The following is a 44,961-nucleotide window of genomic DNA, read 5'->3' on the forward strand; positions in this document are numbered from 1 at the left end:
AAGTGGATGATAAGAAACGGTCTCAAAATAAGAAAGCTACTTTTATAAAGAATCATTGGTTAAAGGTATCGTTGGTTTTCGTTGCTTATTTAATAATTATAGTATCACTAAGAAATGTACTACCTTGGTGGGGGCATTTGCTTAGTATTATTATTGTTTCATCTCTAGCGTGGAGTAGTGTTATTTTGTTGTCATCAACAGATAATCACAAATATAGAAAACCGTAAATCTTAGGTGAAAGTCTTAGAAGGTTTACACGATTTAACCTGTTAATAGGTTAAAATTGGAGGTGGTGTAGACATGAAAAGATTCATAACATTTTTTTTGTTTTTTTGTTTGGCAGTGGCTTTCATGATGGGAGGACTAGATGTAATTATAAGGCTCTTGTTAAATAATCCGGTTACACTACAACAAAGTGCTTCAAGACATTTATAGGTTTCTTAATCAGTTGTTTTATTGCGTCTGGAAAATTAATTGTATCTAAAAAGTTATGGAATGAGTAGATACACAAGTCCAAAATTGTTCTTGGTCCTTTGAGTTATGACTGTATAGAGTGTTGTTATTGCCTTATAAGGAGAGAAAGATAGTATGAAGTGGATTGTGCAGGATAATTAGTTAAACAAAAGTTACTTACTACGGCAATTTAATAAACCTGGAGGTTTTCACCGATAAGGTAAAGGTGTGATTAAAATGCTTAATCGTATAAAGTACGGAGTCATATGTGCTCTTATAGGTGGCATATTAATGCTTTTAATTAGCTTAATACTTGGTGGAGAGGCTTACTGGCAAGGTGTTGTAGGATTTATAATAGGTGGTTTTATTTTTGGATCTGCAATGTGGCCTTTGTTCATAAAAAAACTACAGGAGATAAGATTATAGGAGGTAGTGAAAATCAATTAAAAACGGTAAATTTTCCTCTCGATTCCAAAGATCCATTTTTCAATTACCTGTATATAAAAAGGTTCAGTGAGTTCATTTACTAATCATTAACTTTCTTAAGTGCTTTAATAAGTATATAAAAAAGAAAAGATACGATTGTTATAACCCCTAAGATTGTAATAATTTGAATGGCGGTAGTTGCTACTGCGATTTCTGAGTACGGCATAATGTTCTCTCCTAATGAAGTACATGTTATTACTATAATCTTAACAAAATCTTAAGTGGAATTAAATGGATACTCTATTTTAGAGAGCAATCCTGTAACGCCTGAAATTATAGTTATGAGGGATGTGTTTCGTTGAATTTTAACACTGAAAGATTAACAATCAGACCATTTGAAAGTAATGACTCACTTGATGTATTTAAAATCTATAATAACGATGATACTTGTAAATACCTCCTGCATGATAAATGGGTACATGAAGATTTAGAGGGAGAATTTAATAAAAAGCTAACCAATTGTTCATTATCAAAAGACTCTATGTTGAGTTTGGCGGTTGAAAATGGGAATAGAGTCATTGGTGATTTATCAGTATGGTATACAGATATGAAAGATACTGTTGAGATTGGATATAGTTTCTCGAATGAAGTATCAGGAAAAGGGTTGGCAACGGAAGCAGTAAGTAGTTTAGTCTATAAACTATTTGATGAATTTTCTGTACATCGCATCCAAGCAAATCTTGATGCACGGAATATACCTTCACAAAAATTATGTGAGCGAATAGGTATGAGAAAGGAAGCGCATTTCATACAAGATTTTTGGAATAAAAATGAATGGACAGACAGTATCGTATATGGAATGTTGTCTTCAGATCTGAAGTGAAGATAGTAAAAGATCGGTTTGAATGCAGATTTATAATGTCACTATCATTAATTAAGTACTCTAACAAGAAACCAGCTGCTGATATGACAGCTGGTTTCTCTTACAAAATTTCTATCATTCATTGGGTTAACAAGCGTGTCTTTGTAAAAAAAGATACTATGACGGGCCAAGATTCCTTGGCAGCATTGGCATTGGCAGATTGCGTTCCTCCATATTTCATTACCATTCCTCCACCAACGTGTTCATAAATCGTAGAGGGCATGTTGGGTAGAGCGTAAGGAAAAGAAAGAAAATGCCCTGCACTTTCATAATCGAAATGTTCTGTTTGCGGTAACCGACTTTTTATTTCTTCGGAAAATAAGGAAGACGGCCAGATTTCGTCATCAGTACCTGAGAGGAGAAGAACTGGGGCTTTAATATTTTCTGCTTTTATTCTGACCTCTTCATTAATCGTAGTCTTGAGGCTGCTATCCCAAATTCCTTTAAAGGATACTGGCTTTTTTTGTTAACCATTTACTTATGAAATAAAGCATAGTACTGGGACGATAACGGAATTTAAGATAGGGTTTAGCTTCACCGTTAATTGTCCACGAGTTGATTGGTGCGTAAATCGAATTTCTTAATCCAGATGTTATGTATGCACTCGGTGCCCCTGCAACAACCGCATTAAACTCATCGTATTCCGATGCTAACAATAATGCCAATTCAGCACCTCTTGAATAACCAACAAGCGTTACTTTTCCGTGATTACCGGTAATTTTCTTTAAAAGTTCTATTGAACTCTTAAAATATTCCAAAGGAATGTTTTCGAGATCTTTTGGTACCCCTGATTGATTAAAATACGAGAGATCTAGCACGTTAAATCCTTTAGAAGCTAGGAGAGCTGCTGAATGTTCTAAGCGTCCCCCATCTGAGCCTGCTAACAATATGATATTTTGATAGTTTCCTTCATGAATTGGTTGATATAAGGTACCAACTGTACCGTCTTGATTAACATCGGTTCTGGTGACCTCACCTTTATCAAAATATCTTTCGATTAGAACCTCATCAACAACCTCATTATCGATCTCTAACTTGATCGTAATCATTAATTCCTTTGCAGTCGTTTTTGTAAAATAATGACCGTGTTTTTTCGTTTCATGGGACATTGACCAGAATATGCCGTTCACATCTACTTCACTATAATTCCCAGAAATAGGGGCCACTTTAGAGGTCAGTACCTGACCTTTTGTATCCGTAATAAACGTAGCTTTTGACATAAACGGTTCATTTTCATCGTCTGTGACGTATGAATATAATGAGACTTCTTCACCGGGATCGCATCCACTTATTATGATGGTTACATCCTCGTCTATATAGGATTGTCTTGGTGTGACCGTTACCGTAGGTTTTGTCATTCTATAATTCCCCTCTAATTATTAATTACTCAAAACACTTTAGTAGTAGCCATATTAGAATTGAAAATCACCATCTTTCATTATAAGGACTTTAGTTTTGTCTTCTTTAATACCTACTACTTTCATATCTTCGGTACCAAAGGTCACATTGATTAACAGGAGTGAAGTATTTAGTCCGGCTTCTTTCAATTCTTCCTTCGATAAGTCACTGCCATTTTGAAGGTTAGAAGGGGAAGCGTTGCCGATTCCAATATGACAGGCGGTATTTTCATCAAATAAGGTGTTGTAAAAGAGAGTATTCGTTTGAGATAGAGGAGAATGATTAGAAACCAAGGCAATCTCACCTAGATAATGTGAACCTTCATCGGTTTCGATGAGACTTTTTAATGCTTCTCGACCTGTGGTAGCATCATAATCCGTAATCCGTCCCTCTTTAAAGATTAGGTAGAAATCGTCGATGACACTGCCTCCATAGATTAGCGGTTTAGTGGAGACTAGTTTTCCATTGACCTGATCTCTGTGGGGAGCGGAAAAGATCTCTTCAGTGGGAATGTTCGGAAAGAATGGGATTCCCTTTTTATCCTTAACACCCCCGCCGATATATCGGTGATTTTTAGGCATCCCGATTAGTAAATCAGTTCCACGACGATTCGTAAAATGCAAGGCATCGAACTGGCTGTCGTTCAAGAATTTTTTTCGGGACTCGAAAGCTTTGTCATGATTTTCCCACTCTTTTATAGGATTTTGTCCATCTGCCCGAGCTCCTTGTAAGATCGATTGCCATAATAATTGCAGAGCTTCTTCTTTACGTAAGTGGGGAAATACATTAGTTGCCCACGCAAAGGATGGCACAGCGAGAAGACACCAACGTACCTCGTGGGATCTTGTCTTTGCGTAATGATCCTTCAATTTGGTGCGGGAGACTTTTTGGAAACGGCTCATCCGTTTCGGGGATACCTCTCTAAAGACCCCTGGATTTTCTGAAATAATGTGGATATACGCAGCACCCCTATTGTCCCACTCCTGATAGCGGGCAATCTGCCAGTCAGGAAAGTGATCGATGGCATCATCTGTCGCATGTAGATAAAATTCTTTAGTAGACTGTTCATCTGTCCAATCGATAACCACGTTTGAAGCACCCACATCATAGGCAGCTGTTTGGATTAGACGTGCAAACGTAGCATGTTCGATGTCACTATGTATAATGACTAATTGATTCTTTTGCACATTTACACCCGACCGTACAGCAAGCTCTGCATACTTATTCAACTGTTCTTTACTAACAAGCTCATACTTCCCTCTAATCATCGTATTCTCAGCTCCTAACCAAGTTATAATAACGATCCCAATTCACTTAGTTATCTTTTAATTATACCAACTGATGTGAATTCAATAAAAACATCGAAATAGTAGGCTATCTTAAACACGATCTTAATTAGAAAAGAATTGGTAACGTTGTACTAAGATCAGACGTGATTGTGTATGAAAGTCCATTTAACGACATAAGAGAGCTTATAAAAGGGGATATTGCAAGCTGTGAAGAAGTAGTAAGGATATTTTAATAGGAGGTACTTAAAAATGTTTATTGTAAATGTTGAAGGTGCAATAAGGAAAAATGATAAGTGGTTGATTATTGTAAGAAGCCACAAAGAGGAACATGCAGGTGGCCAGCTTTCTCTTGTTGGGGGCAAGGTAGATCTAGTTGGGAATTCATCAGACATCTTAGAGACAACAGTGAAGCGAGAAATCGTAGAAGAAGTCGGTGTGAACGTTAAAGACGAGTTAAATTATGTACATAGTACATCGTTCGTAACAGATAAAGGTGAACATGTTGTGGATATTGTTTTTCTTTGTGAATATGAATCGGGGGAAGCATTTTCTAAAAGCCCTGACGAGGTGGAAGACGTATTATGGTTAACAACTGAGGAAATCGTAAGTCACCCCAATTCACCAATATATCTGAAGGAAAGCATTAAACATGCGGAGGCAATGATTTGAATTCATTCGTCATAACAACGTTGATGTGTAGATGGAAGTAAAGTTGTTATACATAAATGGGGAGAAATGGTGTATGGAAAAAAGAATATACATAGTACGACATTGTGAAGCACAAGGGCAACCTCCAGAGTCACAATTAACTAAACAAGGATTTATGCAGGCAATATATTTAGCTGAATTCTTCTCGGAAATTAAAATCGATCGAATTATATCAAGTCCCTTTTTACGAGCAATTCAGTCCGTGGAACCCATGAGCGAAAAAGCTAAACTAAAAATAGAGATTGATGAACGTTTATCAGAGCGCACATTAAGTACAAGGGATTTACCTGACTGGCTTGAAAAGCTTAAAACAACATTCAGTGATTTGGAATTGAAATTCGAAGGTGGCGAGTCGAGTAAAGAGGCTATGAAGCGAATCGTAAACGTTGTAGACGAAGCTTTTGAAAATGAGTCTGAAAACACCATAATCGTTACCCACGGAAATTTGATGTCTCTACTATTAAAGAGTTATGATAACAGGTTTGATTTCAACAGTTGGAAACGTCTTAGTAATCCTGATGTGTTTGTATTAAATTACATCAACAATGAAGTTACTATGGAACGTTTATGGCGAGAGGATCTAAGATAAGAGTTGTGGAGTTTATCTTGTCCACAATATGGATCGCGTAGATCTTAGTGAAAAGGCACGTAAAGGAGTGAATAAGTCATGGATATTAATTATAAGTTCTGGACGCTTTGCTTAATACGACATGGAGATAAAGTTCTGTTATTAGATCGAAACCATGACGATTTTAAAGGGTTTTAACCCTTTCTCTAGTAATGATTAGTAATCTTCACCAGTCTCATCTTCAATTTCATCTGAAATAATTTCAGAAATATCTCCTTCCTCAGCTTCATTAGAAATGACATCTTCAAGTCTGAAAAAACCTTCTTCAAAAGGTCCAGCGTTCTGTTCGAATTCAAGAACTTCAGTTGTTGTTTTTGTGTCCGATTCCTGATCAGATTCGTGTAATTGTGTTTCTGTCTGTCGAACATTGAATGTACTTTCTTCTAACCAAAAAGTAGTCATTGCCCCCTCATCACTTACTGAAACTTTGTAAGATGGATCGCCGTTAACTTCCTCTAATCCTTCGTAATTAATATTTGAAGAATCGATCGTTTCGATCGCATTTCTCATAAATCCAACCCAAGCACTTAAGTTGGTCGTTCCTTCCTCTAAAAGCTCTTCCGATTCATAAACGAGATGATCTTCTAAATAATTATAAATACGCTCAGCATCATTAGATGTGTACAATACACCAACTGCGTGATCCAAGTGCTCTTCTCTAGAATAAATAACATCATCATCGTAGAGTACATACTCATTGATGTCTCTTGTATCATCCTTCAACTCTAACTCTTCATCAAATTCATTCGTTATTCTTAGTTCCATGTAGTAAGATTCCGTACTTTCATTTGTAAAAATTGCATTTTGAAGTATCGTTTCACCTTCATTGAGGTCATCTGGATGTTGAGCTAGTGCGTCATCGTTTTCATCAATTGAAGCGACCTCTTCAGTTTCTTCGGGTTCAGCTATATTCTCTGTCCCGTTACTGCAACCCATGAATACCATCGACGATATCGTCATAAGACCTATGTAAGTATAGCTTTTATCCATGAACTCTCCCCCTAATCTATTACTTACTATTTTCCTTAATATAGATATTTTTAAACTAATATAAGGGTCGAACATGATAGAAGAATTGCATCATGTTGTAGGTGGGGGCGGGGGAATGAGAGAGCGGAAGCTTCGTAGCTTGAGTATTGAATTTTCTGGTAATTATGTTGATAAATGACTCATCTACTATATAATTAGGAAACAATCTCATTTTGTGGAGTGGTCAACGATTCGAAAGAGTAGATCTTTATTATTGTTGTTTGGTTTTCTTTTATTTGGGTGCCAATCTGAGAGTAATGTTGTGAAAACCGATGATGAGACTAGTGAAGATTATCAAAAGGAAACTGAACACAGCATGACGATTGAGTCTTCTTTTGATCAGGAGGATTATCATCAAATTGGAACCTTGTTCGCTGATTTTGAATTACCTGAAGAGGGACGAATAACAGAAGATGAGGCACGAGAGCAACTCCCTGACAATTATAATTTTAGGGGAAATAGCATTTACTATAGCAATCATCTAGTTTTTGATTAAGAAACGAAGATGGTTAATGATTTACGCTGGTTAAATTTTGATCGTCACGATACGAATGAAATTGAACCACATGGAACTCAAGCAATTGGCTTTATGATGAGTATTATTGAAGCATTGAATCAACATCATTATGATGTAAATGGAGAATTTCATGAAGGAAAGCTTGAGGAACTTGATGAAAATGAAATTGAACTCATTAATGATAAGCAATTTGACCAAGTATCTCAGATGGACGTAGAAAACGGTGATTTACGCGGTTGGGGTGCTTTGTTAGTAACTGCACAGAGTGTAGAATATCAACTTGGAAAGATTGAACCCTATATACAGGATTATAATAAGTTAGCAGCCTGGTCTAAAGAGACCCGTGAATTTTTTTGAAACTGGCAAAGAGATTGGCATGCAAAGTGATCAAAGACATGAAGATGCATACCCGTATTTTGTCGAGGGAACAATGAATATTGAGACAATGAATGAGGAATTGGAAAACAACATATTCAATTAACTAACACTTGCTGTAGTGAACCGATTGTGGGGTTAAGTTATCCGCTTATAATAAAAAGATTGAATTTTAAGTTAAATATCTCGAGTAGTAATTTCATCAGCAGTTTTAACCATTCATTAAAAGGGAAGCAAGGAATAAGTCAATCGTCTATATAATATGGAGGGTATACTTTTGAAGAAACGATATCCATTAGCTTGTAGCCTACTTGTCTTATCTGCGCTTTCTGCTTGTAGTGAGACTGAGAGTGAAGAGACTGCCTTAACGGGTGGGGATAATGAAGTCTCAGAAGATGATTCTGATAATGAAGAATTAGGAGATATTGAAATGGAAGAGCTAAATCAAGCTGAAGAGATTGCAACTGAATTCATCAGGAACGTTGCTGAAATTGAGCGTTATCGAATTGAGTTTGAAATCGCTGGTGAGGAGAATGAGCCACTTGATACAATTGAATATGCAGATTTATCTGCGGATCCAATCCACTCAAGGTTTGAAAGTAATGAGGAGGAAACGACAGGCACGATGTATCAAGCATCTGACGGCCAACATGTCATCAATTATCAAGATTATTATAACGTCTACAATGAAGAAGAATTACCGATTGAAGAAGATGCTGCTGCAGACTTGTTGAATTGGGCGAGTACTCTTGAAAGTAATATTGCTGAAGAGGACACTTTGCTCACGTATGAGGGTGAAGAAGAAGTGAATGATGTGCTGACTTACAAAGTAATTGTCAGCTTTGATGAAGGCGAAAGCGAGTATTGGTTCGATCAAGAAACTAATATGATTGTGAAAAGGAAAACTTCTGCACAGTTTGAGCAGACGATAACGGTTTGGGATTTTGAAGAAGTTGATGAATTTGACGAGGGTTTCTTTCAACTTGAAGATGTAATCCCTGATGATGCAGAAGAAGGAGATATCGTTGAGGAGATGGCAGAAGAGCAAGATAATAATTAAAGCCAAACTATGAAGACTGTGTTTCGCAGTTCACGCTTACCTCGCGCTCTGCCGACAATCATGCTGTCCTTCTAAGCCCCGTTATCTTGTTTGCGTCTACGAAAGACTTCCATTAGCCATATGATTAAGAACATTGCGCTAACAAATAAAGCGAAGGTTATGTTTTGAATCCAAGTAATATCACGATCTCTGAAGACATCCAAAAGACTAAAGTAACTAATTAATGATGTTAGAAGTAAGATGACTGTTAGAAATCTTCTAATGATGACTTTCTTAATACAATTACCTCCTCCTGTTTTGAATGATCTTGTTCAATGATAAAGGTAATCAATCGATTTGAGAAGAGATATTCCATGAGAGTATGTCCCTATATAACTAGGAAATTAAAAGAACTTATTCTCGTATTAATCTTGGCTTTCAGTTGAGTTGTTGTTGCTGTCTTTCAAATAACCATACAAAGTAAATGCATATAGAAATACACAGATGGCAGTTATGGTAATCGCAAAAATTGAACTTATATCTGACACTAAAATGAAAAGCCAAGATAAAGGTATAAATGGCACAAGCGATAGATGAGCGCTTACAAATTTCACTGTTTTTTTTAGGATGTGAATGCTTAATGATGTTAGTGACGATTACATTACCTAGAGTCAAACTTAAAATTGTTAATATTACTAATGTGTTCATCATATAGACCTCCAGACTTTAAGATGTTTCGACACACGAACACCACCCTCAATAAACAAAAATTTCTAAAATCCCTTGCAATAAAAATATAATAAAGAACAATCCATAAAGTATGGATAGTTTCTTACTCCCTTTTCTTATTTCTACAATCGTTAATCCGCTAAAAAAAGAATAGAAACCCTACAAGATAATAATGACCCACACTGTTTGTAAACACTAATGAAAGAAAGGATGCAACACATAAAACGAAAAAACGTGGTGTAGCTTACGTTCGTAATGATCTTATTTACATCTTTTTGCACGTGTTTCCCCCTTTGCGTAACCATTCGAAAGGTTCATAATAAGCGACAAACGAATACTGTTCAAGCAATAACCTTTCACGTTCGCGAGGCTCTACTATGCGATCTTCGAATAAAGAAATAAAAACGTTTTACCTGACATCCATTTTCTGTTAAAAATAGACTATGCATTAAGAGAACAGCACAGGAATTATGTGAAGTTTGCGAAAGTGGTCGTTTATTTTTAAAGTTGAAAGTCGGGTTATACTACGTTTGATGAGCAATTGAATGAGTGAAGAAATGAGGGGTACGGTTTCGGTGATTACATTTAATCAAGTGGACAAGTCGTTTACAGAAGACAGAAAAGCAGTAAAGGGATTATCGTTTACGATTGAACGTGGTGAATTCTTCGTGCTAATTGGACCTAGCGGATGTGGCAAAACGACGACGCTTAAGATGATTAACCGATTAATTGATGCATCAAGCGGTACGATTACGATCAATGGTTCAAATCATACAGACGTCAACATGCATGAATTGCGATGGAACATCGGTTACGTCTTGCAACAAATTGCGTTATTCCCTCATCTAACTGTTGCAGAGAATATTGCGGTCGTACCTGAGATGAAAAAAATGGAAACAAGACGATATACAAAAACGAGTGAATGAATTACTAGAACTTGTAGGGATGGACCCCGAGACATATCGTGACCGGCTTCCGGCTGATTTATCGGGTGGTCAACAACAGCGGATCGGGGTTGCAAGAGCGCTTGCAGGTGATCCGGACATTATTTTAATGGATGAACCGTTTAGTGCGCTCGATCCACTCGTACGAGAACAATTGCAAAAAGACATTAAGGCGTTACAACAAAGAATCAAAAAAACGATCGTGTTTGTAACGCATGATATGAACGAAGCGGCCTTATTAGGAGATCGAATCGGCATGATGGAAGCAGGTGTTCTGTTACAAGTAGGCACAGCAGATGAGCTGAAACGAAATCCTGCAACACCAGCGGTCGAAGCTTTTATCGGTCGGTCCGTTGAAAAGAAGAACCTGTCGTTAAAAGAATCGTTAACGCCAACTGACAGGAGTGAATACATACGAACTCATCGTGATGAACAGCGAGTAACAGTACAGTTTATCATTAATGAGCACGGTGAATGGGTAACGACGTTTAACGATCACAACGAGTTGGAGACGATGATTTCAATTGATGCATCAAGTTCTGTGAAGTCAGCATTTGAACTATTGGAGAGTAGTCATCTTCCAGCTTTACCGGTTCAAGAGAATGGCAAGGTCATTGGAAGTGTCTCTTATAAAGACTTAGCTCGTGCGTTAGTATAGCTGCAATTAGAAATAAAGATTACATGCACCCTCCTAGTGCAAGGAATAGAGGAATGCACAGTCAACTAGGAATGAGTCAATGTTGATTGGTGCAAAACGATATGGCGAATTTTATGGAATCTTACGTGTCACTGTTTCAAGAACGATCGGATTTACTATTCAACTCCTTTTGGGAGCACGTACAACTTTCACTCGTCTCACTATTGATTGCAGTTGCGATTGCCTTACCGATCGGAATTTTATTAACGAGGTACACTCGCTATTCTGAGTGGATCATTGGGTTTGCAGCGGTGTTACAGACGATTCCATCGCTTGCTTTACTCGGTTTTCTCGTTTTATTTGTTGGAATTGGGACGACACCAGCGATTATTGCTCTGACGGCGTACGCATTGTTACCGATCATGAGAAATACGTACACCGGAATTCGAGAAGTTGATCCAGCCATTGTTGAAGCGGCAAGAGGGATGGGGATGAACTCTTATCGAAGCTTATTGAAAATCGAACTTCCCCTAGCGATGCCGACGATCATGGCGGGAATCCGTACGTCAATGGTGTTAATTGTCGGCACGGCAACGCTTGCGGCTCTCGTTGGTGGGGGTGGCCTCGGGCAAATCATTATGACAGGGATTCAGCGAACGAATAATGAATACATCTTGTTTGGAGCACTTCCTGCTGCACTTCTAGCGATTGTGTTAGATGTTATCCTTCGTTTAACAGAACGAGGTACAAAAAGGAACCGACGTGCCTCATTTAAGCCGATCATAGCCGTTGTCGCCATCGCCCTATTGATCGTGTTTATACAACCTGTCGTCTCCATGTTTAAAGATGAACCTGATTTAGTCATCGGTGGGAAGCTAGGTCCGGAACCCCCGATTCTTGCGAACATGTACAAGCTATTAATCGAGGAAGAAACCGACTTAAACGTAGAAGTCATTGCACCGCTTGGAGCAACAAACGTGACTTCAATGCGTTAATTGTTGGCGATGTTGATATTTATCCTGAATTTAGTGGGACGGTATTGGCCGACCTATTAAATGAGGAAGAGTTTAGTTATGACGAGGAAGAGTCGTATCAAGAAGCACGGGACGGAATTTACGAGGAGTATGGTTTTCACTTTTTAGAACCAATGGGCTTTCAGAATACGTATGCCTTAGCGATGCCAAGGGAGCTCGCTGAAGAATTAGAAGTGAGTACGATTTCTGATTTAATGCCTTATACGAACGAGTTGAGTGTGGGCTTTACCTTTGAGTTTATGGATCGTGAAGACGGATATGCAGGGTTTGAAGATGTGTATGGGTTTAGTTTCTCAGATGTGACGTCCATCGATGTGTCGACCCGTTATCAAGCCATTAGTAACGGGAGTATTGAAATTAGTGATGTCTTCTCGACTGATCCACAACTCGTAGAATATGACATGGTCGTTTTGGAAGATGATGAAGATTTATTTCCACCGTACCAAGCGGCACCTTTAGTGACGAATTTTGCACTCCAACAACACCCTGAAATCGAAGAGATTTTAAATCAATTAGCAGGAGTTGGAACGGTTGAAGAGATTTCAGAGTTAAACTTCCGAGTCGATATTGAAGATGAAGATCCCGAAGAAGTCGCACGAGATTTTTTAGTTGAACAAGGACTATTGGATAATTAAAACATTAACTTTGTAAAGTATAAAACAATGCGATAAAAGGAAAGCCACCAGGTGAATCAGTTGCTGAACTTCCAGAAAATGAACCTAAACCGATCCCATATGAGTCACCGAAAAGGGATGGAGACGACAATCAGCAGATCGGACAATTGAACATCCGCCAACAAGATGACCTGACTGTGAAATTAGGCGAGGAAATCAGTCCAATTGATCTTTTTGTCAATGATGACGATGCAGCCATAGAATTCGAAGGACTACCCGAAGGCATGGTCGGTGTTGCGGATAGCCGCACAATTTCAGGTGTCCCAACCGAACCAGGCACGTATGAGATTACAGTGACAGCATTCAACCAATTCGAAGTTGAAGAGACGATGAGCTTCTCGATTACGGTAGAAGAAACTGAGTGATGGTTAATTGGTAAAGTTAAAAGGAGTTCCTTGTAAGCGATACGTTAATAGCGTATCGCTTTTTCTAATTTGTAGAGTGTGATAATTAAATAATGAGGCTACTTAAAAAAATGCTATCTTTACTGTTACATAACGGTTAAAAATGTTACAAAGAGTATTATCTATAACTTTGGATAAGCTCGAGAATCTTAAAATATGGTGTCTTAACGACCTGGGAATAAAAGTATGTATCTATGTATGATGTTCCATTTGATCTTTCTGACAGCATGTTCTAGGGCTCTTAAAAAACATTTTAGCTGATAAGTAGTGAAGCTCTGAAATGGTTGTTTTAATTATTTGATAATATGTGTGTAACCTATGTAGCCCTTAGATTCAGTAAAGTAGGTTATAAAAATAGTTGAAGGGGGGATTTGTTTGAAAGACGATATAATAAGTTATGAAGATTTATTTGCAATGTTAGACGATTTATTAAGAGAACCGAAACAATTTTGGGACGAGTTTTATCGTGATCGTGAGAAGCAAATTCCTTTTTTTTAAAGAAGAAGGTCCAGACGAGAATTTATATGAGCTTTATAATGGAGGATTTCGCCCTGTTCAGGTTCTAGAATTAGGTTGTGGAAATGGACGTAATGCAATATTCATGGAAAAGATGGGCTCTAAAGTAGACGCAGTGGATATTTCGCAAAACGCAATTAATTGGGCGATTGAAAAAAACTAATAGACAAAATTCAAGTATTAAATTTTATTGTACATCAATATTTGATTTTAACTATCAACCTAATTCCTATGATTTTATTTATGATTGTGGGTTATTCCATCATTTAGCACCGCATCGACGATTGCATTTTATCGAGTTGATTAAAAGTGCTTTAAAAGATGATGGCTATCTTGGAATTGTTTGCTTTAATGAGGATGGCGCTTCAACCATAAGTGATCGTGAGGTGTATCGCGAACAAAGCTTGAAAGGTGGAATTGGTTACTCTGAAGAGCGGTTTAAAAGTGTTTTTATGAAGGACTTTACTATTATTACGTATCGTAAAATGAAACGGATGACAGATATTAATGGTTTATTTGGTGAAGATTTTTTATCAGTTAGTTTAATGAAGAAAGCTTAAAACAGTAAATACAATATCGTAAGGTAATTTAATAGGGCTTTCAGGAGGTAGCGATTTAAGCGATGCGTTGGTAAACGTATTGCTTTTCTTAATTTGTAGAAAGTCCTTGGTCAGTAGGATTTGTAGAAGGAAATGTTTTATAGAAAGCGAATAGACAACGAAGGAGAGATACAATGAATAAAAAAATTATATGGAAGAATTTAGAGGCATTCGGTTACGAGCATTTTGATTTGAGGATAGAAAAAGACATTAATGCGATTGGAACAATCATTACTACCGTTGATGACGTTAAACCAATAGCAATAAAATACTGCATCCAACTAAATCAAAATTGGGTTACAACTGAAGTGAATATAGAAATAGACAACCAAAATCGATTGAAAATACATAGCGATGGAAATGGGAATTGGTTTAATGAGGATGGAGCACCTTTAGAAAATCTTAGAGGAGCGATTGATGTAGATTTATCAGCAACCCCGTTTTCAAACACGTTACCAATCAATAGAGAGAGTTGGAATGTAGGTGATGAAAAGAAGTTTGAGATGGTTTATATTACATTCCCTGAATTAGAAGTTATGAAGGTTAAGCAGAGTTATAAATATAGTAAAACACTAGATGGCAAACGTTACTATGATTATGAGTGTCGAGGTTATCAAACAGAAATTAGAGTCGATCGAGATGGTTTTGTACTTGATTACCCTAGCGTTTTTCAAAAGATTTATTAAAGTAAAGTGCGCAAGTGAATGTTAAAAATTAGTATAAAGCGCTAAGTGGTGTCGACTAATTAGAAGATTATCAGTGATTACAGAATGAAGTGGAGGGTCTTGCATGTGGACTCAACAGCTGATCGAGACAGACAGAGGCGTCTTTGAAGTTTTCATAAAAGGAGATGGTGAGCCGTTAGCAGTCACCCATCATTATAGTGCTTTTAATGAGCGTGGAAATGCATTTGCAAATCCATTTACGGATGTCTATAAGGTATACCTCATTAATCTTAGGGGTGCGGGACAATCCGTAGGTGCGAAACATGAACATGAATACAGTATGGAAGAGACGATCTTGGACTTGGAAGCATTTCGTGAAACCTTAGGGTTTGGTCAGTGGGCATTTGCAGGCCACTCTACCGGTGGGATGTTGGCATTGAAGTATGCGATTAATCGACCAGCTTCTTTAACGAAGATTATCGCAGGTGGCGCAGCAGCTAGTTATGAATATGGATCAGATCCGAACTCCATTTATTGCCATGAAAATCCGAATTTCACTCGCATTGTAGAAATTATGGATCAATTAAACGATCCTGCAACACCAATTGAAACTCGAAGAAAACTGAATTATGAATGGGCTTTAATGTCCTATTACTCAGAAGATAAGCTGCAAGAAGCGGTGACGAAACCGAATAGTGGCAAACCTGTCGCAGAGAGGCTAGATTATTTTAGAAAGGTAGAATATCCTACCTATGATATTAGGGAGAAGCTAAAAAAATGTACTTGTACCTAGCTATATTTATGCCGGAAAATACGATGCCCAGTGCCCGATGATATTCGGAATTGAAATTGCTCAATTGATCCCAACAGCTTCGTTAACTATCTTTGAAGAAAGCAACCACAATCCATTCTCGGAAGAAGAAGAGAGGTTTCAAGAGTTTGTGAATGGAACTATTAAAGAAGTCCTCTAAGAAAACTTGCGTAGGGTAAGTTCTTGTTATGTGGGGGTTTTGATGGTTTGATGTATATAGTCGATGCAAAATCCCCTCATAAAACGGTTAAGTAGCAAAACAATGGGAGTTCTTCCTAGACAAATGCATGTGCCACGTTATTGATTCAGAGTATACATAATCGCACTATATACATCTTGAGAAAAAAAAGGTAAACAAACGTTAAGACCATTGAAATTGGTATGATTAATAATAAGAGTTTCACAAAAGACATTTTAGTAAATATAGTTTCTGCTCTCTTTAAAAGTGACAGGGATTCATTGTTGTTCATGATGATCCTCCTCAGTAGGTGGTTTCGGCATGGCTTATTGATCGGTCTCTTTAGAATTACGTTAGAGGTCATTCTACAAGAATATTTTTTTATTTTTATATAGTTGTTGGAAGATTGAGTCGAATGGCTATGCGAATTTACTACTATAGGAACTTCTTTTAACGGAGGAATCAAAATAAAGAAGAAACGGGTTATACAGTGGAGGTCGTTGAAAAGCTGAAGGTGAAGCAAGCAACTTACGAACAGATTAATGTTGCTGTTGAAGCTCACTACTTCTTGGTGAACGTTGTAGGAGGTAAAAGAAATCTTCAAGATCCTGACAATCTTATTTATGATATCGCTTGGAAAGACGTAGAAGAATTAAAGACGTTAGAGTTAACCTTCCCCGAAGATCAAGAATTTCTTATGTAATTACATAATGAAAGTGTCACCATAAAAGCGAACGAGTCGACCATGACGTATTGTACTCATTAATGTGTAATGAGGAGGAAAATAGCATGGGTGAAGTGGTAGAGTGTATTATCGAATATAATGAAAATGGTTATTTAATTTATGCAGAAAATTATCCAGGAGCATATGCGAGGGGCAGTACCAAAGAAGAGGCTTTGAAAAAAAATTCCTAGTGAGATACAAGCCTATTGCTTGTGGGCGTACAATGACACTAGTAAGCAGCGGATCTCGATTGAGAGTGTTCAGGAACAGAAAGTGAATGTAAACGTTCGTGATGCAGATACATGCATTTTATTTGATCGCGAAAGAGCATCATTCTCAGAAGATGATTATTCTAAGTTAAAGTTGCTCGTTTTAAAATCAGCTTGGGACTTTAGAAAATTATATCACTCTATTCCTGATAAGAACTTCACGAATAGACAGCAGCGAAAAACTTTTTATGGTTGGGTGCCTCTGTCTGCAAGTGATGTTCTTATTCATACAAACAATGTGACAAGCTATTACGTGGGAGAAATTGGAGTTACAATCAAAAATTGAAAAGACATCTATGAAAATCGTGTTTCTGCTTTAAAGTATGTTGAAGCGATGCCGAATTATCTTCAAAATAAAGTCTGTAAAGGCAGTTATGATGAGCTTTGGACGTTAAGAAAGGTCATGCGCCGTTTCATTTGGCATGATCGTATTCATGCGAAATCAATGTATCGAACGGCAAATTCTAGATGGGGTGAAACGATTGAGAACCCCTTTTATTTCTAATCTTTCAAATCGATACTTGTTACGCAGTTAAACGATCACCTGTTGGCAACATTATTCTTGATTATAAAACGATGCGAATGCTTTACTCAGAAAAAGGAGAATGCATACATGCCCGAGCCAAAGATGAAAGAAACCAACAACAGTGTAACCGAATTTATTGAAAGTGTAGAAAGTGAGAAGAAAAAGGCAGACGCCTATCAATTAGTAGAAATCTTTGAAGAGGTAACGGGGTACAAGGCGAAGATGTGGGGGCCTAGTATTATAGGTTTCGGTAGCTATCATTATAAATACGCATCTGGACGTGAAGGAGACGCTCCTTTAGCGGGCTTTTCACCAAGAAAGGCAAAAATTAGTCTCTATTTAGCCTATGAAAGTGAGAAAAGAGAGAAACTGTTAGCACGGTTCGGTAAACACACAAAGAGTAAGGCTTGTATATATGTTAATAAATTGGCTGATATCGATCTAGATGTGCTCAAGGAATTGATCCATCACACAATAGAAACGTATCAAGACTAAAAGCATCAGTGCTTTTCATACTGATGAACGAATTAATGGACACTTATTTTGACCATGGAACATTAAAAAAAATTTTAAAACGTATATAATTATTTAAGTAAATAATATTGATATAACAAGGTGGTGGAATTCTTTTGTTTCTAAGGAATTTGATGTCTCAAGTCATAATAATTGTTACCGTTTATTTAGTGTTTTTCTCAATAGGTAAATTAATTAATACTGATATTCTTAACGCAATCACGTTTTATAAAGACGGTTTTACAATTAGTTTTATCGGTGTAATTCTGCTTTTAGTGACCTCCAACATAATTTACTTTATTATTAAGCGGTTCATCAGTATCAAGGCTGTTACTTAGTATTTGATTAAGGTGTGGCAACTGAAAATAGCTTATAAGCCTCTAGAAAGTATGTTAACCTTGTTTTAATAAAGGTTAACAATGTGTATTCAGGAGGTGCTAAATTTCATGTCAAAAAAAGAGTAAAACGTTATTAATGACAACATCATCGGTTTTGTTTATCATTTTAGTTTTTATGTATTTCATTGGCTATTGGTCGGCTAATAGTTATATTGAAATTTTGTTCTTCTTTGTGATGATAGCAAGTGTGTATAGCTCAGGAATGCAATTTAGAAGTTACTTTGCTGAGTAGTAAGAGTATTCATTTTTTGTTCCTTCATCACAATACAAAGATCAACGAAATAATCGTTCCTTGCGATAAACCAACATCGAGCGTAATGATGTAATAAGTATTGCTCTGCTTAACATAATCTGTATACCTAGATCGTTAGGGGAGCACTTCTACAATTCAAAAGTAATTGGTGTAAGGTTCATTATAGGGGGAAATTTTGATCGAGTCTTTTGCATGCGCTATACCTAAATTTATTTATATTATTGCTGTTTGTTCGGTCAGTGCGTTAATTTTAGCTACAGTAATTTATGGTTTGTTTACGGGTGATTGGAGATTTGTATCCATTGTTGCTTTTATTTTATCTCTTGTAACAATCTTTTCGTTATGGGCAATGAATCGTGCAAAAATGGAAGGGAATTGAGTAGGTTTGATGCTTATTCACATGATTCAATAAAGGCGCAAGCAGGTGCAATACTGTTTGCGCCTTTATTCAAACGACACGCCAAACAGATCATAAGTTTAGTAACGAGGTATTTCTAAAAATAAGCAGGAGCTTTTATGAAAGCGCTTAATTTATATAGAAAGTAAAGGTAAAAACTTATTCCATGAGGAGTGTTGTCATGAACCTTGCCTCTATCATTACGCAGAAAGCTAAAGAAACGCCAACGAAACTTGCACTTGAAAATGAGGGTGTGCGTATTACTTATGAGCAACTAGAACAAACGATTAATCAAACGACGCATTTGTTCCGTCAGCGAGGTGTCATTGAAGGTGATCGGATCTTGTTGCAACTAGGTAATTGTTTAGAGTTTGTGTATTGTTATTTTGCAGCCGTGAAGTGCGGTGCCATAATCGTACCGATTAATCCGACCTATACAGCAGCGGAAATAACGCATATTGCATTTGACTCACAACCGGTGCTTTTTGTTGTTGATGCTACAGCTTCGGAGAATTTTCAAGCTGTTAGGGAGAATAGCGACAATTTCATTGACGTAATCTTAGTTGATACCCAATCATCTGATAATGCACTGTTGCGTGCGATTCAGTCTTTGCCTACACATTGTGATCCCGGTGTCGTTGATGATGAACGCGTATGTCAAATTTTATATACGTCTGGAACGACGGGGAAGCCAAAGGGTGCCATGCTCACTCACAAAGGGTTACGAACGAATGCGATGACGTATAAAGACATTCTCCATTGTTCTAGTGATGATTATTGCTTAATCTCTTCTCCTCTTTATCATGCTGCGTCTCAGACCAATTGCATGCTTACAATGCTTGTTGCTGGTGGTACGAGCTACATTTTGCCAAAGTACTCGACTGATAAAGTCTTAACGCTTTTAGAAGATAAGAAGGTCACATTTTACTTTATTCCACCTAGTGTTGTCGCGATGTTGCTTAATCACCCTCGAATCAACGAACGTACTCTATATCTTCGAATCGCTTTTACAGGCTCAGCCCCAATGCCAGTGGAACTACTCGATCGGTGGAAAGCTGTGTCGGGGGTTGAACTAATTGAAGGGTACGGGCTTACGGAATGTTCTCCAATCGTGACTAGTCATCGTCCAGAAGGTAAAAAGAAGCCCGGATCCATTGGTACGGCACTCCCCCGAGTTTCTGTGGTGATTCGAGACAACGAAGGTAAAGAAATACCGAGTTATGAGAAAGGTGAACTTACGGTTAAGGGTCCAAATGTAATGAAAGGGTATTGGAAAAATGATGTCGCAACAGCTAATACGATTCGAGGTGGCTGGCTATATACGGGTGACATTGCATATCAAGATGATGAGGGTTATCTCTATATCGTGGATCGGAAAAAAGATCTAGTGATTCGGGGTGGGATGAACATTTACCCGAGAGAAATTGAAGAAGTGCTCTACACCCACCCAGATGTTTTAGAAGCAAGTGTCATCGGCAGTCCAGACCCAATTATGGGCGAGGTCGTACATGCATATTTTTCAACGAAAGATTCGAGTGTTACATTGACCACTGACATGTTGCAGCGTCATTGCCGGCCCATGTTAGCACCATATAAGATACCCGCTTACTTTACACAACTAGATGAATTACCTAAACAACGAGTGGGAAAATTTTAAAACCCGCTCTTCGGGAATTGGTCACTCGTAAGTAGGTGGGGTAAAGGATAATGGAATATTAAAAAGATTTATTTTGATGAGAAGGATCTTCGTGAATGAGAGCTAGAGCGGGTATTGTACCGCTCTTTTTTTTGATGTGGTGCGGAATTATTTGCCTAGCCAAATGCCTCAACACCATCATTTTTGCGCTTAGCTCTTTACTGAAAATAACGAATCGGTAAACATATGTATACAAAATATGTTTACATATGTTTACTTCGGTGGTAAGGTGAAGTTAAGAAAGGAGTTGGGATAATTGTCTGATTATAGAAAAAAAGATGTTTCGTGGTGCAAAGATTGAAGATTGTATTGAAGATTTTATTCAAATGGAATTAACAACGAGAGATCAAATGAACACAGAAAATGAAAGCCTGCATTTAATCTCTAAAGGTATGAACAATGCTTATCGGTATGTTGTGAATCGTATGGTCAGAGATTTTGAATATAAAAAGGAGGCATTATCATTGAAGGGTAAATTCGAACAATTAGAAAAAAACTTTAATAAGCTTGCTGAAAACAACATGGAACAAAGTAAGGTTAGTCTTGAGCAGACAATTGAAGAAAGTTTTTATAAAGAAGATCTACCTGAATCAGCAATGGAAGACATTAAGAATATGAAGCCTGACTTTCAAAAAGGGATGTTCGAAGGAATGAGCTTTGCTTATGAACAAGTTGCGAATTACATTTCTATAGCACTTAAAACTTCTGACGCCTTAACAGACAAAAATGTAGTCGATTTGATTGAACAGATTAGTGGTAATCGATTTGCTAATGTTGAAGTTTCTGAAACAGAATTTAATACTTATCAAGAGGGTTTTTCGACTGGGGCAAAATCGGGTTTTAACTTAACTAAATGGGAGATTGAAGAAACATTTAAAATTGGAAGTTGAGAGGTTAAAAAGTTTGAAGTAAGCGATCAGTTTATTATTGCATATCCGATCTGAAATAAGTCGATACCATGCACAAGTCAGGCACAACACCTGTTTGTGCTTTTTTTATGGATGAGTATTGAGAGAAAGCAGGGGCATGGAATTAGTACGTTGAATGTATGGTGATAGGTGAGAGTTCGAACGGATCAAACTCAAGGGAGGATACAGATGAAAGTTGGGATAATCGGCGGTGGATTTGGCTTAAACGTTCAAGCTCCAATCATTGCGTTGCATCCTGAAATGGAAGTTACGGAAATTTGTACGATGAATCGGCATCGTTTACCAGATCATCTATTAGATGAGGAGCGGGCGCCAGTTCATTATAAGTGCTGGACCTTAATGCTAGAGAAGGAAGAGCTAGATGTCGTGTTTGTGAGTTCGTTACCTCGGTATCATTTTGTTATGGTTAAAGAGGCGTTGATAAGAGGCATCCATGTCGTTTGTGAGAAACCGTTTACGATGAATCATCGTGAATCACAAGAACTTGTAGAACTTGCAGCTCTTTACGATGCGAAAGTCGTTATTGATTTTGAATGGCGGTATCACCCTGCCCGTCAGAAGATGAAGGAGCTCATGCTACAAGGTCTGATCGGGGAGGCTATTCACTTTGAGTATCACATCTCAAGCCCTCAATATCAAAGCTTGCACTCGAACAAAAGAGGATGGATGGGTGAAAAACAACAATTCGGAGGTATGCTAGGCGCTTTAGGCACACATATGATTGATTGTTTGAGATGGTTAGTGGATGATGAGGTGGTGAACGTGAATGGGTTGTTACATACGCACGTACCTGAAGGTGCTGGAGAAATGAGAGATGCAGATGATGGGTTCTTTATTCACGGAAAGATGAAGAAGAATTGCACATTTTCTATTCAGTTGCTTTCTGGTGTTAACCACGGATTTGGGTCTAGCATCAAGGTATTTGGAAGGCAAGGAACGATTGCACTAGAGAATGATAAGTTACTTTTAATAGGGCAAGCCCAAGCACCATTAGAAGAGCTCGACATTCGGTCAGAAGGAAAGTTGCCAGCGCTACAGTCGAAAGAGGCAGTAGCTTATTATCCAGCATTTTATCCTTTCGTGGAAAAGGTGTATGATTAAATTGCCTTTCATCAAGTTGATCGGGATTTACCACTCATTGAAGATGGGCATCATAACCAAGTCGTGATGGATACAATCATTGAAAGCCAAACGTTATTTTATAAGTAGGTGGTAGTGGATGAGAAGGATTGTTGCGTTCATCATCTTGTTTGTTTTGTTTTCGTATCTTGTTAATTTTGAGCCTGTTATTGTCTTCGTAGAGGCGTTACTTCAAAGTAATTTTATTATTATCATTGGTCTTCTTACTTTTATTATTATAACCGTCATGATGACCATGATCTTGAAACCGAGTTAACAGTAAATTATTTTCTGGAAAATCATACAAATTGACACCATACCCATAGGGGTATATTATGAGTAATAAGTTAATCGAAAAAAAGGGGTGAAACGACATGGAATATACCGATCAAATGAAAAATCGATTAAAACGAGTCGAGGGACAACTTCGAGGCGTTTTAAAAATGATGGAAGACGGGGAAGATTGTCGTGATGTTGTGTCCCAACTAGCGGCTTCTCGTACAGCCATTGATCGCACGATGGGGGTTATTGTTAGTGAGAACCTCGTAGAATGTGTTCAGAAAGCAATTGAAGATGGAGAAGATACGAAAGACTATGTCGACCAAGCCGTGAACTTGCTCGTTAAGAGTCGCTAGGGTAGCCTGTCTACCCTAGAAAAAAATTTTAGCAATTATAATACCTATACGGGTATATGTATAAGTGAGGAGAAGACGATGACGGAAACGAAATCAACGAACATTATTCTTTTTAGTGGAGACTATGACAAAGCAATGGCTGCGTACATTATTGCAAATGGTGCAGCGGCTTATGATCATGAGGTCACCATCTTTCATACGTTCTGGGGACTTAATGCGTTGAGGAAAGATGAACCGATTCAAGCGAACAAAACGATGTTGGAGAAAATGTTCGGCAAAATGATGCCTCGTGGTGCTGAAAAGATGGGATTGTCTAAAATGCACTTTGCGGGAATGGGGCCAAAATTAATAAAAAAAAGTCATGAAAAAACACAATGCGATGCCGTTAGCCGATCTCATTGAAATGGCAGAAGAACAAGATGTCAACTTAGTGGCCTGTACGATGACGATGGATTTGTTAGGACTGCAAAAAGCGGAACTGAGAGAAAGTACTCAATATGCCGGTGTTGCAGCGTATTTAGCCGATGCTGAAGATGGAAACGTGAACTTATTTATTTAAGAGGAGTGAATGTAATGGAAGACGTCACATTAATTGTTGATGCAAAAGGATTGGCTTGTCCAATGCCAATCGTTCGAACAAAAAAAGCAATGAAAGACATTGCCCCGGGAAGCATCGTTGAAGTGCAAGCGACAGATCAAGGCTCAACGGCAGATCTAAAGGCATGGGCACAAAAAGCAGGACATGGGTATTTAAAGACTGTGGAAGAGGATCAGTCGCTAAAACATTATTTACGCGTGGGAAGTAACGATTTAAACGAGCGCAAATTTCCACATGTGATTGATAACAAAGGACTTCAAAGCGTCATTGATGGTGACTCGAATTTCATCATTGTTGATGTGAGAGAGAAACGTGATTACGACGAACAGCACATTCAAGGTGCTCGCTCAATTCCCTTTGGTGAATTACGTGAGCGCATGCATGAATTAAGAAAAGATCAAACCATTTATGTCGTATGCCGTACGGGTAATCGTAGTGATTTAGCAGCGCAAGCGTTAGCTGATCACGGGTATCATAACGTCGTAAATGTCGTGCCTGGAATGAGTCAATGGAATATCAAAGGAGGAAACCAAAGGTGAGTTTAATAGCTATGAATCCCAGCGAATTAGCGAGAAAGGTCATTCAGAAAGAGCCGTTGTTTATTTTAGATGTTCGAAATGAAGATGCGTTTCGTGATTGGAAGGTTGAAGGAGAAAACATTCAATACTTGAATGTCCCGTATTTTGATTTACTAGATGGTGTCGAAGAGATCATTTATCAGCTTCCTAAACATCAACCCATTCTCGTCGTCTGTGCAAAAGAAGGTTCATCGATTTTAGTCGGTGAGATGCTTTCGGAGGAAGGGTTCGATACTTCTTATTTAGCAGGTGGTATGAAAGCATGGAGTGAACATTTAGAGCCCATTAAAGTCGCCGATTTACGGGAAGGTGGCGAGTTATACCAATTTGTTCGTCTCGGTAAAGGCTGTTTATCGTATATGGTTTTGTCCGGGAACGAAGCCGCCATTATTGATGCGACGCGTATGACAGATGTTTACGTGACGTTTGCGAAAGAGAAAGGGGTATCGATTTCACATGTGTTTGATACCCATTTACACGCCGATCATATTTCGGGTGGCAGAATGATTGCTGAAGAAACCGGTGCGACCTATTGGCTTCCACCAAAAGATGCTGAAGACGTCACGTTTAATTATGAGCCGATTGAAGATCACGCCCATTTGCAAGTAGGCGCTTCTCGAATTGACATCCAATCTCTAGACACACCAGGTCATACGGTTGGTTCGATGTCCTTTATTATCGACGAGGCCTATTTATTAACGGGAGACATTCTATTTATTGATTCAATTGGACGACCAGATCTAGCTGGAAAGGCAGAAGATTGGGTTGGAGATTTGCGGCATTCGTTGTATGAGACGTATCAATCACTGTCGCCAGAGCTTGTCGTCATGCCAGCGCATTTCATGATTGTTGAGGAATTAAATAATGATGGAAGCGTGGCTGAAAAACTCGGAGTCTTAATGGAGAGAAACCACGGATTAAACGTAGACGACGAGCGAGAATTTCGCTCAATGGTTACCGATCATTTACCACCACAACCGAATGCTTATCGTGAAATCAGAGAAACCAATCTGGGCAAGAAAAGCCCTAGCTTAGAGGAACAACGTGAAATGGAGATCGGTCCAAACCGCTGTGCGGTTCGATAATAATTTTAACTAAAAAGGAGTTCATACAAATGAAGATTACAAAGGTAGTAGATGCGAAAGGAATGGCATGCCCGATGCCAATCGTAAAGGCGAAAAAAGAAATGAAGCAGTTAGAAACAGGAGACATTCTTGAAGTACAAGCAACCGATCAAGGTGCGTTAAAGGACTTCGAGGCATGGGCGAAGTCAACAGGCCATGAGTTGTTACAAGCAAAGGAAGCGGACGGGGTTTTAACGTTCCACATAAAGAAAGGAGAATAATAGGCGATGGAAGAGGGGCACATCGTTGTCCCTTTTCTCATCAGTAAGGGGAACGTCGTGGATATTCTTTTTATCATAACCATTTTTCTAATCGGTTTTATCGGCTCATTCATTTCTGGCATGGTAGGTGTTGGGGGCTCGATTATTAAATATCCGATGCTTCTATTCATCCCTCCGCTATTGGGATTTGCGACATTTACAGCACATGAGGTTGCCGGAATTAGCGCAGTTCAAGTGTTTTTCGCGACAATTGCGGGTGTGTGGGCGTATCGGGGAACCGGCTATTTGCACAAGCAATTGATTGTTTATATGGGAGCTAGCATTTTACTTGGAAGCTTTATCGGAGCATTTGCTTCTAATCTTCTTCAAGAAAGCGCCGTGAATGTTGTCTATGCCGTACTCGCGACAATTGCGGCAATCATGATGTTCTTACCAAAAAAACAACTGCCAGACCAGCCTGCACAACACATTACATTTCATAAAGGACTGGCTGCAAGCTTATCATTTGTCGTAGGTGTAGCATCTGGAATTGTAGGAGCAGCAGGGTCGTTCTTGCTCGTTCCAATTATGCTAACCGTATTAAAGCTCCCCACTCGTGTAACGATCGCAACCTCGTTAGCGGTAATGTTTATCTCATCCATCGGATCTACGGTCGGAAAAGTTGCAACAGATCAAGTCCTTTATGGGCCTGCAATTGTAATGATTATAGCAAGTGTTATTTCGGCGCCATTCGGAGCAAAGCTCGGCCAAAAGATGAATACAAAAATATTGAAATGGATCCTTGCTATACTCATTCTTGCATCCTCACTACAAATTTGGTGGGATATATTGCGTGGTTTGTTGTGAAGATGAAGGCATGTTTCTATAGAAGAAGCATGTCTTTTAATTCTATTAGTTGAAAACCGAATAATTCGTGACCTAACAAGCACCCTCGATCATCGGATACATACATTACGATTAAAACGGTGAAAGGTTTGATGTTCGTGTATTATGTACCATGCATGTATCCATATGCGTATTATCCATCTATGCCAACCCAAAATTATCGGCAGATGCCTACTCAATCATACGCACATTCAAGTCATTCATATCTAAATGAAAGACAGTATGAGAACTCTGATTATGGTAAAGAACCAATTGTCTTCAATATCGATCAAGCAACCTATCAAAATGAAACATTTCGAACAGCAATCTGGACAGGTGATCATTTACAAGTAACATTAATGAGCATTCATCCTGGTGAGGATATCGGTTTAGAAATGCACCCTAATGTTGATCAGTTTCTTAAAGTTGAGCAAGGGCAAGGCATAGTACAGATGGGAGAGAGTGAGAACAACTTACCGATTGAAAGTCTGGCTGGTGAAGGATCAGCTATTCTGATTCCGGCGAGAACTTGGCACAATGTTACAAATACCGGTCAATCGCCATTAAAACTATACTCAATTTATGCCCCTCCAAATCATCCATTCGGGACGGTTCATGAATCGAAAGCAGATGCACTTGCTGCAGAAGACCATGAGAATAATGAGTCGTAACATTTGAAACAAGAATTATAACTAATTGAGGGCTGCCAACTTCAATGGTAGTCCTTTCATTATGGTAAGGATGAGTGAATGAGCGCATATTCTGAGGAAAGAAAGTTCTTCGATAGTTATTAATCAAAATAAATTGATTAATTAAGTTTTGTTTGTTATTGTTAAGTTATCCAATTGTTAACTGGAGGTACAATCGTGCAACAATCCTATGCAACAGTAAGCGTTGAAGTACTTGAAATGTATAAGCAGAAGTTTAAGGCTTTAGCAGATACGAAACGACTGCACCTATTGAACGTTCTTAGTAATAAAGGTGAAACTTGTGTTTGTGACTTAACAGATGAGTTGGAACTTCCCCAATCTAAGCTATCGTACCACTTAAAGGTCTTGATGGATGCAGGCTTATTAATGAAAGAGACACGAGGTACGTGGAGTTATTACAGTATTAACGAGGAAGAAATCGATCAACTATTATCGGAACAACTATGCTGCGTGTTAAAACCATCCAAGTGATGGTTTTACATATCTATTATTAATCAAAAAGAATTGATGAAAGGGTGTTGTAAATGATTCGCGTACACATTGGATTAAATGTAAGTAATTTGAAAGAGAGTCGAGAGTTTTATGAGAAGTTATTTGGATCATCTCCAAGCAAGTTAAAAGGGGACTATGTAAAGTTTTTACCGAAGGAAGTGGCAATTAATTTGACGTTAAGCGAGGTGTTGTCTGTAACTGGTAATCAAGTCAATCATTTTGGTATACAAGTTCCTTCAAAAGTAGACCTGTTACAACATAAAGAACGTCTAGAGCACGTTGGTTTTTTTGCTCGTGAAGAAATGGATACGACATGTTGTTATTCACTTCAAGATAAGTTCTGGGTAACAGATCCAGATGGTAATGAATGGGAGTATTTTTATACGAAGCAAGATACGGAAATTCGAGACGAGGACTCAACGTGTTGTACTGCGTAAAGTGACTATTCTTTTAACTTAATAGCACAAAATCGGGCGCTCTGTTTCTCAAATAGCGTCCTTTTTTTGTGATTGAGCTCATCGTGACTTCAGATACACCTCTGCTCACATACTGCTCGTAATGTGAGCAGAATCAAGGTGAAAACAATGATTTACGGTTCTTCTGATCACATAAAGATGATTCTACTCACATACTGCTCATAATGTGAGCAGAATCAAGGTGAAAACGACGATTTATGTTTCTTCTGATTACATAAGCAGCAGTTCTCGTATTACGAAGCGGACCGATTTAATGTCCTCGATTCTATTTTAGGTCAGTCTGTACGATCCAAGTAACGTTGTTCGTAACCGTCGGCTCTCTCACTGTATCTTCAGAATGGATTTTCGCAGAATGAGTAATGCTGTCGCCAGGTGAATTTAAGTTCAGATCATGTGCAGTCCTTCGCATTCTCTTAACGACTTCGCCTTTATCTTCAAGTTGACTTTGATACGTAGAATAAGTAACGATCTCCCGAGTCTCGATAGACCCCCTAGTAAAGCCATTTACGAATTCCTGTAAAGTACGTATAGGTTGTGAAACGCTCGGCATGGCTCTTCGAATAAAATAGTTTGGAAGGTCACTTGAAAAAGGATCAAACCGTTTCTTCTCTTGGCCAATTTGTAAATTCTGCTCAAAGAACACAGTTCTTTCAGATGGAATAGATTTAGTGCTTGCATATTCGATCACTTGATTCGGAGCAAATGCTTGGACGACTCTGACAGTGTCAGTGGACTGATCATACGCCATAATGACCCCATCAGATAGTAGCAATGTAGACCGATGTTCACTAACACTAGCTCCGTCACGCCAATCCATAACTGCGCGATTACCGTGGAAAAAGCTTACTTGCAACAAGTATTGATCAGAACTCTGACGGGTTCCATACATCATGTAGCCATGATCACCAGTTAAATTTTGAGACCAGGCGCGATTTAATGTGAACGTAGATGAATCTAAGTGCTCGTAATCATTAATATCTATGGGACCAGAAGTTAGGGTGTTCAAATCAGCGATTAATTGTTCCATATCGTCTTTTTGTCCCTGTTGGAATTCTTGATGTTCAGTTTCAGCATTCTCGTCCTGAAATTCTGCTGTAGCATAAGAAGAACTTTGGTCTTCTTGCAGTTCGGAGTCAATAAGGGCGTTGTAAAGCGCCATATTGTTGTCTTCTAATTTGGTTTCAAGCGAAACCGTATTTCCTTCCTCTAGATCTTCAATGATTAGATGGAGTGTATTAGTCTCTCCCCGAATATAAAATTGTAAAATAGTATACTTCGTATTCGCTGTATGTACATCTCCAATTGCGTTCTCGGAAAGGATTCCTTCACCATAAGGACTAAGGTTTCCCTTAATGTCTAGAATGTGATCTTCATTGAATTTTAATTGCCCCTCTACCATGATTGTTTCATGTACCTGATAAAAATCTAACTCGATTAATTCAATCGTCGGTTTGACGGGCGACGAAGAGGCACTAAGTTCAATGGTGTCAGCGTGTAGCTGGTCGTGATCATTTGCTTCAAGAGGCTGAGGCATAAAAAAAGAGCTAACGAAAAGAAATGCAACAAGTAACTTCCTCTTCAACATGACCACTCCTTTACACGTTTGAATGACTACATAAAATACCCTAGAGTAATGTACTACGAAGATCAAGAAGATTAGAAAAGTTAATAGAATTGTAAAACAACTTAAACTGCATACAGCGTCCTCTTGCGCTTTCATTCGAAGTGTTTTAGATTCCATTTTTTTAGTGAATAGACTATTGACCATATTTAAATGTAGAGGGGAGAATGTCACATGAGAAAATCGTCATTACTCATTGGTATGTCACTTTTGCTTGTTGCTTGTAATGCTGATGAAGAAGGTAATGCAACGAGTGATCAAGAACAACCCCAAAGTTCAGAGAATATTGAAGGGGAATCAGACCCGTTTGCAGAAGAAGTTGTTCAGCGAGCGGCTATGTTTTTTTGACGATTTAGACGGACTGTATTTTGAAGTAGAAGGGCAGCTGGATGTTTCGGTTGATCGTGATGGAAACGTGATATCGGATGGTGAAAACATTACAATGCTTGAGAAGCATTGGCACTATATGAAAGACGATGAGTATTGTAATCGCTTTCAAATCGATACCATTCAAGAAACAGAAGAAAACGGTGAATCAAAGGTTGAAGAAGAACCGACTAGTTATACGTTTACAGACGTAGACGACCCAGAGTATCAGTTTGACTATAACGAAGGTGACGAGTCGGCGATTCATTATGAAGTCGATCGTGTGGAAGAGATTGAATCCATACCTGGAGCAGCCCCGCATGAGCGACGATTAGAGGAGTCCGTGTTGACATACCTTGGTGAAGAAGAAGTAAACGGATATCAAACGTATGTCGTACAGTCAGTAGATGAAGACATGGAAACGACACATTGGTACGATCAAGACACGTATTATGAGGTGCAATCGGAAACTGTTATTTCAAGAGATGATAAAAATAACGTGGAGACAATTAGTATAATTACGGTTCTTGATTTTGAAAAAAAATCCTGAGTTCGAAGAATCCTTATTTACAGTACCTGCTGAAGTGGAAGTCGTTGAAGGTGATATGATGGATACCGTTGGCGATGAATAAAGGATGTTAACGACCGTTAGGGAAGTCTTGGGGTCAGTAATTAACTCCATAAAGCAATGGAGTAGCGATTTTGAATTCTTTTTATAGGAGGAAGTAATATGAGGCACATCACAGGATTGTATATCATCATGACAAGTATTTTCTTTCTAAATTATACGAGTATATTTCTATTGAATAATAATTACTCGGGTATTATTGGTTGGATCACAGGCATTCTCTTTTTAGTTGGAACCGTGTATTTTGTCGCTGCAAAGAGAGAGCGTTTGACTGGATAGGTATAGGGATTTTCTCTGCATTAAGAATTGTATGGAAAGCAAGGTGAGTGACATGGAACCTTCCGAAGTTCATGAAGCGGTCATCATAGCCCCTGCAGAACTTAATTTTCTAGTCTATTGCCATAAAATAATTAACAATAAATCTTTTCCATTTTTGAATCATATCCATATGGAAGAAGATCAAAAAGCGTCAGCACTTGAAGTAATAAGAATTGAATGGGATGTCGTATGTTCTCAAATTGCTGAGAGAAATGAGTATGTAATGGAGAGCCATTACATTTATGCTGCCGCAACCAGAATATTTCCAGGCTGTCGTGATGAAAGTGTACAAGAAGTGATTCATTCCTTTGAAGCATTTTGGTTCCATCTTCCGGGTTTTGGATATCAAGGTGTCTTGCAAGATTTAATGGTAGCGTTTATGGATCGTATAGCTCTACACACAAATACTGACAACGTAATTATAGCGTTGTTCGATGAACCTGAATTCATTGAAACAAAAAAAGGTTGGAAGATTTGGCGAGATCGTTCCGATTACATCGTACCTTTAAGACGTAGGGAGAGACGGTATGGAGTACAACAAACAAAACAGAACAGAACAATACGTACAGACCGATTGTATTTAAGAGTCTTTGAAAAAAGCGATGCACAATCTGTTCAAGCTTTATGTAATAACAAGAACATATACAAGAGCACACTGTACTTACCGTATCCATACGCCTTAAGCGATGCGTTGCGATGGATTGAAACTCACAAAAAGAATTTCGATGACAATCGATCCTATGAATTTGCGGTTACAGATCGGGAAAGTGGAACGTTGTACGGTGCAATTTCTTTATCGAATAATCAAAGATTTAATCATGGTGAACTAGCTTATTGGATCGGTGAAGAGCATTGGGGAAACGGCTACGGGACTGAAGCGGCACGAGCAATGGTTGAATTTGCATTCGAAGAAAAGAAGTTGCATAAAGTATTCGCCCGTTTCTTCAAGTCAAACCCGGCTTCAGGTGCAATTATGCAAAAAATAGGAATGGAGCAAGAAGGTGTATTAAAAGACCAAGTGGTCAAAGATGGTAGATATGAAGATTTAATTCATTATGGAATCATCAATCCTGATCAAGAGTAACAAAGATTTTCATAGGCTATTAGAATAAGTCTATTGGTAAAGTGGTCTTAACAATTAGTGAGGCGTTATTTTAAGGTACATTATTTTCAATACCAGTCATCATTGCAATTGTTATTGCCAAACCTTCGTATTTAAGCTTTGTCATTAGTGGACTTTATTTATTGGTTTTTGGTTACTGTTCTTTTCTATTTTTGTTCTTTTCTTTTCAAGATCTGAATCAAGGGATTATAGGAATGGTGATTTTACTAATTACATTTCCTATTAGTTTGTTATTCATCCTAATCGGTGCAATTTTAGCAGTGCGAAAAAGTAATTAAAAGTTAGATAGATTTGTTTGGGTTAACCTGCTGCATAATGATGCAAAAACGACCAATGACCGAGTGCGGATGTGAGGCGAACATAAAAAGCCTAGGAGATCCGCACCGATAAATTTAAAGATTGTGATAAAATGTGTAATAAAGATAGAGCTTGAAGGAGGCATTTTAGAGTTTATGATTCTGATTTGCCTTGATAAGAGCGAATTTTGTATAAATATAAGCAGAGTTCGCTGTCGCACTCCATGTGAGTGCGTGGATTGAAATCAGTAATTTACCAGCCTAATGTAGCGCATGTTTGTCGCACTCCGTATGAGTGCGTGGAGTGAAATCCAGTTGAAGCTTAAACAGGGCGCTGATGTTTTTTTACAAAACTTTAGAAAAGCTAACGGGTTTAAATTAAGTCATTTAGTAAATGTTGATCCTCTCAATTTTGGCGAAAGAATCTATGCATAATAACTGTATCGCGTTTTTTTATACAAAAGATCATAAGCATTTAAAATTGCCTCTTCCAGCGCCTTTCTCATTTTGTATCCAATGTTTTTTTTAATGTATCTATAATACTATGATATGATTGTAAATTTTAAACTATACCTAATTTGATGAAAGGCGTGTCTGTTTGACTTCTTCTAAGCCCATTAGCAAAATTGTCTATTTCGATGAATCTTCTGCTTTAGATATGTTGGATATGCACCATGATGGACGCACTGAGAAACTTATTAAAGATATCATAGACAAGTCTAAAAATATGGGGTTTCAAGCCGATGGTGGTGGCACTGCATCGTTTCTTCAATTCTTTAAGCTTGGCGCGTCAGCACATGCTGGTGCAAGTAGAGACTCCAATAACGTAGTTACGAAAAATATCACCAATACCATCCTTACTGACTTTATTGACTTAATTGCAAAAGGTAAATTTTCGAGTTTGAAAGAAATCAAGGATTATAAGTTGTTTATAGAAAATAACTCTGCAGCTTTTCTAAAATCAATAAGTCCATTTATAAAACTTCTTAATAGTACTATAACTAATCCTGGAGAAATAGAGTTAGACCCACAAAAATTTGATGATGTACTTCTCGAGGCTAAGGGATACTATGAATTATTAGGTACATACCATGGCGATAATAGTGAAAAAGATACTCAATTAATCTGCCGGTTTAACTTAGACGGATTGCGTAACAATTATAAACTTCAGGATTTACAAAGAATGAATATGATATTGTATGGAATTGAAGTAGGTACCGCCTCAGCAACAGATCTCAGTTTTGAAAATGATTTCAGCATGGATAGCCCTGATGCTCATGACAAAACAAACCCTCTGCCTGTATCTACTGATCAAATTAACGAAGAACATGAATCAGACCATCAATCAAATCCAAATAACAATGAGATTAAGATTTATGACATAATAATTGCGGGTATAAAAAATGAGTAGCGTGCTATATTTGTACCAAGGTCCAACACATAGATTTAATTACATCATCCAAGAGCATTCTGAAAATGATCTTATCAGTTTCTCTGATGTTTTATTTGAATCACCATACATTACTGATATTGAGCAAACAATCAAAAATTACAGTAAAGCTGATTTGTATTTTAATGCTGATATATTCTCGACAGTAGCTGAACACCTAATTCCGAATCTACCTGAGTTAATATCTAGATTATACGATGGAAATTATCTGGGGAAAATTTTTATACAAAATGCACCAACTTTACTCATCAAAAACCTCAAGGAAACTTTTGATGATCAAGATATTTATGAAGAAACGCACAAACATAGACCCATTTGCAGGGAAGATATACCTGCTATATACGAAGAATTAAATAAAGCTATTCTTGGCCAAGAAAGAGCTATTAAACAGTTAATGACGCCGCTGTTTCCTTTAATTCAAGATAATCAAGAGCAAAAACCTATTGTAGTAATGCTTTACGGTCCACCTGGAGTTGGAAAAACAGAAACAGCAAAAACTATTCATTCACATTGTGCTGGTGATGATAATGTATTTCGGCTTCAACTATCAAATTTTAAAAACAATGAGTTTCTAAAATATATGTCAGGGGGCAAAGTATCTGAGCCTTCTCTTGCAAGAGATCTTCAAAAAAAAGAACATCAAATATCATCCTTCTAGATGAATTCAACCAATGCCCTTATGAACTCCACTCAGTTTTCTTACAGATGTTTGATGAGAATTTCTATCAAGATAAAAACTATATTGTCGATTTAACAAATACTATATTTCTTTGTACAGCAAACTATAAATCTAAACAAGAGATAGCAAAAAGTCTCAGCCCTCCAATGGTCTCAAGATTTAGTGATTATGTGAAATATGAACCTTTGTCTTCCGGAGCAAAGCGTGAAATTGTCAACAAAAGATACTATCATTATTATGACCTTGTTTCTGATGATGACAGAAAGATCATAGATGCTAGAGATTTACTTACAGACCTTGAGCGCTTTGTTGAAGACAACCATTTGGATTTTAGAGGAATCGATAATACAATCAAGGGAAAGATTTCTAGAATTCTACTAGATGAGTTATTAAAAACTACAGACTAAAAGATGTAACCCGTTTGCGTATATACAAACGGGTTACATCTTCACTCAAAAGAAAGCCAAAGGTCAAATTTCTTTCCAATGTTACCAACTTTAATATCTTCCCTTGCAACAATCCAATTCGTAATCATGTAAATCCAGTAGCCTGCTTGAGCCTCTTTACTCAGCACAATATTTTTATTTTCATATTCCCTCAATATCTCTATCTGCTCGTCATACTCCTCAGAGGTGAGAAACTTCAGATACAACCTACCCAATCGACGATGTGTTTGCATGTAATCCACGGTCAAAACTGCCTGAATGATTTCATAATCACCCATCTCTTCCTCATAGAACAAATACAATAATTTTTCACCCATAACAATCCCTCCCTACTATTTAGATCGCTTCAAGAACTGAAAAAAGAGGGTGAGAAAACAAATATTTTATTATTGTTCATGATCGTTTTACGTTCAGTGTTTCCCTCGTCCATACCAGAATCTTCGAAAATTGTATATTTCGTTTAAATGGAGCCACCTTCTTGGATGAAATAAGCATCCTTCTCGGTGAAAGTGAACCACTTTATCGGAGTGGGAACCGGAGGGGAAGTCTTTAATGTATTTCCGGTGGTTGGAGTTAACCCCAACCACTGGAAATACATCTCGCTGGCTCGATTCTATGATGTTGTCCTAAAATCGAGCCAGCGATGCCCGTGCAGTTTTGTCATGTTTTATTCGATCTCTGTTATGAGTGGGAGTCCTTTCTCATCAGTCAGTTGACCATCAAACCCACTACTGTGTAATGCCATGACGTTCTCGCATCGACACTTGTCCATCAATGAAAAGCGTATAAGAATCATGAACAATGCGGTCCATGATCGCATCCGCAAGGGTAGACTCTCCAATTCGTTCATACCATCCTTCTGGTGAGAACTGGGAGCAGAAGATGGTAGAAGCTGTTTGATGTCTGCTCTCAATGATTTCAAGGAGATCTCTTTCTTGAATGCCTTCTAAAGGGGATAACAACCATTCATCTAAAATGAGTAAATCAACCTTTTTGTATTTTTTTGATGACTTTTTTTGAATGTTCCGTTATTTAGTGCCGCAACTAGTTCTTCTAACAAATCAGGAAGCCGAATGTATTTCACTTTATACATTTTTCGGCAAGCAGAAACGCCCATTACACTGGCCAAGTAAGATTTCCCATTCCCGGATGCCCCTAATAGGATAAGGTTACGGTTGTCTTGGATGTATTGGCACTCGGACAAACGGAGGATCATTGACTTATCGAGCTTTCGGTCGGGATGATATTCAATATCTTCCACGCAAGAATGATTGTAACGGAAATCAGCGTTCTTGATGAGGTGGTCCAATTTATTGTTTTTTTTCGCTTCGAATATTCAACGTTGACGAGTAAATTAAATCGGTCTTCAAAAGATAGGTTTTAGTAATCCGTATTTGAAAGCTGATTCATATAAGTTTCCGCCATCGCAGTGAGTCTCATCTCATTTAATTTTGTGATTGTATTGTCATTTGTCATGATCTTTTCCCTCCAAAATAGTTTGCACCTCTAGTGAAGCTGTGGGAGCTGGACGGTTTTTCATTGGCTTGCTGGATGATTGCTTCCGTCCCATGTTTTAGAATCGTCTTAATGCTGTTTAATTTTGGCACAGGAGAATAGAGCAGTGCTTGTTGGCAGGCATCTTCGAACCGTTTCAAAGAATGACGTTCCGAAAGCTTAATCATTCCCATACAAACCTTTTGCGCTTGACGCTCAACGGAATAGGATTGAAATGTCGCCTTCAACGACTCTTCTTGTATGTTCACCGTTTAGGGGCCGGTATAGCAGAAAATTCAAATGATATTTATATCAGAAATAGATCCCATGCTTTTCCTGACTTAATTAAAAAAATGGAGAAGGTAGGGGTGTTGAAATAAAAATAGCATTAGAAAAAAATAAACCGAAAGGTCATCTATCAAAAGGTAAGTCAGGTTATTATCTAACTTTTAGATATGTTCTAACTGATTCTCAAGGTAATTTCGATAAAAATAATAGAGGTGATACTGTTTCAATTTGGGAGGTTAAATGTGGGCATCTTAGGGAGGAAGACTTTGCTGAGAGTAATACTGACGGAGACTCTGGTAAAACAGCTACCATAAAAACCGATATACTTAATAATCTTCCATTAATATATTTTGATCCTAAGATCGTTCCCTATAAGCATTCAGAATTAAAACCATACGTCGGTTTTAATTCTGAATCAATTACATAAGAACCCCTCAGTAATAAACTGAAGGGTTCTTGATCACACTCTTAAGTATTTTATGGTTTCTAAAGTAATTTTATTGCATTTATAAAAATAAAAAACCGCAATAGAATGCACCTTGTGCAATGTACTCTATTGCGGTTATAGACCAACTCAACAATGGTAAGGATGAGGTCAACAACCCACTCATACCATATGACTGAAATACAAAATTCTGCATGAATTTCCTCAATAAAGGGTATTGCTCTAGAAGAAGCAGAAGCTGCGATTGAATTGAGGTGCAGGAAGGTCATGGATGCTAAAGAAAGCATTAAACGAGAGTTAAATAAGTATTATCGTCGAAGAATTGCTTTGATGCAGGCGGTTGATTTGATTGACAACTATTGTAATGAGCTGGAAGAGGAGCTTAGTTTCTTCTTAGAATTTGCGGATGATGATTTGTATTTTAATCAAGATAAAGACATTGGTAGTTGGAACATCGAAATCCCTGTGAGGCGTTCGATTTCAATTAAGTTAAGAATTGAAGATCACGAGGAACCGTTGAATGCGAAATACATCGATGTTATTGTGACGGTTGATGAGAACAGAATTTTTAAAGATGTGCTGTATTATGACCCAGATCGTAGTGAAGACCGCTATATCTCTGAAACGACTGGCGAAGAAATTTGTAACGATCTCTTGAACAAGTACTTTAAGATTCTTCAAAACGAACAGACGGCAAGGCAGATCTTAGAACGGTATAGTGACAAACAGCTATAAATTGTACGGATGGGTGCTGAGGGCTTTGAGAACGTGATGATGTTCTTAAGGTCTTCTTTAATTTATAAAACCATCGTTGTTTTAAACGTGACCCTATCGCAAATTGATAAAGGAGTGAGCCGTATGCCTTGGACAATGGACAATTACCCGTCATCACTCAAGAATCTTGATAAAGCGGTGCGCAAGAAGGCGATTGAAATTAGCAATGCGCTTGTTCAAGATGGCTACGATGAAGGTGAAGCGATTCCAATTGCAACCTCCCAAGCAAAAGAATGGGTTTCCAACGCAACAAAAAAAGGAACGAGAAGATTTTTTTACAACATGCAACGACCTCTCCGAGCAGTACAACATCGTCAAACAGGCCAGAGTTACTCGATCGTCCTTTATTTGTAACAGCTAACGAGGAAGGTAACTGGGTCGTCCAAACTGAAGGAGCGAAACAGCCTGCCTACGTGTTCAATAAGAAAGAAGATGCAGTGAAGCGAGCAAAGGAGATTGCGAACAACAAGCAAACTCAGTTAATTATCCATCGCAAAGACGATACGGTTGAAGAGAAAATCAATTATGAGAAGTAGTCACTTAGATATCTGTTTTAAAAGTGAAAAGGTCACCACCATCGTTGTGACCTTTTTTGTCGTGCCTATTGCTATACATAGAGATATAAACCGACAAACGCGGCGATTAAATGGGGAAAAGTAAATAGAAAAAGCGATGTTGCCCAGGAGGATTTCGTGTTACGGGTCGATTGATCTTCTTGAAAGTGATTCGGATCGTTTCTCCATTGAAAGGTTCCTAGAAGTAATCCAGAGACGAGTAGGCCGCCGACGCCTATGATTGCTGTGATGATGAGGAAGAGTTCTGCAGAGGTAATTAGCCATGAGGTTAGAAAAGCAACGATGAGTAAAAGAAAACCGAGTAAGAAGGATTTCATGTTCCTACCATTCCTTTCCATTTACTCTTAATATTCCCGCTGAAGGGGTATGCTTAAACGAGTTAAAATAAGAAGAAAGACTGTAAGGGTTGCGATCACTGATTTTACGGTAGCCGTTTATGACAGAAGCTGATTATAATGAGTGAGGGAGGGAACGCGATGAACATAACGACCAATGGCTGGGTACACCAGCTTATGCGACAACTTGGAATGAAAAACGAACAATTGCAAAAAGAATTGTCTTTATACCAAACGGCATTAGAACATTCCTATGAAGGCATTATCGTCGTAGACCCTGACGGTTATATCATTTCGGTGAATGAGACGTATGCGTCTTTTATAAATAAAGTTCCAGATGACGTGCGTGGCAAGCACGTGACGGAAGTTGTAGAGAATACGAGAATGCATCTTGTAGCCAAAACGGGCTACCCAGAAGTGGCGAACGTGCAAGAGATTAATGGTCATCAGATGATTGCGAATCGAATTCCAATCGTGTTGGACGGAGAAGTCGTTGCGGTTGTTGGGAAGATCATGTTCCAAGATCTTGATGATTTGTTTAAAATGAATTCGCAATTCCAAGAACTCATCAAGCAGTCTTCGTTATTTGATACACCACATGAACAGTTAAAAGCTAAATATGCGTTCCAGCAAATTGCAGGTCAAGATGACAAAATCGTCAAGACGAGAAAGATGGCCAAAAAAGCGGCTAAAACGGATACGACGATTCTAATCGAAGGGGAGAGTGGGACAGGGAAAGAGTTGTTTGCCCATGCGATTCATCGTGAGAGTCGGCGCGCGAACGGGCCTTTCGTGCGACTTCATTGTGCGGCGATCCCAGAGTCATTGTTCGAGTCGGAGTTATTCGGTTATAAAGAAGGCTCGTTTACTGGAGCGAAGCAAAGTGGCAAAGTTGGAAAAATTGCATTAGCGCATCGTGGCACGTTATTTCTTGATGAGGTGAGTGAGATGCCACTTGCGATGCAAGTCAAGTTGCTTCGCGTGCTGCAAGAAAAGGAGATTGAACCGATTGGAGGCGTGGCGCCAGAAGCGGTTGACGTTCGAATTATTGCCGCTACGAACCGGCCCCTTGAAGCACTTGTGAAACAAGGAAGTTTCCGAGCGGATTTATATTATCGTCTTTATGTCATGCCGCTACGAATTCCTCCTTTGCGTGAACGTCTCGAAGATTTCGGAACACTTGCTCATTCTCTATTGCGAGAGTTAGAACGAGAGATGGGAATTGACGTAGCGGGTCTGACAACTCAAGCGGAAGGGAAGCTTAAGAAACACGAGTGGCCAGGGAACATTCGAGAATTACGAAATGTACTTGAGCGAGCCATGATTCGCAAGGAAGATGAATGGATTGAGTCTGGTGATATCGACTTTTCATTCGCGCTTACTGAATCGGTCGCAAATGATGAGTCACTTCAAGAGACGATTGAACGTGTCGAGCGTGAACGAATTGAAGAAGCGTTGAAGCATGAAGATGGCGATGCACAACGTGCAGCAAAACGATTAGGAATCGGGAAATCTAGTTTTTATGCAAAGCGTTCCAAGTACGATATTCCGTAAAAATGGAACGCTTTCCGGATTTGAGGAAGAAAAAGTAGAGTCGTTTACGGTAAAACCTTGTCACATCGACCTCTAAATATTGGCACACTTCTTGCAATAAATAATGTAATCGCTTACAAAAGAAGTTTTAGGAGGGTTTAAGGTGATTTTTAGCTTAATCGGTTTAATTGGGGGATTAACGCTGTTGATCGTTCTCACGATGCGTGGCTGGAATTTATTAATTTCAACGCCATTGTGTGCATTGTTCATGGCTGTATTAAATGGTATTCCACTGTTCCCGCAATTGGTAGCAGAAGGGGATCCGAACCTTGTAGGAAACTATATGACTGGATTTTCGAACTTTGTTGGTCAGTGGTTCTTAATGTTCTTGCTTGGTTCAATGTTTGGAAAAGTTATGGAAGATGCCAGAGCGGCGGATAGTGTTTCGAAGTTTGTTGTCGATAAGCTTGGTGTAAAGTATGCTATTGCCGCGATTGTCGCAGCGTGTGCCATCTTAACATATGGTGGTGTAAGCTTGTTCGTTGTTGGTTTCTCTGTCTTTCCTTTGGCGCTTAGCTTGTTCCGTCAAGCGAACTTACCGAGACGATTTATTCCGGCAACGCTTGCATTTGGTTCTGTAACGTTTACGATGACGTCTGCGGGATCTCCAGAAATCCAAAACTGGATTCCGATGCCTTTTCTTGGCACATCACCGTATGCAGGTTGGGAAGTAAGTTTGATTGTTGCAATCTTTATGATTTTCTTTGGTTATTACTTACTCAAATGGATGATCAACCGTGCGGTTAAAAAGGGTGAAGCGTTTGATGAGCGCCCTGGCGATCCTGAACCGACGAATGAAGATTTACCAAATCCATTTTTATCAGCCATTCCATTAGTTGTCGTGCTCGTCATTTCATTTTTGTTCCACGATACACTTGAGCACTCAGCATTAATTATTGCTTTGGCGAGTGGTATTTTTGCTACGTGGATTTTAAACCGTAAATACTTAACGGATGTATGGGGTTCTGCTTCTAAAGGAACAATCGGTGCACTTCTTGCGATTACAAATACGGCAGCAGTTGTTGGTTTCGGTGCTGTTGCACAAGCGACACCTGCGTTTTCTGCAGCTGTTGATATTGTTACGGGTTATGAAGGTAGCCCACTAGTTGGTGCGGCTGTAGCCGTCGGAATTATCGCGGGTCTGACAGGATCCTCTTCAGGTGGTCAACAAATTGCCTTGCCACTCATTGCTCCTCATTACTTGGATGCAGGAGTCAATCCTGAAGCACTTCACCGTGTTGTTGCGATTTCATCAGGTGCACTCGATACACTTCCTCACGGTGGGTACGTTGTAACGACGATTCGAGCGATTTGTGGTGAGTCACACCGTGTGGCATATGGTCCACTTGCGATGGTAACCGTACTCGTACCAGTAATTGGTGTAATCTTAGCCATCTTCTTATTCTCATTAGGACTAGGAATCTAAGAAATATAGAAAGAAAGAGACGTGACAGTGATGACAGAATTACAAGGACGTGTAGCCTTTATTACAGGGGCTGCAAACGGATTAGGATTAGAGATTGCGAGAACTTATGCACAAGCAGGAGCGAAAGTCGTGCTTAGTGATATGAACGAAGACGCAATCAAGACACGAGTAACTGAATTTGAAAATGCCGGTCACGACGTGATCGGTGTTGTGTGCAACGTGCAAAGTGAAGAAGACATTAAACGAGCAGTCGCACAAACGATGGAGCAATACGGTCAATTAGACATCCTCGTGAACAATGCCGGTATGCAGTACGTGTCTCCAGTAGAAGACTTCCCAACGGAGACGTTTGAACGCATGATCGACATTATGTTGACTGGGCCGTTCCGCTTGATTAAAGAAGTGTTTTCAATCATGAAGGAACAACAATACGGCCGTGTGATTAACATGGCGTCCATTAACGGTCTCATTGGCTATGCAGGAAAATCAGCATACAACAGTGCAAAGCACGGCTTAATCGGTTTGACGAAGGTGTCCGCTCTAGAAGGGGCGGCTCACGGCATTACAGTCAATGCACTTTGCCCAGGCTATGTTCGTACCGACCTTGTCCAAAAGCAGTTGAATGATCTTTCAGAGGAACGGAATGTGAGTGAAGAGCAAGTATTAGAAGACGTCTTCTACCCATTAATTCCGCAAAAGCGTCTCCTTGAGACCGAAGAGATTGCACATTACGCGTTATTCTTAGCGCGAGAACAGTCGAAAGGCATTACAGGCCAAGCCAATGCCATTGATGGAGGCTATACAGTTCAATAATGTTGAAACGGTCAGCTTGCTGACCGTTTCTTCACGATAAGAGGAGAGTAATACAATGAAAAAAAGTTACGGTCATCGGTTCTGGCGTAATGGGACATGGGATCGCACAACGCGTGGCTCAGGCAAAGGTACCGGTTGTGTTGTTTGATATCAATGAAGAATCGTTAGTGAAAGCGAAGTCATTAATTGAAAGCAATTTAACGATGCAAGTGGATGAACAAGTACTCGGTGTGCAAGAGAAAGAAGAAGCACTTACGTTTCTTGATATGTCTACAAATTTGGAAGCGTCCGTTCAAGGTACTGAGCTTGTCATTGAGGCAATCTCGGAGAAGTTGGAGCTAAAACATGGATTGTATCGCTCACTTGAATCGCTCGTCTCAAAGGAGACTGTGATTGCCTCAAACACATCAACGTTTTCAATGAAAGACCTGACGGAAGGGGCAAAGCACCCGGAGCGATTTGTCGTTACCCATTTCTTTAATCCTGCACAGTTTGTGCCGCTCGTTGAAGTCGTTAAAGGAGCTCAAACGACAGAGCATGTTGTGGATGAAACGATGGCGTTCATGAAGCAGATTGGTAAGAGCCCAATCTTACTTAATAAAGACATTCCTGGGTTTGTTGCTAATCGACTGCAAGCAGCGTTAGTAAGAGAAGCGTTTTATCTTCTAGAAGAAGGCGTTGCGGACGCTAGAAGTATTGATCTTGCAGTAACGGATGGTCCTGGATTCCGTTGGGGATTTGCTGGGCCGCTTGAGACGGCTGATTTTGGTGGGTTGGACATTTGGAAAAGTGTCGTTGAGAACTTAGCACCTACGCTATCCGAAAACACGAAAGTCCCTGATTTCATCCAAACGGCGATTGATGAAGGGAACCTCGGTACGAAGACAACCGAAGGCATTTATTCGTATTCGAGCGATATCATTCAAGACCGCTTAGTGGAGCGAGATCAATATCTTATGCATTTAGGAAAACTAAAACAATCAACGTAAATGAAGAGCTTCCTAAACAGGGTGATTAGGGTTTCAAAAGACCTCTGCTGTCACACCATAGGAATTCAAAGTGGATGAACTGATTGTATTGCTTAGACAATCTGTTTAATTTGCTTTTACAAATAGAGTTTGTATGAAAAAGTGGATTTTTGTGGCAAGGCGCCCGCGGCAAGCATAGCCGCAGGAGCCGCTTCTCTCTTTGAAAGTATGTTTGATTCGCTCAAAAACTCAGCGTCACGAAAAGAGACCGCTGAAAAACAGCGTTTTGCTACTGAAAGACCAAAGTAATTAAAAAAAATGGATGTTTATCACTATATTTAAAAGACCTGAGGATTGGGCGGTTTCTTACTCGAGTTGGTGCTTGAGTTCATGGTTCTTGGCGATGAATCACCGCCTCCTCCGGTGCCATCTCTAGAAAATACTTAAACGACATATCATATTTCGATCGACAAGGTTAACGTCAGACAACGGATAGATAATCTTTAACAGTAAGTATTTAATCATTCGTAGGGAGACGATGACGGAACGCAAGTAAGTCAATATTTACGTTGATTCTAGTTCCTCATATGTGAACGAAAAATCAATAAGTTACTCATTATTCTTAATTATGGTCTGTTGGAACAACTACATCGTAAAGGTCAGCATACTCATTACGTGGAGGAGACGGATGACGCTGAATCATGAATAACACCGCTTTTTTTGGGTTTTTTATTTTTATGACCTTTGTGCGTCAATGAACTATTCTTTTAACGAACATACTTGATTGGAACGGAAGGCGGTGACGCCTGCGGAAAAAGGGGCGAGT

At 38.8% G+C, this 44,961-nt stretch carries 57 protein-coding genes and 3 pseudogenes; 49 read left to right on the forward strand and 11 right to left on the reverse strand.

Annotated elements, in window-relative coordinates:
• The first annotated feature begins 744 nt into the window (after nt 1-744).
• A complete protein-coding gene (locus tag JCM19055_RS30115) occupies nt 745-879 on the forward strand; it encodes a hypothetical protein (RefSeq protein ID WP_265182269.1) in 135 nt (44 codons plus the stop codon).
• A gap of 100 nt (nt 880-979) precedes the next feature.
• On the opposite strand, the gene JCM19055_RS30120 is transcribed toward JCM19055_RS30115, so the two are convergent.
• On the reverse strand, nt 980-1,105 hold the full coding sequence (locus JCM19055_RS30120; protein ID WP_265182270.1) for a hypothetical protein: 126 nt from the start codon (nt 1,103-1,105) through the stop codon (nt 980-982).
• A gap of 132 nt (nt 1,106-1,237) precedes the next feature.
• Here JCM19055_RS30120 and JCM19055_RS16490 point away from each other — a divergent pair, with 132 nt between their 5' ends.
• Nucleotides 1,238-1,762: a GNAT family N-acetyltransferase gene (locus tag JCM19055_RS16490; RefSeq protein ID WP_042360497.1), complete on the forward strand. Its 525-nt coding sequence runs from the start codon at nt 1,238-1,240 to the stop codon at nt 1,760-1,762.
• 118 nt (nt 1,763-1,880) lie between these two features.
• On the opposite strand, the gene JCM19055_RS32085 is transcribed toward JCM19055_RS16490, so the two are convergent.
• From JCM19055_RS32085 to JCM19055_RS16505, 3 genes are read right to left on the reverse strand one after another with little or no spacing between them, the layout of a single operon-like run.
• A complete protein-coding gene (locus tag JCM19055_RS32085) occupies nt 1,881-2,240 on the reverse strand; it encodes an acyl-CoA thioester hydrolase/BAAT C-terminal domain-containing protein (RefSeq protein ID WP_081833788.1) in 360 nt (119 codons plus the stop codon).
• Between the two features lie 4 nt (nt 2,241-2,244).
• Nucleotides 2,245-3,159, reverse strand: coding sequence for an acyl-CoA thioesterase/bile acid-CoA:amino acid N-acyltransferase family protein (locus tag JCM19055_RS16500; protein ID WP_042360499.1), 915 nt, complete (start codon nt 3,157-3,159; stop codon nt 2,245-2,247).
• A gap of 54 nt (nt 3,160-3,213) precedes the next feature.
• On the reverse strand, nt 3,214-4,467 hold the full coding sequence (locus tag JCM19055_RS16505) for an aminopeptidase (protein ID WP_042360500.1): 1,254 nt from the start codon (nt 4,465-4,467) through the stop codon (nt 3,214-3,216).
• 270 nt (nt 4,468-4,737) lie between these two features.
• Here JCM19055_RS16505 and JCM19055_RS16510 point away from each other — a divergent pair, with 270 nt between their 5' ends.
• Together JCM19055_RS16510 and JCM19055_RS16515 are read left to right on the forward strand one after the other, a co-directional pair.
• Nucleotides 4,738-5,157 (forward strand): NUDIX hydrolase, encoded by a 420-nt coding sequence (locus JCM19055_RS16510; protein ID WP_042360501.1) that lies wholly within the window; start codon nt 4,738-4,740, stop codon nt 5,155-5,157.
• Between the two features lie 73 nt (nt 5,158-5,230).
• Nucleotides 5,231-5,785 carry a histidine phosphatase family protein gene (locus tag JCM19055_RS16515; protein WP_042360502.1) on the forward strand — a complete coding sequence of 185 codons (555 nt, stop codon included), beginning with the start codon at nt 5,231-5,233 and terminating at the stop codon, nt 5,783-5,785.
• Between the two features lie 195 nt (nt 5,786-5,980).
• Here the strand turns inward: JCM19055_RS16515 and JCM19055_RS16520 are convergent, their stop codons facing one another.
• Nucleotides 5,981-6,814 (reverse strand): hypothetical protein, encoded by an 834-nt coding sequence (locus tag JCM19055_RS16520; protein ID WP_042360503.1) that lies wholly within the window; start codon nt 6,812-6,814, stop codon nt 5,981-5,983.
• A gap of 214 nt (nt 6,815-7,028) precedes the next feature.
• Here JCM19055_RS16520 and JCM19055_RS16525 point away from each other — a divergent pair, with 214 nt between their 5' ends.
• From JCM19055_RS16525 to JCM19055_RS16650, 31 genes and pseudogenes are all read left to right on the forward strand, one after another.
• Complete coding sequence (locus JCM19055_RS16525; RefSeq protein ID WP_152549936.1) at nt 7,029-7,349, forward strand: hypothetical protein; 321 nt, start codon at nt 7,029-7,031, stop codon at nt 7,347-7,349.
• Nucleotides 7,350-7,358: 9 nt separating this feature from the next.
• Nucleotides 7,359-7,727, forward strand: coding sequence for a hypothetical protein (locus JCM19055_RS16530; protein ID WP_042360505.1), 369 nt, complete (start codon nt 7,359-7,361; stop codon nt 7,725-7,727).
• Between the two features lie 295 nt (nt 7,728-8,022).
• Nucleotides 8,023-8,805 (forward strand): hypothetical protein, encoded by a 783-nt coding sequence (locus tag JCM19055_RS16535; protein WP_042360506.1) that lies wholly within the window; start codon nt 8,023-8,025, stop codon nt 8,803-8,805.
• A 1,283-nt stretch (nt 8,806-10,088) separates the two neighbouring features.
• Nucleotides 10,089-11,115, forward strand: a pseudogene (locus tag JCM19055_RS16540) (ABC transporter ATP-binding protein).
• A gap of 101 nt (nt 11,116-11,216) precedes the next feature.
• Entirely contained in the window at nt 11,217-12,089 is an 873-nt protein-coding gene (locus JCM19055_RS32090; protein WP_370543187.1) for an ABC transporter permease/substrate-binding protein, read from the forward strand.
• Between the two features lie 44 nt (nt 12,090-12,133).
• Nucleotides 12,134-12,763 (forward strand): glycine betaine ABC transporter substrate-binding protein, encoded by a 630-nt coding sequence (locus JCM19055_RS32095; RefSeq protein WP_370543188.1) that lies wholly within the window; start codon nt 12,134-12,136, stop codon nt 12,761-12,763.
• Between the two features lie 146 nt (nt 12,764-12,909).
• Nucleotides 12,910-13,167 (forward strand): putative Ig domain-containing protein, encoded by a 258-nt coding sequence (locus JCM19055_RS16550; protein ID WP_042360507.1) that lies wholly within the window; start codon nt 12,910-12,912, stop codon nt 13,165-13,167.
• Between the two features lie 414 nt (nt 13,168-13,581).
• Nucleotides 13,582-13,704: a hypothetical protein gene (locus JCM19055_RS30135; protein WP_265182271.1), complete on the forward strand. Its 123-nt coding sequence runs from the start codon at nt 13,582-13,584 to the stop codon at nt 13,702-13,704.
• Nucleotides 13,679-13,885, forward strand: coding sequence for a bifunctional 2-polyprenyl-6-hydroxyphenol methylase/3-demethylubiquinol 3-O-methyltransferase UbiG (locus tag JCM19055_RS30140; protein ID WP_265182272.1), 207 nt, complete (start codon nt 13,679-13,681; stop codon nt 13,883-13,885). The genes JCM19055_RS30135 and JCM19055_RS30140 overlap by 26 nt, the downstream gene beginning before the upstream one ends.
• Nucleotides 13,872-14,282, forward strand: coding sequence for a class I SAM-dependent methyltransferase (locus tag JCM19055_RS30145; protein WP_265182273.1), 411 nt, complete (start codon nt 13,872-13,874; stop codon nt 14,280-14,282). The genes JCM19055_RS30140 and JCM19055_RS30145 overlap by 14 nt, the downstream gene beginning before the upstream one ends.
• A gap of 173 nt (nt 14,283-14,455) precedes the next feature.
• A complete protein-coding gene (locus JCM19055_RS16560) occupies nt 14,456-15,007 on the forward strand; it encodes a putative glycolipid-binding domain-containing protein (RefSeq protein WP_042360508.1) in 552 nt (183 codons plus the stop codon).
• A gap of 103 nt (nt 15,008-15,110) precedes the next feature.
• A pseudogene (locus JCM19055_RS16565) lies at nt 15,111-15,957 on the forward strand (alpha/beta fold hydrolase).
• Nucleotides 15,958-16,489: 532 nt separating this feature from the next.
• Nucleotides 16,490-16,678 (forward strand): hypothetical protein, encoded by a 189-nt coding sequence (locus JCM19055_RS16570; protein ID WP_265182274.1) that lies wholly within the window; start codon nt 16,490-16,492, stop codon nt 16,676-16,678.
• 86 nt (nt 16,679-16,764) lie between these two features.
• Nucleotides 16,765-16,890 carry a hypothetical protein gene (locus tag JCM19055_RS30150; RefSeq protein WP_265182275.1) on the forward strand — a complete coding sequence of 42 codons (126 nt, stop codon included), beginning with the start codon at nt 16,765-16,767 and terminating at the stop codon, nt 16,888-16,890.
• Nucleotides 16,891-16,972: 82 nt separating this feature from the next.
• The gene (locus tag JCM19055_RS24445; protein ID WP_052366462.1) at nt 16,973-17,254 is read left to right on the forward strand and encodes a hypothetical protein; all 282 of its coding nucleotides are present in this window, start codon (nt 16,973-16,975) and stop codon (nt 17,252-17,254) included.
• A 48-nt stretch (nt 17,255-17,302) separates the two neighbouring features.
• On the forward strand, nt 17,303-17,473 hold the full coding sequence (locus JCM19055_RS30155; protein WP_265182277.1) for a hypothetical protein: 171 nt from the start codon (nt 17,303-17,305) through the stop codon (nt 17,471-17,473).
• A gap of 108 nt (nt 17,474-17,581) precedes the next feature.
• Nucleotides 17,582-17,989 (forward strand): DUF1801 domain-containing protein, encoded by a 408-nt coding sequence (locus JCM19055_RS16580; protein WP_042360509.1) that lies wholly within the window; start codon nt 17,582-17,584, stop codon nt 17,987-17,989.
• An 844-nt stretch (nt 17,990-18,833) separates the two neighbouring features.
• Nucleotides 18,834-19,037, forward strand: coding sequence for a hypothetical protein (locus JCM19055_RS16590; protein WP_042360511.1), 204 nt, complete (start codon nt 18,834-18,836; stop codon nt 19,035-19,037).
• 199 nt (nt 19,038-19,236) lie between these two features.
• Nucleotides 19,237-20,712: a class I adenylate-forming enzyme family protein gene (locus JCM19055_RS16595; protein ID WP_052366463.1), complete on the forward strand. Its 1,476-nt coding sequence runs from the start codon at nt 19,237-19,239 to the stop codon at nt 20,710-20,712.
• 317 nt (nt 20,713-21,029) lie between these two features.
• The gene (locus JCM19055_RS16600) at nt 21,030-21,641 is read left to right on the forward strand and encodes a hypothetical protein (protein WP_042360512.1); all 612 of its coding nucleotides are present in this window, start codon (nt 21,030-21,032) and stop codon (nt 21,639-21,641) included.
• 207 nt (nt 21,642-21,848) lie between these two features.
• Nucleotides 21,849-22,781, forward strand: coding sequence for a Gfo/Idh/MocA family protein (locus JCM19055_RS16605; protein ID WP_265182279.1), 933 nt, complete (start codon nt 21,849-21,851; stop codon nt 22,779-22,781).
• Nucleotides 22,782-22,899: 118 nt separating this feature from the next.
• Nucleotides 22,900-23,076: a hypothetical protein gene (locus JCM19055_RS27565; RefSeq protein ID WP_193745476.1), complete on the forward strand. Its 177-nt coding sequence runs from the start codon at nt 22,900-22,902 to the stop codon at nt 23,074-23,076.
• Between the two features lie 97 nt (nt 23,077-23,173).
• Nucleotides 23,174-23,434, forward strand: a complete 261-nt coding sequence (locus JCM19055_RS16610; RefSeq protein ID WP_042360513.1) for a metal-sensitive transcriptional regulator — start codon at nt 23,174-23,176, stop codon at nt 23,432-23,434.
• Between the two features lie 78 nt (nt 23,435-23,512).
• Nucleotides 23,513-23,993 (forward strand): annotated as a pseudogene (locus JCM19055_RS16615) (DsrE/DsrF/DrsH-like family protein).
• A gap of 14 nt (nt 23,994-24,007) precedes the next feature.
• Nucleotides 24,008-24,571 (forward strand): sulfurtransferase TusA family protein, encoded by a 564-nt coding sequence (locus tag JCM19055_RS16620; protein WP_042360514.1) that lies wholly within the window; start codon nt 24,008-24,010, stop codon nt 24,569-24,571.
• A complete protein-coding gene (locus tag JCM19055_RS16625) occupies nt 24,568-25,695 on the forward strand; it encodes an MBL fold metallo-hydrolase (protein WP_081833790.1) in 1,128 nt (375 codons plus the stop codon). Before JCM19055_RS16620 ends, JCM19055_RS16625 begins: the two co-directional genes overlap by 4 nt.
• Nucleotides 25,696-25,724: 29 nt before the next feature.
• The gene (locus JCM19055_RS16630; protein ID WP_042360516.1) at nt 25,725-25,955 is read left to right on the forward strand and encodes a sulfurtransferase TusA family protein; all 231 of its coding nucleotides are present in this window, start codon (nt 25,725-25,727) and stop codon (nt 25,953-25,955) included.
• 6 nt (nt 25,956-25,961) lie between these two features.
• Complete coding sequence (locus tag JCM19055_RS16635) at nt 25,962-26,801, forward strand: sulfite exporter TauE/SafE family protein (protein WP_042360517.1); 840 nt, start codon at nt 25,962-25,964, stop codon at nt 26,799-26,801.
• A 137-nt stretch (nt 26,802-26,938) separates the two neighbouring features.
• On the forward strand, nt 26,939-27,490 hold the full coding sequence (locus JCM19055_RS16640) for a cupin domain-containing protein (RefSeq protein ID WP_042360533.1): 552 nt from the start codon (nt 26,939-26,941) through the stop codon (nt 27,488-27,490).
• A 237-nt stretch (nt 27,491-27,727) separates the two neighbouring features.
• A complete protein-coding gene (locus JCM19055_RS16645; RefSeq protein WP_042360534.1) occupies nt 27,728-28,000 on the forward strand; it encodes a metalloregulator ArsR/SmtB family transcription factor in 273 nt (90 codons plus the stop codon).
• Nucleotides 28,001-28,053: 53 nt separating this feature from the next.
• On the forward strand, nt 28,054-28,458 hold the full coding sequence (locus tag JCM19055_RS16650) for an ArsI/CadI family heavy metal resistance metalloenzyme (protein ID WP_042360518.1): 405 nt from the start codon (nt 28,054-28,056) through the stop codon (nt 28,456-28,458).
• A 304-nt stretch (nt 28,459-28,762) separates the two neighbouring features.
• Here the strand turns inward: JCM19055_RS16650 and JCM19055_RS16655 are convergent, their stop codons facing one another.
• The gene (locus tag JCM19055_RS16655) at nt 28,763-30,079 is read right to left on the reverse strand and encodes a hypothetical protein (protein WP_265182280.1); all 1,317 of its coding nucleotides are present in this window, start codon (nt 30,077-30,079) and stop codon (nt 28,763-28,765) included.
• Nucleotides 30,080-30,292: 213 nt separating this feature from the next.
• On the opposite strand from JCM19055_RS16655, the gene JCM19055_RS27570 reads away from it, so the two are divergent.
• The 7 genes from JCM19055_RS27570 (at nt 30,293) to JCM19055_RS16680 (ending at nt 35,385) form a co-directional block, all read left to right on the forward strand.
• Nucleotides 30,293-30,466 (forward strand): hypothetical protein, encoded by a 174-nt coding sequence (locus JCM19055_RS27570; protein WP_193745477.1) that lies wholly within the window; start codon nt 30,293-30,295, stop codon nt 30,464-30,466.
• The gene (locus tag JCM19055_RS16660) at nt 30,426-31,034 is read left to right on the forward strand and encodes a hypothetical protein (protein WP_152549938.1); all 609 of its coding nucleotides are present in this window, start codon (nt 30,426-30,428) and stop codon (nt 31,032-31,034) included. The genes JCM19055_RS27570 and JCM19055_RS16660 overlap by 41 nt, the downstream gene beginning before the upstream one ends.
• Nucleotides 31,035-31,214: 180 nt before the next feature.
• On the forward strand, nt 31,215-31,391 hold the full coding sequence (locus JCM19055_RS27575; RefSeq protein ID WP_193745478.1) for a hypothetical protein: 177 nt from the start codon (nt 31,215-31,217) through the stop codon (nt 31,389-31,391).
• A gap of 535 nt (nt 31,392-31,926) precedes the next feature.
• Nucleotides 31,927-32,514 (forward strand): GNAT family N-acetyltransferase, encoded by a 588-nt coding sequence (locus JCM19055_RS16665; RefSeq protein ID WP_042360535.1) that lies wholly within the window; start codon nt 31,927-31,929, stop codon nt 32,512-32,514.
• A 933-nt stretch (nt 32,515-33,447) separates the two neighbouring features.
• Nucleotides 33,448-34,260, forward strand: coding sequence for a DUF6414 family protein (locus JCM19055_RS16670; RefSeq protein ID WP_042360521.1), 813 nt, complete (start codon nt 33,448-33,450; stop codon nt 34,258-34,260).
• Nucleotides 34,253-34,957 carry an AAA family ATPase gene (locus JCM19055_RS16675; RefSeq protein WP_042360522.1) on the forward strand — a complete coding sequence of 235 codons (705 nt, stop codon included), beginning with the start codon at nt 34,253-34,255 and terminating at the stop codon, nt 34,955-34,957. The genes JCM19055_RS16670 and JCM19055_RS16675 overlap by 8 nt, the downstream gene beginning before the upstream one ends.
• Nucleotides 34,948-35,385, forward strand: coding sequence for a hypothetical protein (locus JCM19055_RS16680; protein WP_370543191.1), 438 nt, complete (start codon nt 34,948-34,950; stop codon nt 35,383-35,385). Before JCM19055_RS16675 ends, JCM19055_RS16680 begins: the two co-directional genes overlap by 10 nt.
• Before the next feature lie 41 nt (nt 35,386-35,426).
• Here JCM19055_RS16680 and JCM19055_RS16685 read toward each other — a convergent pair whose 3' ends face one another.
• The 4 genes from JCM19055_RS16685 to JCM19055_RS16695 form a co-directional block, all read right to left on the reverse strand.
• Nucleotides 35,427-35,741, reverse strand: coding sequence for a hypothetical protein (locus JCM19055_RS16685; protein WP_042360524.1), 315 nt, complete (start codon nt 35,739-35,741; stop codon nt 35,427-35,429).
• Between the two features lie 411 nt (nt 35,742-36,152).
• A complete protein-coding gene (locus JCM19055_RS32100; protein WP_370543189.1) occupies nt 36,153-36,386 on the reverse strand; it encodes an ATP-binding protein in 234 nt (77 codons plus the stop codon).
• An 8-nt stretch (nt 36,387-36,394) separates the two neighbouring features.
• On the reverse strand, nt 36,395-36,733 hold the full coding sequence (locus JCM19055_RS32105) for an ATP-binding protein (protein ID WP_370543190.1): 339 nt from the start codon (nt 36,731-36,733) through the stop codon (nt 36,395-36,397).
• Nucleotides 36,734-36,896: 163 nt separating this feature from the next.
• On the reverse strand, nt 36,897-37,187 hold the full coding sequence (locus JCM19055_RS16695) for a hypothetical protein (protein ID WP_152549939.1): 291 nt from the start codon (nt 37,185-37,187) through the stop codon (nt 36,897-36,899).
• Between the two features lie 731 nt (nt 37,188-37,918).
• Between JCM19055_RS16695 and JCM19055_RS16700 the strand changes: the two genes are divergently transcribed.
• From JCM19055_RS16700 to JCM19055_RS30165, 3 genes are all read left to right on the forward strand, one after another.
• Entirely contained in the window at nt 37,919-38,386 is a 468-nt protein-coding gene (locus tag JCM19055_RS16700) for a hypothetical protein (RefSeq protein WP_042360526.1), read from the forward strand.
• A gap of 123 nt (nt 38,387-38,509) precedes the next feature.
• Nucleotides 38,510-38,779, forward strand: coding sequence for a DUF2188 domain-containing protein (locus JCM19055_RS30160; protein WP_265182281.1), 270 nt, complete (start codon nt 38,510-38,512; stop codon nt 38,777-38,779).
• The gene (locus tag JCM19055_RS30165) at nt 38,695-38,961 is read left to right on the forward strand and encodes a DUF2188 domain-containing protein (RefSeq protein ID WP_265182287.1); all 267 of its coding nucleotides are present in this window, start codon (nt 38,695-38,697) and stop codon (nt 38,959-38,961) included. Before JCM19055_RS30160 ends, JCM19055_RS30165 begins: the two co-directional genes overlap by 85 nt.
• Nucleotides 38,962-39,032: 71 nt before the next feature.
• Here the strand turns inward: JCM19055_RS30165 and JCM19055_RS26610 are convergent, their stop codons facing one another.
• A complete protein-coding gene (locus JCM19055_RS26610) occupies nt 39,033-39,317 on the reverse strand; it encodes a DUF5316 family protein (protein WP_042360528.1) in 285 nt (94 codons plus the stop codon).
• 159 nt (nt 39,318-39,476) lie between these two features.
• Between JCM19055_RS26610 and JCM19055_RS16715 the strand changes: the two genes are divergently transcribed.
• The 4 genes from JCM19055_RS16715 (at nt 39,477) to JCM19055_RS16730 (ending at nt 44,156) form a co-directional block, all read left to right on the forward strand.
• Nucleotides 39,477-40,889, forward strand: a complete 1,413-nt coding sequence (locus JCM19055_RS16715; protein ID WP_265182282.1) for a sigma-54-dependent Fis family transcriptional regulator — start codon at nt 39,477-39,479, stop codon at nt 40,887-40,889.
• Between the two features lie 145 nt (nt 40,890-41,034).
• Nucleotides 41,035-42,354 (forward strand): GntP family permease, encoded by a 1,320-nt coding sequence (locus JCM19055_RS16720; RefSeq protein WP_152549942.1) that lies wholly within the window; start codon nt 41,035-41,037, stop codon nt 42,352-42,354.
• A 30-nt stretch (nt 42,355-42,384) separates the two neighbouring features.
• Nucleotides 42,385-43,167 carry a 3-hydroxybutyrate dehydrogenase gene (locus tag JCM19055_RS16725; protein ID WP_042360538.1) on the forward strand — a complete coding sequence of 261 codons (783 nt, stop codon included), beginning with the start codon at nt 42,385-42,387 and terminating at the stop codon, nt 43,165-43,167.
• 74 nt (nt 43,168-43,241) lie between these two features.
• Nucleotides 43,242-44,156 carry a 3-hydroxyacyl-CoA dehydrogenase family protein gene (locus JCM19055_RS16730; protein ID WP_265182288.1) on the forward strand — a complete coding sequence of 305 codons (915 nt, stop codon included), beginning with the start codon at nt 43,242-43,244 and terminating at the stop codon, nt 44,154-44,156.
• The last annotated feature ends 805 nt before the right edge of the window (nt 44,157-44,961 follow it).

Origin of the sequence: Geomicrobium sp. JCM 19055 (assembly GCF_000698185.1) — a bacterium.
Lineage (GTDB): Bacteria > Bacillota > Bacilli > Bacillales > Marinococcaceae > Geomicrobium_A > Geomicrobium_A sediminis.

Excerpts from the sequence above, each read along its gene's own strand:
- JCM19055_RS16650 (WP_042360518.1), top strand. The coding sequence starts at position 28,054 with ATGATTCGCGTACACATTGGATTAAATGTAAGTAATTTGAAAGAGAGT.
- JCM19055_RS16530 (WP_042360505.1), top strand. The coding sequence starts at position 7,359 with ATGGTTAATGATTTACGCTGGTTAAATTTTGATCGTCACGATACGAAT.
- JCM19055_RS16630 (WP_042360516.1), top strand. The coding sequence starts at position 25,725 with ATGAAGATTACAAAGGTAGTAGATGCGAAAGGAATGGCATGCCCGATG.
- JCM19055_RS16520 (WP_042360503.1), bottom strand. The coding sequence starts at position 6,814 with ATGGATAAAAGCTATACTTACATAGGTCTTATGACGATATCGTCGATG.
- JCM19055_RS30160 (WP_265182281.1), top strand. The coding sequence starts at position 38,510 with ATGCCTTGGACAATGGACAATTACCCGTCATCACTCAAGAATCTTGAT.
- JCM19055_RS32090 (WP_370543187.1), top strand. The coding sequence starts at position 11,217 with ATGGCGAATTTTATGGAATCTTACGTGTCACTGTTTCAAGAACGATCG.
- JCM19055_RS27565 (WP_193745476.1), top strand. The coding sequence starts at position 22,900 with ATGAGAAGGATTGTTGCGTTCATCATCTTGTTTGTTTTGTTTTCGTAT.
- JCM19055_RS16510 (WP_042360501.1), top strand. The coding sequence starts at position 4,738 with ATGTTTATTGTAAATGTTGAAGGTGCAATAAGGAAAAATGATAAGTGG.
- JCM19055_RS16580 (WP_042360509.1), top strand. The coding sequence starts at position 17,582 with ATGCCCGAGCCAAAGATGAAAGAAACCAACAACAGTGTAACCGAATTT.
- JCM19055_RS27570 (WP_193745477.1), top strand. The coding sequence starts at position 30,293 with ATGAGAAAATCGTCATTACTCATTGGTATGTCACTTTTGCTTGTTGCT.
- JCM19055_RS16515 (WP_042360502.1), top strand. The coding sequence starts at position 5,231 with ATGGAAAAAAGAATATACATAGTACGACATTGTGAAGCACAAGGGCAA.
- JCM19055_RS16560 (WP_042360508.1), top strand. The coding sequence starts at position 14,456 with ATGAATAAAAAAATTATATGGAAGAATTTAGAGGCATTCGGTTACGAG.
- JCM19055_RS30150 (WP_265182275.1), top strand. The coding sequence starts at position 16,765 with ATGGGTGAAGTGGTAGAGTGTATTATCGAATATAATGAAAATGGTTAT.
- JCM19055_RS16675 (WP_042360522.1), top strand. The coding sequence starts at position 34,253 with ATGAGTAGCGTGCTATATTTGTACCAAGGTCCAACACATAGATTTAAT.
- JCM19055_RS16685 (WP_042360524.1), bottom strand. The coding sequence starts at position 35,741 with ATGGGTGAAAAATTATTGTATTTGTTCTATGAGGAAGAGATGGGTGAT.
- JCM19055_RS16500 (WP_042360499.1), bottom strand. The coding sequence starts at position 3,159 with ATGACAAAACCTACGGTAACGGTCACACCAAGACAATCCTATATAGAC.
- JCM19055_RS30115 (WP_265182269.1), top strand. The coding sequence starts at position 745 with ATGCTTTTAATTAGCTTAATACTTGGTGGAGAGGCTTACTGGCAAGGT.
- JCM19055_RS30120 (WP_265182270.1), bottom strand. The coding sequence starts at position 1,105 with ATGCCGTACTCAGAAATCGCAGTAGCAACTACCGCCATTCAAATTATT.
- JCM19055_RS26610 (WP_042360528.1), bottom strand. The coding sequence starts at position 39,317 with ATGAAATCCTTCTTACTCGGTTTTCTTTTACTCATCGTTGCTTTTCTA.
- JCM19055_RS16610 (WP_042360513.1), top strand. The coding sequence starts at position 23,174 with ATGGAATATACCGATCAAATGAAAAATCGATTAAAACGAGTCGAGGGA.
- JCM19055_RS30155 (WP_265182277.1), top strand. The coding sequence starts at position 17,303 with ATGCCGAATTATCTTCAAAATAAAGTCTGTAAAGGCAGTTATGATGAG.
- JCM19055_RS16725 (WP_042360538.1), top strand. The coding sequence starts at position 42,385 with ATGACAGAATTACAAGGACGTGTAGCCTTTATTACAGGGGCTGCAAAC.
- JCM19055_RS16635 (WP_042360517.1), top strand. The coding sequence starts at position 25,962 with ATGGAAGAGGGGCACATCGTTGTCCCTTTTCTCATCAGTAAGGGGAAC.
- JCM19055_RS16715 (WP_265182282.1), top strand. The coding sequence starts at position 39,477 with ATGAACATAACGACCAATGGCTGGGTACACCAGCTTATGCGACAACTT.
- JCM19055_RS16595 (WP_052366463.1), top strand. The coding sequence starts at position 19,237 with ATGAACCTTGCCTCTATCATTACGCAGAAAGCTAAAGAAACGCCAACG.
- JCM19055_RS16505 (WP_042360500.1), bottom strand. The coding sequence starts at position 4,467 with ATGATTAGAGGGAAGTATGAGCTTGTTAGTAAAGAACAGTTGAATAAG.
- JCM19055_RS16645 (WP_042360534.1), top strand. The coding sequence starts at position 27,728 with ATGTATAAGCAGAAGTTTAAGGCTTTAGCAGATACGAAACGACTGCAC.
- JCM19055_RS16700 (WP_042360526.1), top strand. The coding sequence starts at position 37,919 with ATGGATGCTAAAGAAAGCATTAAACGAGAGTTAAATAAGTATTATCGT.
- JCM19055_RS16600 (WP_042360512.1), top strand. The coding sequence starts at position 21,030 with ATGTTTCGTGGTGCAAAGATTGAAGATTGTATTGAAGATTTTATTCAA.
- JCM19055_RS16605 (WP_265182279.1), top strand. The coding sequence starts at position 21,849 with ATGAAAGTTGGGATAATCGGCGGTGGATTTGGCTTAAACGTTCAAGCT.
- JCM19055_RS27575 (WP_193745478.1), top strand. The coding sequence starts at position 31,215 with ATGAGGCACATCACAGGATTGTATATCATCATGACAAGTATTTTCTTT.
- JCM19055_RS16620 (WP_042360514.1), top strand. The coding sequence starts at position 24,008 with ATGGAAGACGTCACATTAATTGTTGATGCAAAAGGATTGGCTTGTCCA.